The 57127-nt window shown below is 70.1% G+C and carries 43 protein-coding genes and 1 tRNA gene (1 of these 44 running past the window's edge); 18 read left to right on the top strand and 26 right to left on the bottom strand.

The window, feature by feature from the left end; all coding sequences use genetic code 11:
• Positions 1 to 33: 33 nt before the first annotated feature.
• The 5 genes from ACJ8AN_RS18365 to ACJ8AN_RS18345 form a co-directional block, all read right to left on the bottom strand.
• Positions 34 to 876, bottom strand: coding sequence for a carboxypeptidase regulatory-like domain-containing protein (locus ACJ8AN_RS18365; protein WP_407756676.1), 843 nt, complete (start codon positions 874 to 876; stop codon positions 34 to 36).
• Positions 877 to 997: 121 nt separating this feature from the next.
• Positions 998 to 1885 carry an ABC transporter permease gene (locus ACJ8AN_RS18360; RefSeq protein WP_407756675.1) on the bottom strand — a complete coding sequence of 296 codons (888 nt, stop codon included), beginning with the start codon at positions 1883 to 1885 and terminating at the stop codon, positions 998 to 1000.
• A complete protein-coding gene (locus tag ACJ8AN_RS18355) occupies positions 1882 to 2895 on the bottom strand; it encodes an ABC transporter ATP-binding protein (RefSeq protein ID WP_407756674.1) in 1014 nt (337 codons plus the stop codon). The genes ACJ8AN_RS18360 and ACJ8AN_RS18355 overlap by 4 nt, the downstream gene beginning before the upstream one ends.
• A 7-nt stretch (positions 2896 to 2902) precedes the next feature.
• The gene (gene cyoE / locus ACJ8AN_RS18350; RefSeq protein WP_407756673.1) at positions 2903 to 3790 is read right to left on the bottom strand and encodes a heme o synthase; all 888 of its coding nucleotides are present in this window, start codon (positions 3788 to 3790) and stop codon (positions 2903 to 2905) included.
• A gap of 111 nt (positions 3791 to 3901) precedes the next feature.
• Positions 3902 to 6259, bottom strand: coding sequence for a tetratricopeptide repeat protein (locus tag ACJ8AN_RS18345; RefSeq protein ID WP_407756672.1), 2358 nt, complete (start codon positions 6257 to 6259; stop codon positions 3902 to 3904).
• A gap of 180 nt (positions 6260 to 6439) precedes the next feature.
• Here ACJ8AN_RS18345 and ACJ8AN_RS18340 point away from each other — a divergent pair.
• From ACJ8AN_RS18340 to ACJ8AN_RS18325, 4 genes are all read left to right on the top strand, one after another.
• Positions 6440 to 6515: transfer RNA gene (locus ACJ8AN_RS18340), tRNA-Ala, on the top strand.
• A 95-nt stretch (positions 6516 to 6610) separates the two neighbouring features.
• Entirely contained in the window at positions 6611 to 7213 is a 603-nt protein-coding gene (locus tag ACJ8AN_RS18335; protein WP_407756671.1) for a DUF2760 domain-containing protein, read from the top strand.
• Positions 7214 to 7231: 18 nt separating this feature from the next.
• The gene (locus tag ACJ8AN_RS18330) at positions 7232 to 9082 is read left to right on the top strand and encodes an Hsp70 family protein (protein ID WP_407756670.1); all 1851 of its coding nucleotides are present in this window, start codon (positions 7232 to 7234) and stop codon (positions 9080 to 9082) included.
• A 36-nt stretch (positions 9083 to 9118) separates the two neighbouring features.
• Positions 9119 to 11893: an Hsp70 family protein gene (locus tag ACJ8AN_RS18325; protein ID WP_407756669.1), complete on the top strand. Its 2775-nt coding sequence runs from the start codon at positions 9119 to 9121 to the stop codon at positions 11891 to 11893.
• A gap of 43 nt (positions 11894 to 11936) precedes the next feature.
• Here the strand turns inward: ACJ8AN_RS18325 and ACJ8AN_RS18320 are convergent, their stop codons facing one another.
• The 5 genes from ACJ8AN_RS18320 to ACJ8AN_RS18300 all read right to left on the bottom strand — a co-directional run bounded on the left by ACJ8AN_RS18320 (position 11937) and on the right by ACJ8AN_RS18300 (position 19151).
• Positions 11937 to 13523: a PQQ-binding-like beta-propeller repeat protein gene (locus ACJ8AN_RS18320; protein ID WP_407756668.1), complete on the bottom strand. Its 1587-nt coding sequence runs from the start codon at positions 13521 to 13523 to the stop codon at positions 11937 to 11939.
• A 150-nt stretch (positions 13524 to 13673) separates the two neighbouring features.
• On the bottom strand, positions 13674 to 15230 hold the full coding sequence (locus ACJ8AN_RS18315; protein ID WP_407756667.1) for a PQQ-binding-like beta-propeller repeat protein: 1557 nt from the start codon (positions 15228 to 15230) through the stop codon (positions 13674 to 13676).
• Positions 15231 to 15367: 137 nt separating this feature from the next.
• Positions 15368 to 15766, bottom strand: a complete 399-nt coding sequence (locus ACJ8AN_RS18310; protein ID WP_407756666.1) for a hypothetical protein — start codon at positions 15764 to 15766, stop codon at positions 15368 to 15370.
• A gap of 232 nt (positions 15767 to 15998) precedes the next feature.
• On the bottom strand, positions 15999 to 17831 hold the full coding sequence (locus tag ACJ8AN_RS18305; RefSeq protein ID WP_407756665.1) for a bifunctional metallophosphatase/5'-nucleotidase: 1833 nt from the start codon (positions 17829 to 17831) through the stop codon (positions 15999 to 16001).
• Positions 17832 to 17876: 45 nt separating this feature from the next.
• Entirely contained in the window at positions 17877 to 19151 is a 1275-nt protein-coding gene (locus ACJ8AN_RS18300) for a myxosortase-dependent phytase-like phosphatase (RefSeq protein WP_407756664.1), read from the bottom strand.
• Positions 19152 to 19331: 180 nt separating this feature from the next.
• Between ACJ8AN_RS18300 and ACJ8AN_RS18295 the strand changes: the two genes are divergently transcribed.
• On the top strand, positions 19332 to 20630 hold the full coding sequence (locus ACJ8AN_RS18295) for an MFS transporter (protein WP_407756663.1): 1299 nt from the start codon (positions 19332 to 19334) through the stop codon (positions 20628 to 20630).
• Between the two features lie 129 nt (positions 20631 to 20759).
• Positions 20760 to 21815 (top strand): patatin-like phospholipase family protein, encoded by a 1056-nt coding sequence (locus ACJ8AN_RS18290; protein WP_407756662.1) that lies wholly within the window; start codon positions 20760 to 20762, stop codon positions 21813 to 21815.
• A 19-nt stretch (positions 21816 to 21834) separates the two neighbouring features.
• On the opposite strand, the gene ACJ8AN_RS18285 is transcribed toward ACJ8AN_RS18290, so the two are convergent.
• Positions 21835 to 22554: an immunity 52 family protein gene (locus ACJ8AN_RS18285; RefSeq protein ID WP_407756661.1), complete on the bottom strand. Its 720-nt coding sequence runs from the start codon at positions 22552 to 22554 to the stop codon at positions 21835 to 21837.
• Between the two features lie 12 nt (positions 22555 to 22566).
• The gene (locus ACJ8AN_RS18280) at positions 22567 to 23853 is read right to left on the bottom strand and encodes a Tox-REase-5 domain-containing protein (protein WP_407756660.1); all 1287 of its coding nucleotides are present in this window, start codon (positions 23851 to 23853) and stop codon (positions 22567 to 22569) included.
• Positions 23854 to 24271: 418 nt separating this feature from the next.
• Between ACJ8AN_RS18280 and ACJ8AN_RS18275 the strand changes: the two genes are divergently transcribed.
• Positions 24272 to 24790, top strand: coding sequence for a GNAT family N-acetyltransferase (locus tag ACJ8AN_RS18275; RefSeq protein ID WP_407756659.1), 519 nt, complete (start codon positions 24272 to 24274; stop codon positions 24788 to 24790).
• Here ACJ8AN_RS18275 and ACJ8AN_RS18270 read toward each other — a convergent pair.
• The gene (locus ACJ8AN_RS18270) at positions 24787 to 25884 is read right to left on the bottom strand and encodes a glycosyltransferase family 4 protein (protein ID WP_407756658.1); all 1098 of its coding nucleotides are present in this window, start codon (positions 25882 to 25884) and stop codon (positions 24787 to 24789) included. The two genes, ACJ8AN_RS18275 and ACJ8AN_RS18270, sit on opposite strands and share 4 nt — an antisense overlap.
• A 44-nt stretch (positions 25885 to 25928) precedes the next feature.
• Here ACJ8AN_RS18270 and ACJ8AN_RS18265 point away from each other — a divergent pair, with 44 nt between their 5' ends.
• Both ACJ8AN_RS18265 and ACJ8AN_RS18260 read left to right on the top strand, forming a co-directional pair.
• The gene (locus ACJ8AN_RS18265; protein WP_407756657.1) at positions 25929 to 28175 is read left to right on the top strand and encodes a glycosyltransferase family 4 protein; all 2247 of its coding nucleotides are present in this window, start codon (positions 25929 to 25931) and stop codon (positions 28173 to 28175) included.
• Positions 28172 to 28645: a hypothetical protein gene (locus ACJ8AN_RS18260; protein ID WP_407756656.1), complete on the top strand. Its 474-nt coding sequence runs from the start codon at positions 28172 to 28174 to the stop codon at positions 28643 to 28645. Before ACJ8AN_RS18265 ends, ACJ8AN_RS18260 begins: the two co-directional genes overlap by 4 nt.
• 6 nt (positions 28646 to 28651) lie before the next feature.
• Here the strand turns inward: ACJ8AN_RS18260 and ACJ8AN_RS18255 are convergent, their stop codons facing one another.
• Positions 28652 to 29407, bottom strand: a complete 756-nt coding sequence (locus ACJ8AN_RS18255) for a class I SAM-dependent methyltransferase (RefSeq protein WP_407756655.1) — start codon at positions 29405 to 29407, stop codon at positions 28652 to 28654.
• A 95-nt stretch (positions 29408 to 29502) separates the two neighbouring features.
• Here ACJ8AN_RS18255 and ACJ8AN_RS18250 point away from each other — a divergent pair, with 95 nt between their 5' ends.
• The 3 genes from ACJ8AN_RS18250 (at position 29503) to ACJ8AN_RS18240 (ending at position 36509) form a co-directional block, all read left to right on the top strand.
• Entirely contained in the window at positions 29503 to 31821 is a 2319-nt protein-coding gene (locus ACJ8AN_RS18250; protein WP_407756654.1) for a YfhO family protein, read from the top strand.
• Positions 31822 to 31855: 34 nt separating this feature from the next.
• Positions 31856 to 32620 (top strand): glycosyltransferase, encoded by a 765-nt coding sequence (locus ACJ8AN_RS18245; protein WP_407756653.1) that lies wholly within the window; start codon positions 31856 to 31858, stop codon positions 32618 to 32620.
• A 100-nt stretch (positions 32621 to 32720) separates the two neighbouring features.
• On the top strand, positions 32721 to 36509 hold the full coding sequence (locus ACJ8AN_RS18240; RefSeq protein ID WP_407756652.1) for an FAD-dependent oxidoreductase: 3789 nt from the start codon (positions 32721 to 32723) through the stop codon (positions 36507 to 36509).
• 84 nt (positions 36510 to 36593) lie between these two features.
• Here the strand turns inward: ACJ8AN_RS18240 and ACJ8AN_RS18235 are convergent, their stop codons facing one another.
• The gene (locus ACJ8AN_RS18235) at positions 36594 to 37286 is read right to left on the bottom strand and encodes a hypothetical protein (protein ID WP_407756651.1); all 693 of its coding nucleotides are present in this window, start codon (positions 37284 to 37286) and stop codon (positions 36594 to 36596) included.
• 222 nt (positions 37287 to 37508) lie between these two features.
• On the opposite strand from ACJ8AN_RS18235, the gene ACJ8AN_RS18230 reads away from it, so the two are divergent.
• Both ACJ8AN_RS18230 and cyaY read left to right on the top strand, forming a co-directional pair.
• Positions 37509 to 38024, top strand: coding sequence for a SixA phosphatase family protein (locus ACJ8AN_RS18230; RefSeq protein ID WP_407756650.1), 516 nt, complete (start codon positions 37509 to 37511; stop codon positions 38022 to 38024).
• The gene (cyaY, locus tag ACJ8AN_RS18225; RefSeq protein ID WP_407756695.1) at positions 38024 to 38356 is read left to right on the top strand and encodes an iron donor protein CyaY; all 333 of its coding nucleotides are present in this window, start codon (positions 38024 to 38026) and stop codon (positions 38354 to 38356) included. The genes ACJ8AN_RS18230 and cyaY overlap by 1 nt, the downstream gene beginning before the upstream one ends.
• A 49-nt stretch (positions 38357 to 38405) precedes the next feature.
• On the opposite strand, the gene ACJ8AN_RS18220 is transcribed toward cyaY, so the two are convergent.
• From ACJ8AN_RS18220 to secA, 6 genes are all read right to left on the bottom strand, one after another.
• A complete protein-coding gene (locus ACJ8AN_RS18220; RefSeq protein ID WP_407756649.1) occupies positions 38406 to 39365 on the bottom strand; it encodes a diguanylate cyclase domain-containing protein in 960 nt (319 codons plus the stop codon).
• A 1-nt stretch (position 39366) separates the two neighbouring features.
• On the bottom strand, positions 39367 to 39921 hold the full coding sequence (frr, locus tag ACJ8AN_RS18215; RefSeq protein WP_407756648.1) for a ribosome recycling factor: 555 nt from the start codon (positions 39919 to 39921) through the stop codon (positions 39367 to 39369).
• A 39-nt stretch (positions 39922 to 39960) separates the two neighbouring features.
• Entirely contained in the window at positions 39961 to 40713 is a 753-nt protein-coding gene (pyrH, locus tag ACJ8AN_RS18210; RefSeq protein ID WP_407756647.1) for a UMP kinase, read from the bottom strand.
• 172 nt (positions 40714 to 40885) lie between these two features.
• The gene (gene tsf / locus ACJ8AN_RS18205; RefSeq protein WP_407756646.1) at positions 40886 to 41539 is read right to left on the bottom strand and encodes a translation elongation factor Ts; all 654 of its coding nucleotides are present in this window, start codon (positions 41537 to 41539) and stop codon (positions 40886 to 40888) included.
• A gap of 153 nt (positions 41540 to 41692) precedes the next feature.
• Positions 41693 to 42670: a 30S ribosomal protein S2 gene (gene rpsB / locus ACJ8AN_RS18200; RefSeq protein WP_407756645.1), complete on the bottom strand. Its 978-nt coding sequence runs from the start codon at positions 42668 to 42670 to the stop codon at positions 41693 to 41695.
• A gap of 249 nt (positions 42671 to 42919) precedes the next feature.
• A complete protein-coding gene (gene secA / locus ACJ8AN_RS18195) occupies positions 42920 to 45763 on the bottom strand; it encodes a preprotein translocase subunit SecA (protein WP_407756644.1) in 2844 nt (947 codons plus the stop codon).
• A 434-nt stretch (positions 45764 to 46197) separates the two neighbouring features.
• Between secA and rlmM the strand changes: the two genes are divergently transcribed.
• Positions 46198 to 47115: a 23S rRNA (cytidine(2498)-2'-O)-methyltransferase RlmM gene (gene rlmM / locus ACJ8AN_RS18190; RefSeq protein ID WP_407756643.1), complete on the top strand. Its 918-nt coding sequence runs from the start codon at positions 46198 to 46200 to the stop codon at positions 47113 to 47115.
• Between the two features lie 37 nt (positions 47116 to 47152).
• Positions 47153 to 47842 (top strand): diguanylate cyclase domain-containing protein, encoded by a 690-nt coding sequence (locus ACJ8AN_RS18185; protein WP_407756642.1) that lies wholly within the window; start codon positions 47153 to 47155, stop codon positions 47840 to 47842.
• Positions 47843 to 47916: 74 nt separating this feature from the next.
• Here the strand turns inward: ACJ8AN_RS18185 and ACJ8AN_RS18180 are convergent, their stop codons facing one another.
• The 4 genes from ACJ8AN_RS18180 to ACJ8AN_RS18165 form a co-directional block, all read right to left on the bottom strand.
• Positions 47917 to 48810 (bottom strand): M23 family metallopeptidase, encoded by an 894-nt coding sequence (locus ACJ8AN_RS18180; protein ID WP_407756694.1) that lies wholly within the window; start codon positions 48808 to 48810, stop codon positions 47917 to 47919.
• A gap of 288 nt (positions 48811 to 49098) precedes the next feature.
• The gene (locus ACJ8AN_RS18175) at positions 49099 to 49860 is read right to left on the bottom strand and encodes a Stp1/IreP family PP2C-type Ser/Thr phosphatase (RefSeq protein WP_407756641.1); all 762 of its coding nucleotides are present in this window, start codon (positions 49858 to 49860) and stop codon (positions 49099 to 49101) included.
• Positions 49861 to 49953: 93 nt separating this feature from the next.
• Positions 49954 to 51693 (bottom strand): DNA repair protein RecN, encoded by a 1740-nt coding sequence (gene recN / locus ACJ8AN_RS18170; protein WP_407756640.1) that lies wholly within the window; start codon positions 51691 to 51693, stop codon positions 49954 to 49956.
• A gap of 149 nt (positions 51694 to 51842) precedes the next feature.
• The gene (locus ACJ8AN_RS18165; RefSeq protein ID WP_407756639.1) at positions 51843 to 55124 is read right to left on the bottom strand and encodes an SNF2-related protein; all 3282 of its coding nucleotides are present in this window, start codon (positions 55122 to 55124) and stop codon (positions 51843 to 51845) included.
• Positions 55125 to 55232: 108 nt separating this feature from the next.
• Here ACJ8AN_RS18165 and ACJ8AN_RS18160 point away from each other — a divergent pair, with 108 nt between their 5' ends.
• Both ACJ8AN_RS18160 and ACJ8AN_RS18155 read left to right on the top strand, forming a co-directional pair.
• Positions 55233 to 56276, top strand: a complete 1044-nt coding sequence (locus tag ACJ8AN_RS18160) for a 2-hydroxyacid dehydrogenase (RefSeq protein ID WP_407756638.1) — start codon at positions 55233 to 55235, stop codon at positions 56274 to 56276.
• Complete coding sequence (locus ACJ8AN_RS18155) at positions 56273 to 56836, top strand: adenine phosphoribosyltransferase (RefSeq protein WP_407756637.1); 564 nt, start codon at positions 56273 to 56275, stop codon at positions 56834 to 56836. The genes ACJ8AN_RS18160 and ACJ8AN_RS18155 overlap by 4 nt, the downstream gene beginning before the upstream one ends.
• Here ACJ8AN_RS18155 and ACJ8AN_RS18150 read toward each other — a convergent pair.
• Positions 56830 to 57127: the final stretch of an ATP-binding protein gene (locus tag ACJ8AN_RS18150; RefSeq protein WP_407756636.1), read on the bottom strand. The gene runs 2348 nt beyond the window's last position; the window shows 298 of its 2646 coding nt (coding positions 2349-2646); its start codon lies off the right edge, out of view — the gene reads right to left on this strand; the stop codon is at positions 56830 to 56832. The two genes, ACJ8AN_RS18155 and ACJ8AN_RS18150, sit on opposite strands and share 7 nt — an antisense overlap.

Below are 57127 nucleotides of genomic sequence, written 5' to 3'. Positions count from 1 at the left end.
CCGGATTCCCACCGGAGCCCCGCTCGCGCCGAGCTACTTCACGCCACCCGAGGCGGTGCCCTTGGCACCCGCGGCGGAGAACTCGAAGGAGGCGGAAGCGGTCTCCCCCTCCTTGACGGTCACCTCGGCGGTGCGAGACCCCAGCGTCTCGTGCCAGGCCTCGAGCGTGTACGTGCCGGCGGGCAGGTGCTCGATGGAGAAGGAGCCATCCGCGGCGGAGGTGGCGAAGTAGGGATTGGGATTCACCACCACCCAGGCGGCCATCCACGGGTGGATGTCGCACTTGAGGCGGACCACCTCGGCGTCTGCGGGCAGGGGGCGCTGCACGGGTTTGACGGCATTGGGGGGCTGGGCCACGTTGAAGATGGACTTCGTGCCGGTGAGCCCGCGCGCGTTGTGCAGCGTGCCGTCGCTGTTCTTGATGAGGATGGGCTGGCCGGCGGCGACACCCTGCACGCGCGGGACGTAGTTGCACCCCTGCTGGTCGATGACGGCGGGCTGGGCCGGACGCGAGCGGGGCACCAGGCCGCGCACGCGCACGAGCACGTTCTCCAGCTTGCCGTCCTTTACCCGGATGGACTGCTCGGTGAGGGGCATGCTCTGGCAGGCGGGATCCTCACTCGGCGCGATGGCGACCGGGGTGGGCGCCACGCCCTTGAAGGAGACGACACCGCGGACGGTGCCTCCGCCGGTGACGGGCTCGGGGGCGGGCGCCGCCGGGGCGGCTTCGGGCTTCGCCTCGGGCCTGGCCCCGGGCTTGACGTAGTCGGGAGACCGGGACACGGCGGGGGCCGGTGCCTCGTCCTTCTTGCAGGCCGGCAGGGCGGCGAGCCCCACCGTGCCGAGCACCGCGACGCTCAGCGTACGCAGCTTCATGTGAACACTCCCTCGTGCCACCCGCGTGTACCAGGCTGGGAGCGGGTGGCCGGATGAAACAGGTCCTCCCCTCGTACCAGAGGAGAGGACCCGGAAGTCAATGTAAGAACTGTCTTTCGGGTTATTCCCGGCGGCTGACGCTGATGGCGGCGAGCCCCAGGAAGACGGTGGCGAAGGCGAGCAGCACGGGCACTTCCAGGCCGGCGGCCGAGGAGGTGGTGCCCACGGCGAGCGAGGCCTCGGCGCCATAGAGGGCGCGGCGGAGGCCCTCGACGGAGAAGCGCATGGGGTTGAGGCGCATCACCCACGCCAGCAGGGGCCCGGCGCCCTTGAGGGGGAACATCGCACCGGAGAGCACCCACATGGGCAGCAGGACGATGCTCATCACCGCGTGGTAGCCGGCGGTGGAGCGCACCCACCACGCGAGCGCTATCCCCATGCCGGTGAGGCCGAGGGCGGAGAGCACCATGACGGTGAGCAGCAGGGGCACGTCGAGGGTGGCGGCCCGCACGCCGGCGAGCGGGGCGAAGAGCAGGAAGAGCGAGGCCTGCAGCAGGGCAATCGCCGAGGAGCCCAGCGCCTTGCCCAGCACCACCGAGAGGCGCGAGCCCGGCCCGGCGAGCACCGACTGGAGGAAGCCCTCGCGCCGATCCTCGATGACGGAGATGGTGGCGAAGATGGCGCTGAAGAGCACCACCATGGTGACGACGCCGGGGAAGGAGAAGCGCTGGTAGTCCATGCCCTGCGCGCCCTCGACGCGGAAGGAGCCGGAGAAGCCCGCGCCGATGACGAACCAGAAGAGGATGGGCTGGGCGAGCGCCCCGACAATCCGGCTGGGCTGGCGGAAGAAGCGCACCACGTCGCGCGCGAGCAGCACGCGCACGGTGGCCCACTGCAGCGCGAGCGAGCCGGGGATCTGCTCCTCCTCGCGCGCGTCCCCCGGAGCCAGGGGGCTGGGGCTCTCGGGCTCGCCGGAGGTCTCGGGGACGGCGGTGGCGTGGGCATTCATCGACGGCGACTCCTGGAGGCGGCGGGGTCGGCGGCGGGCTGGTCCGCGCCCAGCACCCGGCCGGTGAGTTGAAGGAACACGTCCGCGAGCGTGGGACGGCGCACGGACACCGAGGCGAGGCGGCCGGCCGGGAAGGCCTCCACCACCCGGGGCACCAGCGCGTGCCCCTGCTCCACCTCCACCTGCACCCGGCCCTCCACCACCCGAGCCTCCAGGCCCAGGCGCGCGCGCAGCTCGGCCACGAGGGACTCGGGCTCGCGGGCCTCGAGCGTGAGGATGTCCCCACCCACCCGGGAAGCCAGCGCCGCGGGCGTGTCGGTGGCCACCAGCCGGCCCGAGTCCAACACCGCGAGCCGGTCGCACATCTCCGCCTCGTCGGCGCGGTGGGTGGTGAGCAGCACGGTGAGGCCCTCGGTGTCGCGCAGGGCCTTGAGGTGCGCCCAGAAGGAGCGGAAGGAGGCCTCGTCGAGCCCCTGGGTGGGCTCGTCCATCAGGACGATGCGCGGCTGGTGCACCAGGGCGCGCGCCAGCTCCAGCCGACGGCGCATGCCGCCGGACCAGGTGGAGACGCGCTCGTCACCGCGCTCGTGCAGGCCGATGAGCCGGAGCATCTGCTCCACGCGCTCGTGGGCCCGCGCGCCCGTCAGCCCGTACAGCCGGGCCCCGAGCCGCAGGTTCTCCCGTGCGCTCATCAGGTCATCCAGGCTGCTGCGCTGGAAGATGATGCCCAGGCGCCGGCGCAGCGCGGGGTCGTGGAGCGACAGGGGCCGGCCCTCGAAGAGGACGCGCCCGGAGTCCGGGGCGAGCAGGCCGGCGAGCAACTGGAAGGTGGTGGACTTGCCCGCCCCGTTGGGGCCGAGCAGACCGACGATTTCACCACTGCCCACCGCGAGGCTCAGGCCGTCGAGTGCCACCCGCTCCTTGAAGCGGCGGGTGAGACCCTCGAGCTGGAGCAGCGGCGCCGGAGAGCGGCGGGCCGCGGTGGGGAGGGCCGTCAGGGCCGTGGGCATCCTCGAATCAACCGTGTCCCCCGCTGTCGAGCATCAGCGCGGCGAAGAGGCCGGCCAGGTACAGCAGGCTGAACAGGAACGTCTGCCGCGCCCAGGTCCTTCCCAGCTGCCGGAAGAGCCCCAAGGCCCCCAGGCCGAGGAACGAGAGGCCCAGCACCACCGCCACCGCCAGGTACCAGCCCCCGGCGATGCGCAGCTGGAAGGGCAGCAGCGTCATGGGCACCAGCGCCACGAGGTACAGGACGAGCTGGAGCCGGCTGGAGTCATCCCCGCGCTCGAGCGGCACGGACTTGAGGCCGGCCGCCGCGTACTCGTCCTTGCGGAACAGGGCGATGGCGATGAAGTGCGGAATCTGCCAGAGGAAGAGGATGGCGAAGAGGACGTAGCCGCCCGCGTCGATCTGCCCGGTGACGGCCGTCCAGCCCATGAGCGGGGGCAGCGCGCCGGGCACCGCACCCACCAGCATGGCGGTGGAGGTACGGGCCTTGAGCGGGGTGTACGCGAGCACGTAGCTGAGCAGCGCCATCAGGCCCAGCCCCGCGGTGAGCAGGTTGGCGCCCAGGGCGAGCGCCGGCAGCGCCACGGCGGCCAGGCCCAGCCCGAAGACGAGCGCCACCACCGGCTCCATGCGCCCGGAGGGCAGCGGGCGGTTGCGGGTGCGCGCCATGAAACGGTCGCTGTGGCGCTCCCAGTAGCAGTTGAGCGCGTTGGCGGCGCCCACCGTGGCCGAGGTGGCCAGCAACGTCACCAGGATGCGGGCCACGGTCAGCTCGCCCGGAGCCAACCACATGCCGCCCGCGGTGGTGGCGATCACCAGGCCGGACAGCCTCGGCTTGGTGAGGGACAGGAGATCCGAAGCGAAGCTCGACTGATGACTCACGGCACGCGCGCTCACGGGCCTCCCCTTACACAGGGGGCGGGAACACTTCAAGCAAACGGGCGCGGGATTCGTGTCATCCCCGCGCCCGTCGACATCAGCACCGCTTGTTGGAAGCGGCAGCCCGGCTCACATCCCCTGGGCCTGGGTGGCGAACTCGCCCTTGGGCTCCAGCTTGAGGTACTCCTGCGCCAGCGCCTTGACCTTGGGGGCGTTCTTCTTGTCCTTATTGAGGAACGCCGCGTAGTGGTAGTAGGCCGGCCCGAAGCCCTCATCGGCGTTGAGCGCCTTCTGGTACGTCTCGTCGGCCTTGGCGGTGTCGCCCTTGCCCTCGTAGACGCGCGCCAGCTCCAGCAGCGCGAGGGCGGCCCGGTCCGGCTGACCGATGAACTCGGTGGCGGCCTTCTCCAGGGACTCCTGCGCCTTCGCCCAGTCCGAGCGCTCGCGGTAGAGGGTGCCCATGGCCAGACGGGCCTCGGGGTTCTTCGCGTTGGGGTCCTTCACCGATTGCGCGTAGGCCTTGATGGCGTCGTCCGGCTTGTTCTGCTTGCGGTAGGCGTTGCCCAGCATGGTGAGCAGCTTGGGGCTGTCGCCCATGGTCTTCAGCGCGGTGACGAGCGCCTCGGAGGCCTCCTTCTCGCCGCCCGTCTTGTTCATGAGGGCCTTGGCCAGCTCCACGTAGAACTGGGCGCGCGTGCCGTCGATCTTGATGGCCTTGCGGATCTCCTCGGCGGCCTGGTCATACGCACCCTCCGCGAGCAGCCGGCGGCCCTTGATGAGCGACAGCTCGGGGCTCAGCTTGTCCAGCGTGAAGCCCGTCTCCTCGGCCTTGACCAGCTCCTGGCGCGCCTTCTCCTTGTCGGCGGGCACGCCGGTGGCGGCGACGTACTTCTCCTGCTCCTCGGGCTTGAGCTTCTCCATCGCCGCGGACACGCGGGAGATGAGCAGCGAGCGCGCGAGGTACGCCGCCGCGAGCTGGCGGGGCGACGGAGGCGGCTGAGCCTCCAGCAGCTTCTTGATCATCGTCGAGGCCAGCTCGTAGTTGGGCGTGTCCTGCTCAAGCATCAGCAGGGACTTGCCGAGCAGGGACTCGGGGTGGTCCTTCTCGTAGCGCAGCGCGAAGTCGTAGTTCTTCCAGGCGATGGAGTCCTGGCCGAGCCGGCGGTACACGGCGCCGAGCGCGGCGTAGATGCGCGGGTCATCCGGAGACAGGCCCTGGGCCTTCTCCAGGTTGTCCTTGGCGCGATCCATGTCCCCCGCGTTCTGCTGGATGAGGCCGAGCGTCAGGTAGAGCAGCGAGCTGCGCTTGTTCTGCTCGTCGAAGCGCTTCACGGTCTGCTCGAGCGAGGTGAGCGCCTCCTTGCCCTTGCCGCCGTACGTCTTGATGAGGGCCTCGGCGGCGAAGACGTGGGAGATCTCCTCCTTGTTCTTCGCGGCGCTCTTCTGGGCGGCGGCCAGGTGCTCCTCGGCCTTGCGGCGCGCGTCGTCGCCACCGCCGTGCTCACCCCAGCGGATGGCGTAGGCGTACGCCAGGTAGCCGTGGGCGGGGGTGGAGTCGGGGTCGACCTCGAGCGCCTTGTCGGCGGCCTCGCACGCCTTCTTGTAGGAGTCGAAGGAGTCGTGCTTGAGCTGGTCGGTCGCGGCGTCGAGCTGCTTCTTCACCTCGCGGGTGCGCGTGGCGGCCATGCGGCCCTGGACGAAGAAGCCGACCAGGATGAGGGGGACGAGGACCACCAGACCCAGCGTGATGAACTTGCTGTTGTCGGAGCCGCCCTTCTTGCGCGACTTGCGAGGCGCGTCGTCGTCGTCGACGTCGTCGTCCTCGACCACCACCGGGGCGCGGCGGGGCGCGGGACGAGCGGTCTGCTCGGCGCGGGCCTTGGGACGCGGCGACTCGTCGTCCGCGGCCACCTGGGGCTTGCGGGCGGCAGGAGCGGGCGCGGGGGCCGAGAGGTCGGACGGAGCGGAGACCTGGACGGCGGGCGCGGCGGCCACGGGGGCCGGAGCGGCCACGGGCGCCGGGGCGGGCGCGGCCACCGGAGCGGGCGCGGCGGCCACGGGGGCCTGCACCTTGTACTGCTGCATCGCCGCGAGCGTCTCGGCGTCGGCGGGGTCCGCCTCGTAGGCCTTGAGGAGGTTGGCCTTGCCGGTCTCGGTCTCACCGGTCTTCAGCTGCAGCGCACCGGCCATCCGCAGGGAGGCCTTGTCGTTGGGCTGAGCCTGGAGGGCACCGAGCACCTCTTCCAGGGCCTTCTTGTCCTTGCCCTGCTCCGAATAAACACGGGCAAGCAGGAGGCGAGGCTCCGCGCGATCAGGGTGGGCCTTCACCCCTTTCTTGCAGACAACCATCGCTTCCATGAAGCGGCTCGCGGCCAGATAGGCCTCGGCCAGGGGCTTGTAAGCGTCCGAGGAAGGGTCGGAAGCGAACGCGTGCTCCAGCTTCGCAAGCTCGGCCGGGCTCAACGTCTTCGATGAGGGATTAGACATTCCGAATGGAGGCGCCTGATGGGAGGGGGTTCTTATGACACCCCGAGTTGCCGCCCGTCAATCGCGCAAGCGGTACGGAAGATTCCCGGCTTGACACGTGGAATAGGGTCTTGTATCTGCCCGTTCGTCTTTCGGCGGCGGGAAAAAAGCCCCGCCGGTCGTCAGGCAGATAGTGGTTGCGGGGGTGTAGCTCAGTTGGGAGAGCGTCGCGTTCGCAATGCGAAGGTCGTCGGTTCGATCCCGTCCACCTCCACCATGCAACAGGGAAGGGCCTCACTGGAAACAGTGAGGCCCTTTTCATTTGGCCTACGAGTGAATTGAAAAGCGCTCCGGGTCTGTTATCCGGGGCCGATGACCGACCAGCCCTCGCTCTCGTTCTTCGCTCGTTTCTGGCTCGCGTTCGTGTGCTTCTGGCGAATCTGGTTCGACCAGGCGTTCGCCCAGGCCGTCTTCCCCCTCCGTGAGGCCGACAAGGCCGGCAAGCTCCCGGCTGGCACCTCGCCCTCCGAGCTGACGTCGGGGAAGCCCGAGCCCGTGGCCCCACCGGAGCCCGTCGCCCTGCCCCCCGAGCGGGAGCACGCCCCGGCCCTCCAACTGCTCTCCATGCTGCAGCGCGAGGGGCGCCTCATCGATTTCCTCCAGGAGGACGTGGCCGCCTTCCCGGACGCGGACGTGGGCGCCGCCGCCCGCATCGTCCACGAGGGGTGCCGCAAGGTGGTGCGCCAGTACCTCGCCCTGGAGCCGGTGCTGCCCCAGACCGAGGGCGAGCCGGTGAACGTACCCCCCGGCTTCGACGCCCAGCGCATCCGCCTCACCGGCAACGTGGCCGGCCAGCCTCCCTATGACGGGGCGCTCAAGCACCACGGGTGGGTGACCACGGCCGTGAAATTCCCGTCCACCAGCGCGGCGCTGGATCCACGCGTGCTGGCGCCCGCTGAAGTCGAACTGCCCTGACCCCAGATTGGAGCGCATATGGCCCGATACGCGATTGGAATCGACCTCGGCACCACGCACTCCGCCGTCTCCTATTTCAACCTGGAGGAGGCGAAGCCCCGTGGCGCCGCGCAGTCCATGCTGCCCGTCCCGCAGCTGACGGCGCCGGGGACGGTGGAGGCCCGCACGCTCCTGCCCTCGTTCCTCTACCTGCCGAGCGCCCAGGAGTTCCCCCAGGGCAGCCTCGCGCTGCCGTGGAACCCGGGGGCCAGCAGCATCGCCGGTGAGTTCGCCCGCTCGCACGGCGCCAAGGTGCCCACGCGCCTGGTGTCCTCGGCGAAGAGCTGGCTGAGCCACCCCGGCGTGGACCGGCGCTCCGCCCTGCTCCCCTGGCAGGCCCCCGAGGAGGTGCAGCGCGTCTCCCCGGTGGAGGCCTCCACGCGCTACCTGCGCCACCTGCGCGAGGCGTGGGACCACACCTTCGCCCGCACGAAGGAGGACGCCGGCAACGCCATGGCCGCCCAGGACGTCATCATCACCGTCCCGGCCTCCTTCGACGCCGCCGCGAGGGACTTGACGCTCGAGGCCGCCCGGGCCGCGGGCCTGGAGAACATCATCCTCCTGGAGGAGCCGCAGGCGGCGCTCTACGCCTGGCTGGAGGCGCAGGGAGAGGCCTTCCGCAAGAGGATGAAGGTGGGCGAGGTCATCCTCGTGGTGGACGTGGGCGGCGGCACCGCGGACTTCTCGCTCATCACCGTGCGAGACCGCGCGGGCGAAGTGGAGCTCACCCGCGTGGCCGTGGGTGACCACATCCTCCTGGGCGGCGACAACATGGACCTCGCCCTGGCGCACACGCTCAACCAGCGCCTCACCGCCGAGGGCAAGAAGCTGGACGCCTGGCAGTTCAACGCCCTCACCTACGGCTGCCGCATGGCCAAGGAGACCCTGTACGGCGACCCGGCCATGGCCAAGGCGCCCATCTCCATTCCCGGCCGCGGCTCGTCGCTCATCGGCGGCACGCTGCGCACGGAGCTGGCCCGCGAGGAGCTCGACCGCGTCCTCACCGATGGCTTCTTCCCGCCCTCCCCCGTCGCCGAGCTGCCCCGCGTGGGCCGCCGCACCGGCCTCGCGCAGATGGCCCTGCCCTACGCGCAGGACCCGGCCGTGACGAAGCACCTCGCCGCCTTCCTCACCCGGCAGGCGCAGGCGCTCGCCAACTCGCCGGACTCGCCGGTGAACGTGGGCGGCAAGTCCTTCATCCACCCCACCGCCGTGCTCTTCAACGGCGGCGTCTTCAAGGCCGGCCCCCTCAAGGCCCGGGTGATGGAGGTGCTCAACTCGTGGCTCACCGCGGACGGTGGCCAGCCGGCCCAGGAGCTCGCGGGCGCGGACCTGGATTTGTCCGTGGCGCGCGGCGCGGCCTACTACGGCTGGGTGCGCGAGGGCCACGGCCTGCGCATCCGCGGCGGCACCGCTCGCGCCTACTACGTGGGCGTGGAGACGGCGATGCCCGCCGTGCCCGGCATGGAGCCCCCCGTGAAGGCCCTGTGCGTGGCCCCCTTCGGCATGGAGGAGGGCACCCAGGCGGACGTGCCTCCCCAGGAGTTCGGCCTCGTCACCGGAGAGCCCACCAGCTTCCGCTTCTTCGCCTCGTCCGTGCGGCGCGACGACAAGGTCGGCACCATGGTGGACGACGTGGACAGCGAGCAGTTCGAGGAGCTCGCCCCCCTCGAGACGACGCTCCCCGGCACGCCCACGCCCTTCGGGGATTTGACGCCCGTCAACCTCCAGGCCGCCGTCACCGAGGTGGGCACGCTGGAGCTGCGCTGCCTGCAGAAGGACGGCCCCGGGAAGTGGAAGCTGGAGCTCAACGTCCGCATGAGGGAGTAGAAGGAGCCCCCGCGGCCAGGGGCCGCACCCACGCCTATGCACATCGTCGGCATCGACCTCGGAACCACCCACTGCGCCGTCGCCTCGGTGGACCCCTCGAAGGGTCCCACCGCTCCCGTGGAGGACTTCCCCGTCCCCCAACTGGTGCGCCAGGGCGAGGTGAGCCCGAGGCCTCTGCTGCCCTCGTGCGTCTACGTGCCCGCCGGCCATGAGCTCGCCGCCGAGTCGCTCCGCCTCCCGTGGGGCGAGGGTGGCCAGCACGTGGTGGGCGAGCTCGCCCGCTGGCAGGGGGCCCGGGTGCCGGGCCGGGTGGTGACCTCCGCCAAGAGCTGGCTGTGCCACCCGGGCGTGGACCGCTCGGCGCCCATCCTCCCGTGGGGCGCTCCGGCCGACGTGGCCAAGCTGTCCCCCGTCGAGGCGAGCGCCCTGCTCCTCTCGCACATGGCCCGCGCGTGGAACCACGCCCACCCGGAGGCGCCGCTCGGCCAGCAGGAGGTCGTCATCACCGTGCCCGCCTCCTTCGACGAGGCGGCCCGCGCCCTCACGGTGAGCGCCGCGCGCAAGGCGGGCCTGGAGAAGTTCACCCTCCTCGAGGAGCCCCAGGCGGCCTTCTACGACTACACCGCGCGCCACCGGAAGGACCTGGCCAGGTCGCTCGAGGGCGTGCGCCTGGTGCTGGTGGTGGACGTGGGCGGCGGCACCACCGACTTCACCCTCGTGCACGCGGGCGTGTCCCCCGAGGGCCCCATGCTGCGGCGGCTCGCGGTGGGCGAGCACCTCATGCTCGGCGGCGACAACATGGACGCCGCGCTCGCCAAACGCGTGGAGGAGAAGCTCTTCCCGGACGGCAACCGGCGCCTGTCCGCCACTCAGTGGACCCAGGCCATCCAGGCGGCCCGCACCGCCAAGGAGGCCCTGCTGGGCGCGAATCCGCCCGAGCGCTACGGCGTGTCGCTCGTCTCCGAGGGCAGCCGGCTGCTGGGCGGCTCGCTGTCCACGGACCTGACGCGTGAGGAGGCGGAAGCGCTCGTCATGGATGGGTTCTTCCCCCGCGCGGGCGCGCAGGAGCGGCCGCGGCGCGTGTCGCGCATGGCGCTCCAGGAGCTGGGCCTGCCGTACGCGCAAGACGCGGCCATCACCCGGCACCTGGCGGCCTTCCTCGCGCAGCACGCGGCGGCGGGCTTCGCGGCCCTCGGGGAGACGGCGTCCTCGGAAGGCGCCCTGCCCCGCCCGGACGCCATCCTGCTCAACGGTGGCGTCTTCAACTCGCCGCAACTCGCCGAGCGGCTGGTGGAGGCGGTGAGCGCGTGGTGGCCGGGCGCCCCGCGCATCCGGCTGCTGAAGCACGAGTCGCTGGAGCTGGCGGTGGCTCGCGGCGCGGCCTATTACGGGCTGGTGCGGCGCGGGCACGGCCTGAAGATTGGCGGCGGCGCGGCGCGTGCGTATTACGTGGCCCTGCAGCGCCCGGCGGACAGCACGGAGCAGCCGGTGCTGTGCCTCGTCCCCCGAGGCTTCGAGGAGGGCAACCAGGTCGACATCGGCGAGCGCTCCTTCACGCTCACCCTGGGGCGGCCGGTGCAGTTCACCCTGTACTCCACGACGAGCGACCGCATCGACAAGCCGGGCGACGTGGTGGCGCTGTCGGAGGAGCTCAAGCCGCTGCCGCCCATCCACACGGTGCTCAAGGGCGCCGAGGGGAAGACGGCCGAGGTGCCGGTGCACCTGCAGGCGGGGCTCACGGAGATTGGCACGCTGGAGCTCTTCGCCGTGTCGAACGTGGCGGACGAGCGCTGGCGCCTGGAGTTCGAGCTGCGGGGCACGGGCGGCGAGCGCGAGCTGACCGTCACCGAGTCCATGCCCGCGCGCTTCGCCGAGGCGAAGGACAACATCGAGCGGGTGTACGGCAACAAGCCGCTGCCGGTTGGCCCCAAGGACGTGAAGCAACTCTCTCGCACGCTGGAGAAGGTGCTGGGCCCGCGCGACACGTGGCGGGTGCCGGTGCTGCGGGAGCTGTGGAGCTCGCTCTTCGCGGGGGCGTCCAAGCGGCGCCGCACGGCGGACCACGAGCGCGTCTTCTACAACCTCGCGGGCTACACGCTGCGGCCGGGCTTCGGCTACCCGCTGGACCACTGGCGGGCGGAGCAGACGTTCTCCCTCTTCGAGCCGCTGGTGCAGCACCACATCGAGAAGTCGGTGTGGATCGAATTCTGGGTGATGTGGCGGCGCATCGCGGGCGGATTGAGCGAGGCACAGCAGCGCAAGCTCTACGACTACCTGAAGCCGCACCTGGCGAGGAAGGTGCCGCTGGAGGCGCAGGCGCAGACGAAGCTCAAGGGGATTCAGCCCGAGGGCCTGGACGAGATGGTGCGCACGGCGGCCTCGCTGGAGCACCTCGAGCCGGGCGACAAGGCGGAGCTCGGAGGCTGGGTGGCGGGGCGGCTGAAGGCGGAGAACAAGAGCGGCGGCCCATGGGCGTGGGCGCTGGGACGGCTGGGCGCCCGGGTGCCGCTGTACGGCAGCGGCCACAAGGTGGTGGACGTGGAGGTGGCGGAGGCCTGGCTGTCACTGCTGCTGGAGCTGGGCCTCCAGCGCATCGACGGAGCGCAGTTCGCGGCGGCGCAGCTCGCGCGGCTCACGGGAGACCGCATGCGGGACCTCGGCCCCGAGCTGCGAGCGAAAACGGCGCAGGCGCTCCAAGCGTCGAAGGCGCCCGACACCTGGGTGCGGATGGTGACGGAAGTGGTGGCGCTGGAGGCCGCGGATGAAGCACGGGCCCTCGGAGATACGCTCCCCGCGGGCCTGCGCCTGTAATCACCCCTCGCCCTCGACGGCATGGGGGCTCACGCCCCCTGCCCTACAACCCCCACGGTGAGAAGGCGTAGAGCTTGTTGTTCGGGGTCCCCACTCCGAAGTTGGAGTAGCCCGAGCCCCAGTACACCGTGCCGTTGGCAATCGCCGCGCCCGAGTTGCACGAGCCGCCGCTGACGAACGTCCACAGCACGGCGCCCGTGCGCGCATCCATCGCGTACATGTGGCCCAGCGACTCGATGGAGCAGCCGAACACCACGCCGTTCGCGGTCGACACCGGCGCCACGTCCTGCGCGCCCGGGACCGGATCCGGCGTCTGCCAGAGGATCTGCCCGGTCGCCGCGTTCATCGCCGTGAAGTTGCCCCAGGAGCTCGTCTGTCCGTTGGGCAGCGTGTAGGGGAGGCGGTCATAGTTGACGTTGGCCGCGAAGATGCGCCCGTCCGCCATCGCCGAACCCCACATCATGCCGCCCCCCACGCCGCCCGGGCCCACCCGCGTGTTCCACACCGTGGCGCCCGTGTCCGGATCCAACGCCCAGTAGATGCCGCTCTTCTGGCCCGCGCCCAACAGCTGGCGCGAGTGACCGTCCGGAGTCGGCACCCTGTAGAGGATGGCGCCCTGGCCGAAGTCATAGTCCGGGCCGCCCGGCGGGGGGCAGTCCTCGGGACGGATGAGGCAGGTGAGGATGAAGACGTCCTGGGGATAGAGCTTGCGGCCCCACTTGATGGCGCCCGTGCTCGCATCCAGCGAGAGCATGGCGTCGAAGTAGTCGTCCGGCGCGATGCACGCCGCCGCGGTCTCGTCATCCGGGGCATTCACCAGGCACTCGCGCACCGCCGGTGGCACGTAGGAGTTGTTGCCCGTGGTCACGTAGAGGGAGTTGCGCGCCTTGTCGAAGGTGAGCGTGCTCCCCCACACGCCGCCACCCGCGTAGCCCTCGGGCATCACGAAGGTGCGCCACACCACCGCGCCCGTCGCCCTGTCCAGTGCCACCACGTTGCCGCGGAACGTGCAGCACGGGTACGACGGGTCCGCCGCGAAGCTCTCCTCGTACGAGGCGATCCCCACGTACACCCGGTCGCCTTGGACGATGGGCGACTGCGTGATGACGGCCGCGGGGTGCGAGTCCGGATGCACCTTCCACAGCAGGTTGCCCGTCTGCGCATCCACGGCCAGGAAGTCGCCGTTGAGCGTGCCGAGGTACAGCTTCCCGTCCACCAGCGCCGGGGTGTTGCGCGAGCGGCTGCCGGGGATGCCCGTGTACTCGGAGATCCGCCGCGACCAGATGCGCTGGCCCGTGAGGGCGTTCACCTTGTGCAGCCAGCCGCCCCAATCCGGGAAGTACAGCGCGAGCGGCGTCACGGCCGGCGTCGCGGAGACGTCCCCCTCGGCCGTGAACACCCACTTCGGGCGCAGATGCGGCGCCGTCAGCGGGCTGATGAACCACTCGCCCGCCGCGTTGCGCGTGTTGTGCAGATCATGGCCCGCGAAGCGCCAGGAGTCCGGGGCCAGGTCGGCCAGGTCCAGGGACGTGCTCGAGAGCTGCTGCGAGAAGGCGAGCACGGGAAGTAACGCCAGCACCAGGCCCACGGCCCGGTGCAGCGCACGCCCATGGGATTGCATGGGGAACATGTCGTTTCCTTGCGAAGAGTGATTCAGCCGAGGGCCCCCCCCCTACCGAAGCGGTGGACACACTCAGCGGTTAGCTCACTCCACCTGGGGGCGAAGAACAATCCCCGCCCCTCGAAAGACACGTTCCCGCGCGGGCGAGCTTCACCGTGCCTACGGCGCCGGCACGGTGAAGGCGTAGAGCTTGTTGTTCGGGGTCCCCACCTGGAAGTTGGAGTAGCCCGAGCCCCAGTACACCGTGCCGTTGGCCACCGCCGCGCCCGAGTTGCACGAGCCACCGCTGACGAACGTCCACAGCACGGCGCCCGTGCTCGCGTCCATCGCGTACATGTGGCCCTGCGCGTCAATCGAGCAGCCGAACACCACGCCATTGGCGGTCGTCACCGGCGCCACGTCCTGCGTGCCCTGGATGGGATCCGGCGTCTGCCAGAGGATCTGCCCGGTCGCCGCGTTCAGCGCCGTGAAGTTGCCCCAGGAGCTCGTCTGGCCGTTGGGCAGCGTGTAGGGCACGTGGTCGTAATTGGCGTTGGCCGCGTAGATGCGCCCGTCCGCCATGGCCGAACCCCACATCATGCCGCCTCCCGTTCCACCCGGACCTACCCGCGCGCTCCACACCGTGGCGCCCGTGTCCGGATCCAGCGCCCAGTAGATGCCGCTCTTCTGGCCCGCGCCCACCAGTTGGCGCATGCGGCCGTCCGGGCCCGGCACCTTGAAGAGGATGGCACCCTGGCCGAAGTCATAGTCCGGACCGCTCGGCGGGGGGCAGTCCTCGGGACGGATGAGGCAGGTGAGGATGAAGATGTCCTGGGGATACATCTTGCGGCCCCACTTGATGGCGCCCGTGTTCACGTCGAGCGAGAGCATGGCGTCGAAGTAGTCGTCCGGCGCGATGCACGCCGCCGCGCTGGCATCGTCCGGGGCATTCAACAGGCACTGGCGCACCGCGGGCGGCACGGTGGAGTTGTTGCCCGTGGTCACGTAGAGGGAGTTGCGGCTGCGGTCGAGCACGAGCGTGCTGCCCCAGACGCCACCGCCGGAGTACCCCTCCGGCATCACGAAGGTGCGCCACACCACCGCGCCGGTGTTCTTGTCCATCGCGACCACGTTCCCGCGGAACGTGCAGCACGGGTACGAGGGGTCCGCCGCCATGCTCTCCTCGTACGAGGCGATCCCCACGTACACCCGGTTGCCGTGGACGATGGGCGACTGCGTGATGACGGCCCCCGGGTGCGAGTCCGGATGGGTCTTCCACAGCAGGTTGCCGGTGTGCGCATCGACGGCCAGGAAGTCACCATTGAGCGTCCCGAGGTACAGCCTCCCCCCCTCGAGCGCCGGGGTGTTGCGCGACTTGCTGCCGGCAATGCCCGTGTACGTGGAGATCTGCCGCGACCAGATGCTCGCCCCCGTGGCGGCGTCCACCTTGTGCAGCCAGCCGCCCCAGTCCGGGAAGTACAGCACGCCGGGCCCGATGGCCGGAGTCGCGGAGACGTCCCCCTGCGCGGTGAAGATCCACTTCACGTACAGGTTGGGCGCCGTCTGCGGGCTGATCAGCTCCTCGCTGCTCGCGTTGCGCGTGTTGTGCAGATCGTGGCCCGCGTAAGGCCAGCGATCCGGGCCAACCGCCTGCGCGAAACCGAGCAGCGGCAGCAGCGCCAGCGCCAGGCCCGTGGCCCGGCGCAGAGAGCGCCCGTGGAATTGCATGGGGAACATGTCGTGTCCTTGAGAAGAGTGATGCGACCCGAGGGTCCACCGCCGAAGTGCAAGCGGTGGATACTTGGTGGGTAGATCACTCCACCTGGGGTCGGAGGACAATGCCCCGCCCCCAGAAGGACATGTTCCCGCGGGGCTCAGCCCTGCGAGGCGACGGCGATCTCCGCTTCTTCCTCGACGGCGGCGGCGGCGGGGGCCGGCACCACCTGGAGGTTGGCGACCGCGGCGGGAATCTCGGCCACGGTGCCGATCGCCTCGGTGGCCTTGTCCTTGGGCTTGCGAGTGCCCGCGCCCGAGCGGCATCCGCGGCACCAGGGCTGATTGCGAATGGCCCCGTCCGCCATCTTGCGCAGGCCGAACTGCGCCAGCGGCTTGAGCGTGCGGCACTTCAGGCACATCAGCGAAATGAGCACCTCGTGCCCGTCGACATCATAGACAGCCGACTTGCGCCGCTTGCGCGGCTGCCCCGGCTCGCGCGACGTCTTGGCCTCCTTCGAGGCCGGCGGCGGCATCATCGGGGTAACCTTGTAAAGCATGTGTGTCCCTCCCTGCCGGCGGGCCGCGATCGGTGCCTCGAAAAGGCTCCTCGGATCACGGCGCGCCTTCCATAGACTAAGGAGGATTCCGGCCGTTGAAAACTGATCCCAGGCCGATTTTTCGGCCCGGGATGCGATCCCTCCGGATCTCGGCCACTTGCGGGTGCTCCCTCCATGGCCGAAACCGCGCCGGAGCCGATTTTCCGGCCCGGGCGCGGTTTTCACTCCATTGTCAAGGCCGCTCGGAGCGGGCGGAGGCGGGGCCCTTCGAGGCGCACGGCGCGCCCTCGTCCACGAAGCTGATGCGGCCTGTAGCGGGCGCCGCGATGGGCGTGCCCCGGGCCTGCCACCAGCTCGCGAGCGCGTCGCGCAGGGTGAGCTCGCGGCCCAGCCCCAGGTCGATGCGCTCGGCGGGCACCTGCGCCAGCACCTTGTCCAGCCCCGCGGCGCCCCGGGCCAGGAAGTCCGGCAGCACCACCCGGTACAGGCGCTTCGCGTCCAGCGGCTTGCCATCCGCCAGGGTGACGTCGCGCAGGCGCTCGGGGCCGGCGCACTTCGCCAGCTTCACCTTCAGGCCCGACTGCTGGAAGACGCCGTTGCCCGTGCCGTAGGCGGCCGCCACCAGACGCCGCAGCTCGTCCCCGGTGAGCGTGACGATGGCCACCGTGTTGTCGAAGGGCAACACCTCGTAGAGGTCGCCATAGGAGAGCGCCCCGGGCTTCAGGTTGGCGCGCAGGCCGCCCGAGTTGAGCAGCGACACGTCCACCTTCTCCATCTCGCGCAGCGCGTCCGTGAGCACGTCGCCGAGCGCGCTCTCGCCCTCGTAGTCACGCCCCAGCATCCCGGTGACGGAGACGCCCAACGAGCGGCGCTGCACCTCCTCCACCCGCGCGAGCGCGGGGGCCACGAGCGCCTCCACCTCCGCGTCCGCCACCACCTCGCCCCCACGGAACGTGGGAGGCACGAGCTGCGCCGAGGCGCCCAGCTCCTTCAGCTTGCGCGCATCACAGCTCCCGCTCTTCGCCTCCACCCGCGCGCACACGGGAATGGCGGCCTGGAGTTGCGTGCGCTCCGGCAGCACCTTGTGGCTCACCGCGTCCACGAAGAGCTCCACCACGCCGAAGGAGCGGCCCTGGCCCGAGGTGGACAGCACCGGCACGTTGCCGAAGAAGTGGCCCATGGGCTGGTGCGTGTGGCCGGCGAAGACGGCGTCCAGCGTGCCCGGCGGCAGCGACTCGACGAGCCCGTAGATTTCCCCGTCCGAGCGATCGCAGCTGGAGGTGTCGCGCGGGTTGGAGAGGTCCGCGCACTTGCCTCCGGCGTGGGCGAGCCCCACCACCACCTCGGCGCCCTGGGCGCGCAGGCGTTGGGCGGCCTCGAGCGTGGTGGGCACCATGTCCTCGAAGCGCAGGCCCGGCACGAGCGCGGGGTTGGCGATGCGCGGCGTGGACGGCGTGGTGAGGCCGATGATGCCCACCTTCACGCCCTGGAGCGTCACCAGCAGCGTGCCGTCATTGCCGAGCCACGCGGGCGCCTTGCCGGTGGCCGCGTCGCGCATGTTCACGGTGAGCAGCGGGAAGCGCGCCTGGTGGATGCGCGCGGTGAGCGCACCGAAGGCGTCCTCGCTCGGCCCGGGGATGGCCTTGGGCCCCACCGGCCCGTAGTCGAACTCGTGGTTGCCGAGCGCCGCGGCGGCATAGCCCAGGCGGTTGTAGACGTCGATGACGGAGGCACCCTCGGTGAGGTTGGAGGCGAGCGTCCCCTGGAAGAGGTCTCCCGCGTCGAGCAGCAACACGCCGCCCGGGTTGTCCGCGCGCAGCCGGGCCACGTAGCCGGCGAAGACGGCCGCTCCCCCCTCCTCCGCCTGGAGGCCGCCGGGCAGCGCGGTGGTGTGGGGCATCAACCAGCCGTGGAAGTCATTGGTGCCCACCAGGGTGAGCCGCACGGGAGCGGCGGGCGCCTGGAGGGACTGGGAGGAGGACGGAGACTCCGCGGGACGCGGAGCGCTGGCGCAACCGGAGACCGCGAGGGCCCCCAGCGCGAGGAGGAGTCGGGAGGAGTGCATGCGGGCGGCGAGTTGAGCCCAGCGGCCCCCCGCAGGCAACCCGCATCAGGCCCCGGGGCGCCGGCGCGAGAGCAGCAGCACGCCCAGCAGGGCGAGCAGCAGCGTGCCCGGCACGGACGCCGAGGCGCAGACGCAATTCTGACCCGTGGTGACGCCCCCCTCCGGCGACTCCGCGGAGGGAGTGGGAGGCGGCACGTTGCCGATGGGCCCGGAGCTCCCCCCATCCGTCGTCCCGCCATCCGCCGTCCCGCCATCCGTGGTGTCCACGGGACCGGTGTCCACGACGAGCGGCGTGGTGAAGCCGGTGGCGATCGCTGGCCACGGGACGAGCTTGAAGTTCTCGTTGGTGCCCGCGTTGGTGCTGTCGTGCACGGCCACCAGCCCCAGCGGGAAGAGCGTGCCGAGGGAACGGTTCGTCGCCACCACCTGGCGAGGGGACTCCACCGCGTCGATGCCTCCGTCCGCACCGACGGTGAAGCTGCCCCGGAAGGTATGGGCGCCGGGCTGGCGCTCGTAGATGCGCACCGCGCTGTCTCCCCCGTTCACCGCCAGCAGGTAGCCGCGGACTCCCGACGCCCTGTAGAGGGCCACGCCGCCCAGCGGCTGGGACAGTCCCCCTCCGGTGACGGTATCCACCGAGACGCGGATGTCCGTGGCCTCCGGCTCCGCGCCGTACTCCCAGATGCCGACGCTCTGCTCGACGACGTAGAGCTTGCCCTGGGCATCGTCCACCGCGAGGCCCACCACCGCGTTGCCCACGTCGAAGGAGCGGACCACGGCGGACGCGGTGCCTCCATCCGTCTGGGCGGTGAGCTCGAACTGCTCGACGAGGCCCGTCGCACTCCCAGCGAAGGCGAAGACACGCCCGGTGGCGGGGCTCACGTACAGGGCCACCGAGCTGGGGGCGAAGCTCGGGGCGGTGACGTTCGCGAAGCCCGCCCGGCGGAACTCGAGCGTCGCGGGATCGATGATGTAGCCGATGAGCGCCTGCGCCGTCGTGTTGGCCACCATCACCAGCGTCTGGGAGATGCCCCCCACCACGACGCCCTCCTGCACGTCCACGCCCTGCACCGCGCCCTCGGCGAGCAGCGGCCGCGCGGTGCCATTGAGGTTGTAGACGAGCAGCCCCGTCTGGTTGTCCGCCACGAGCAACAGGCTGCTGGACGGGTCCGTCGGGTGCATCCAGAGGGCCGCGCCCTGCACCACGGGCCCCGTGCCGACCACCGGCTGCGTCTCCAGCATGGGCGACACCTGGATCGTCTGCTGGGCGAGCACCGGAACACCGGTGAGAAGGACGGCCAGGACAAGCAATGTTCGCAAGCGCACGACAGCCCCCTCGGCGTTATTCGCCGCAACGGGTTGGGCACGAGCGGCCCCCCGCGCAAGGTGCGAGCGCCCGGAGACGTTCACCCGCGAGCCCGAGAGGCGCGCTTGGGCCCCGGCGACCGTCCAGGGGCGTACGTGAGACGGGTACCCGGGGGCTCCGGTATCCTCCCGGCCATGCACACCGGTGAGGGGGAGACCCAGGGACTCGCGGGCCACCGCGGCGAGGCAGTGGCGGCCATGACACAGGCCCAGGCGCAGCCGTGGTGGAGGGAGCCCGGCCGGGGCCAGTGGCTGTCCTTCCTCGCCGCGTGGGTGGGCTGGGTGATGGATGCCTTCGACTTCACCATCTACCTGCTGGTGATGCCGGAGATGGCCAGGGAGTTCGGCGTCGGCGTGACGGCGCTCTCGGGCTCCATCACGCTCACGCTGCTGCTGCGGCTCATCGGAGGCCTGGCCGCCGGCTCGGTGGCGGATCGGTGGGGCCGCAAGCTGCCGCTGATGATCTCCGTGGTGTGGCTCGCGCTGTGCGACGGCGCGGTGGCCATGGCGCCCACCTTCACCTGGGTGCTGGTGCTGCGCACCCTCTTCGGCTTCGGCATGGGCGCCGAGTGGACGAGCGGCGCCACCCTGGCCATGGAGAACTGGCCCGAGCGCAGCCGCGGCATCGCCTCGGGCATCCTCCACGGGGGCTGGGCCGTGGGCTACCTGCTGGCCGCGGTGGTGTCCGGCTTCGTGGTGCCCGTGTGGGGCTGGCGGGCCCTCTTCATCATCGCCGCGGTGCCCGCACTGCTCGCCTTCCCCATCCGCTTCCTCGTGCCGGAGAGCTTCGACCGGGCCAAGGCCCAGGCCGAGCGGCAGGCGAATTCGCTGCGCGGCTTCTCGGGCTCGGGGTTGATGACGCGGCTGGTGTGGGGCTCGCTGGTGATGGCCTTCAACTTCGGCGGCTACTACGGGCTCACCAGCCTGTACCCGGTGCTCCTGAAGACGGAGCTGGGCATGACGACGCAGGGCGTGTCGGTGCTGGTGACGATCGTCAACGTGGGCATGCTGCTGGGCACGGCGATGTGCGGGGCCCTGGCCTCGCGGCTGGGCGTGGCGAAGGCGGTGGCCATCGCCGCGTTCGGCATGCTGCCCTTCCTCCCGCTCTACGTGGGCCTGGCCCCGGGGCTGCTGTGGCTCGGAGCCTTCGCGGGTGGCCTGTTCGGCGCGGCGCCTCCGGGCATCGCCCCGCTGCTGCTCACCTCGCTCTTCCCCGCGAGCATCCGCGGCAAATGCGTGGGACTCGTCTTCCACGTGGGCGCTTTCCTGGCCGCCTTCATCCCCATGGGCATGGCCGCGCTCGTCGAGCATGCCGGCTTCACCCACTCGCAGGTCATCATGCTGGTGGGCGGCCTGTGCCTGGTCGCCATGGCGCTCGCGCTCCTGCTGCGCCCCAGGGCCACGCTGGACGAGGCCCCCGCCCCCACCCACTGAAAGGGCGGTCCTCGCGAAGCAACCGCCTGTCCGCCCGGCTGGCGCTCCAGCACACGGCGCTCCCCGGGGCACGTGTCACGAATCCGTGCCCGGCACTCTGCCTTCCCTGGAAATGGGAGGAGGAAGCGCATGAGGGAGCTGGACAAGGCGGACGCGGTGTTCGAGGGCGGAGGCGTGAAGGGCATCGGGCTGGTGGGCGCGCTCGAGCACATGGAGGAGCGCGGGGTGAAGTTCCAGAACGTCGTGGGAACCTCGGCCGGAGCCATCGCCGCGGCGCTCGTGGCGGCGGGCTATTCGGCCGCCGACCTGGGCTCCATCCTGGAGGAGCTCGACTACCGGCGCTTCACGGACCTGAGCATGCTGGACCGGGTGCCGCTGATCGGCCCCGCCGTGAGCCTGCTGCGCGAGAAGGGGCTCTACCAGGGGGACTACTTCGAGAACTGGCTGCGCGAGCTGCTCGCCAAGGCCCCGCGCAAGGTCCGCACCTTCCGGGATCTGCACATGGACTGCGAGAAGCCCGGCTCGAGGTACTTCTACAAGCTGCAGGTCATCGCCGCGGATCTCTCCCGGCGCAAGCTGCTCGTGCTGCCGTGGGACATCCGGGACTACGGGAGGGATCCCGAGGATCTCGACGTGGCATGGGCGGTGCGCATGAGCATGAGCATCCCCTTCTTCTTCGAGCCCGTGCGCATCCAGGATGGCGGAGGCAGCACCTGCTACATCGTGGATGGCGGAGTGCTCAGCAACTTCCCCGTCGACATCCTCGACGACAAGTCGGTCAATCCGCCCTGGCCCACGTTCGGCCTCAAGCTGGTGGACCGGGTGAATGACCAGGGCCTGGTGGATGAGGAGCCGAGCCGCATCCGAGGTCCCATCACGCTCTTGAAGGCCATGTTCGAGACGATGCTGGAGGCGCACGACGCGCGCTACATCCAGCAGAAGAACTTCGACCGGACCATCGCCATCCCGACGCTGGGCGTGAAGACCACGGACTTCGGCATCCGGCGGGACCGGAGCGAGGCCCTGCGTGCCTCGGGGCGGCGCGCGGCCGAGCAGTTCTTCCAGACGTGGAACTTCGAGGAGTGGATCCAGAAGCACCGCGTCCCCGAGGTCATGGCGCTGAGGGCCATGGCGGCCGCCGACCACGCGAGCGGCGGCCCCGAGCCCGTGCCCGCGATGATGTGACGGGAGCGCGAGGCGGACTTCAGGCCCGGCGAGGAATGACCCGCCGGAGCAGACCGTGCGCCTCGAGCACGCCCTGGACGCGGTGGCCCAGGGCGACGTGCTCGGGGTTGGCGGCGGAGACGCGCTCGGGGGAGAGGATGACGAGCGTGCCCTTGTCCTCCACGGGCTCGACGTGCACGGGCTCAGGCAGGGGCGGTATCTCGCCCCACCGGCGCGAGTAGTACGTCAGCCAGCCCACGAAGGTGCCGGCGGAGCCTTTCTGCGACATGCGGTCACGGAAGCCGCCGGACGCGACGTAGGCCCAGTCCGGTTCCCAGGCCAGCGCCATGGCTCGCAATATCCCGGTGAGCACGGGGAGGGTCACGAGGCGGTCAGAGCCCGGAGGTTCCGAGGGGAAATAGAAAAAGACACCGTTTGGCGATGCCTCGGCGCGTGAGCCACAACTGAGCTGAACCATCCCGCCCTGGTTGTTGAGGTGACCCGTCCAGGCGCCAAAAGAGAAGCCGTCTCTTCCCAGCTGGTGGCTCTTCTTGCCGAAGAAGCGCACGAAGGTGTCAAAAGTGGGCTCGAACTGGAGCTGGAGCGCCTTCCTGGTCGAGTAGGCCTGCTCGTACCAGCGGGCATAGTCGGGGTGACACCCGGACAGGAGACGGAAGAAGGTCTCCGCGCGCCGGGCGCAGTCCTGGGCCGGCTCCGGGCGGCAGCCCCAATAGGCGGCCGCGAAATAGGTCTCGTCCATGCGTGACAAGCCTCAAGCTTGGGGTGATTCGTACACCACTTCTATCCCTTCGATCTCCCAGCTCTGAAACATCTTCTGGAGGATGGCAACCATGCGGGGCTCGGCCACGTACCAGCGGACGCGCAATCCTCCCGCCAATCGGGCCTGCCTCTGAGCTTGATTCCGCAGATCCTCCAAGCCCTTGAAAGTGAACTTGGCATTGAGGTTCCTATCGAACCACTGGTCGTAACCGAGCCCCTTGGCTTCCAGCAGCGTCCCCGCCTTGGGATTGTACCCGTCGTACTCCACGCACTCGCCATTGCGGCAGACCTCGTAGCACCATCCCTTGGGTGCGCCCGTCACCTGGGCCTGATAGTCGCGGGACCGCTCAGACATGCTCGTGGTGTCTTCCACCCACTGGCCGGGTCCACCGATGGGCGGCCAATTGCCACTGCCCGTGACGGCCATGTGGAGGATGGAGACGGCCCCTGCTCCCGCGCCGAGCGTGGTCGTCAGCGTGCCACCCGACACAAGTACCGTGCTCAACACCAGCTCGCCCTCGGCCGTGAGCGACAGCACCGGCAACTCCACCCCCATCGAGCCGACGCGCCCCACCGTACCAGCCGTACCCGCCGCGCCCCCGTACATCATCAGCAGGTGCGTGGACAGCCGTGCCGCCTCGCGTATCTGGTCCTGCGAGGACATGGCGCCAAAGCGCGCGAAGTACTCGGGTGAGGAGGCAATCAGCAGCGCCACCGTGGTGGGCAGTTGCGCGAGGCCCCCGACGCTCTGGATGGGGTGGAGGAGGGTCTGAGCGAGCGCGAGCACCAGTTCCCCCATCGCGTCCTGCGCCCCGTCCAATGCGGAGTTGAGCGGGTCGCGCTGCAGGCCCACTTCGGCCAGGGGAGTGGTGTCGCGACGTTGCAGCGCCTCATCCACCGGATAGAGGACGCCACCGTGCGAGAAGTAGAAGGCCCCCACCACGAGGCGCAGCACCTGGAACACACCGTTCTCGAATCTCACGGTTCCCATGCGCTGGATGGGCTGACCGTGGAGCACCGTCACCAGGTAGCCGTCCGGGCGCACCATGACCAGGAGGCGGAAGCGCTCGGTACGGCGTAACAATTCCGCGTACTCCACGCGCTCGCCTCCCTCGAGCACCTCGCGTAGCAACAGGGAGAGGGCCCGGCGCGGAGCGAAGTTGCGCTGTGTCACGTGCGTCTTCGCCAGCCAGTCCCGGATTCGACGCGCCTGCTCCAGGTAGAGCGCCGCGCCCACCGGGTGCCGCAACTCCTCCAGGCCACACGCCTCCTGTAACACCTGGAATGCATCCGCCTCCTGTTCGAGGACACCTCCCGTGCGGCCCTCCGCTGCGCGAGGAGACGAAACGAGTCCCTCGGTCCTGGAGTCGAAGAGGGCCGAAGGCGCCGATGAACGATGGCCGTAGCCTCGAACGAGGGGCCCTCGTGGATGACCCGTGGCGCACCCACTCAGCATCAGCAGGGCCATCAGCACCAAGAGGCCCGAACCCAAGCACCGCCATGTTTCAGGGGTAGCGCGGAGGGCGGGTCGAGCGGACATGCATGTCTCCTGGGATGCCTGCTCCGCGCAGGGTACGGATCAGCCTGACACCGGGCCGGGACTCGAGCCAGAGGGGGAAGCCCACCCACCGTCGACGCTGGAAGCCGCGTGTGAAAGCGTAGGGCCCGACATGCGCTTCCTCGCAGGAGAAGACGTGATGACCCAGAGTGACGCGAGCCTGGAGCTGCGCACGGCTCGCCCGGAGGAGTACCCGGCGGTGGGCGAGCTGCTGGTGAGCGTCTACGTGGGCGAGGGTTTCTCTCCCGCCGGGCGCGCTCCCGGTCTCCGCGCCGTGGAGCCGCTCGCGGCTGAGGGAGAGCTACTCGTGGCCCGGGATGAACGGGAGGGAGTGGTGGGCACGGTCACGTTCGCGCTCAGTGGCACGCCCCAGGCCGAGATCGCGCGCGAGGGCGAAGCGGAGCTCCGCCTGTTGGCCGTCGCGCCCGTCACCCGGGGCCGGGGCATCGGCGAGGCTCTGGTGACCGAGTGCATCCGCCGCGCACGAGAGCGGGGCTGCCAGCGGCTGGTGCTCTCGACTCGACCCACCATGGCCCCGGCCCAACGCCTCTATGCGCGCATCGGCTTCGTCCGGACACCCGAGCGCGATTGGAGCAAGGCCGGCAGCGCACGGATCGTCTACACGTTGGAACTGGCTCGGGGTGACAGCGCCCCCTAGCCTCGTGGCCACAGGACTTGCTCGTAGGCCGCGAGCGTCTTGTCCGCGCAGCGCGCCCAGGTGAACCGGGCCGCCTGCTGCTTCCCCGCCTCCGACCAGCGTCGCCGCTCCGCGTCCGAGCCCAGCAGCCGGTCCATCGCCTCGGCCAGCCCGTCCGCGTCGTCCGGCCGCACCGCCGGGGCCGCGTCTCCGCATACCTCCGGCGTGGCCCCCGTCGTGGAAACAATCGCCGGAGTCCCCAGCCGCATGGCCTCCAGCGGCGGCAGCCCGAAGCCCTCGTACTTCGAGGGGAAGGCGAACACCGTCGCCCGCCGCATCAGCTCGAAGAAGACGGGCTCGGACTGGTACCCGAGCGCGCGGATGTCATGGCCCTCCGAGGTCATCCGCGCCACCCGCGTCTCCACCTCTCCCGAGCCGAACCAGCTCTGCCCCGCCATCACCAGCGCCGCCGGTTTGCCTCGGGCCTTCAGCCGCTCGAGCGCGTCGAGCACCAGGCTCACGTTCTTCCGCACGTCCAGCGAGCCCGCGTACAGCACGAAGCGCTTCGGCAGCGACAGCGAGCGCAGGAAGTCCTCGGTGGTCGCGTCCGGCACGTGGCGGCCCACGTGGTCCACGCCGTTGTACACCACCGACACCTTGCCCTCGGCCTCGGGGTGGCGCGCGAGCAGGTCATTCCGGGTGCAGGCGCTCACACAGAGGATGTGGTCCGCCACCCGGACGCTCCGCGCGAGCCACAGCCGGAACTGCCAGCGATACGCCCGGGACACCGTCTCCGGCATGAGCAGGGGAATCAGGTCATGCACGGTGACGACGTAGGCCTTGCCCGGAATCCGCACGAGCGGGAGGTTGAAGTTGCCGAGCGCGTGGTACAGCCGCGCCTCCGATTTCCGCAGCGCCTGGGGCAACCGGCCCAGCACGTAGGCGGTGCGGCCCATGCGGCCCCGAGGGTCTTCTCCGGAGACCCGCGCTCCGAGCCGCTGCAGGCGCACGCCCCGGTCCTCGAGCCCCGAGGCCAGACAGCGGGTGTACAAGCCGATGCCCGTGGTGGGCTCGTCCCAGAGACTCGCATCGAAAGCGACAGGACCGATGGACACGGGGGCGCCTCATAGCACGGTGCTGTGATAGGCAGGGTTCCCCTATGGCGGTCCATCAGCTGATTCCGAGCTTCGTCGCGGGCGACGCCACCGGACAGGCGGCGCTGCACCTGCAACTGCTGCTGCGCCGGCTCGGCCACTTCGGCGAGCTGTACGCGGGCGAGGTCGGCGCGGGCCTCGAGTCCCTCGCCCACCCCGTGTCGGCGCTGCGCCCCAGCCCGGACGACCTCGTCCTCTACCACCACGGCATCGCCTCGCCGCTGAGCAGCCGGCTGATGCACCTGCCCTGCCGCCGCGGCGTCGTCTTCCACAACATCAGCCCCGCGCGCTACTACGCGGGCACGCCGCTCGCCGAGGCGCTCCTCACGGGCCGGGCGCAGCTCGCCGCCATGGCGCCCTTCGTGGACGTGGCCCTCGGCGTGTCGGACTACAACGGTGCCGAGCTGCGCGAGGCCGGTTACCGCAACGTCCACACCGTCCCGCTCTTCGTCGAGCCCGAGCGCTTCTCCGTGGCCAACGCGGACAAGGAGCTTCTCAAGCGCCTCGCGGGCCCGGGTCCGGTGGTGCTCTCGGTGAGCCGGGTGGCACCGCACAAGCGCTTCGAGGACCTCCTCTCGCTGCACGCGGAGCTGCTCCGGCTGCGGCCCGACGCCCGCCTGCTGGTGGTGGGCGGCTACGAGCCGGGGAGCCGCTACTTCAAGTCGCTCGAGCGCACGGCGCGGGGGCTGTCCGGGGTGAACTTCCTCGGGCGGCTCAACCACGCGGAGCTGGTGGCGGCGTACCGCTCGGCGAATGTCTTCGTCTCCATGAGCGAGCACGAGGGCTTCGGCGTCCCGCTCATCGAGGCCATGGCCGCGGAGGTACCGGTGCTGGCCTACGCGGCGGCGGCGGTGCCCGAGACGCTCGGGGGCGCGGGCATCGCGTTCGACCAGAAGCGCTACGCCTTCCTCGCCGAGCTGGTGGTGGACATGTGCGAGGACCTGTCCCTGCGCGAGCGCCTGCTCGAGGGTCAGGCCCGGCGGCTGAAGGACTTCTCGGCCGAGGCGGCCCAGGAGGCGCTCGCGAAGGCCCTCGGGGAGGACAAGCGCCCGAAGCGCCGCGCGGTGCCGGCGAAGAAGAAGCCGCGGGTAGGCGTGGTGGTGCAGCGCTACGGCGAGGTGACGGGCGGAGCCGAGCGCCATGCGCAGCAGGTGGTGGAGCAACTGGCGCCGCACTGGGACCTGACGGTGCTGACCACGTGCGCGAAGAACCACCTCACCTGGGAGAACGTCTTCCCGCCGGGCGAGGAGCAGGACGCGAACGTGGAGCGCGTGCGGGTGCTGCGCTTCCCGGTGACGCGGGTGCGGAACATCCGTCCCTTCAACGGGCTGTCCAAGCAGGTGTTCGACAAGCCCAACGAGCGGCTGCGCGAGGAGCACTGGGTGGCCGAGCAGGGCCCGGTGGTGCCCGGCCTCCTGGAGCACCTGGACTCGCACGGGGCGGACTACGACGGCTTCGTCTTCTTCACGTACCTGTACGCGCCCACGGTGTGGGGCGTGCCAATGGTGGCGGAGCGCTCGCTGCTGGTGCCCACGGCGCACGACGAGCCGCCCATCCGCTTCGGCGTGTACGCGGACGTCTTCGAGCGCCCGCGCGCCCTCCTGTGCAACACGCCCGAGGAGGTGGAGCTCATCGGCCGCTACTACCCGGACCACGCTCCGGCGCGGGTGGTGGGCGTGGGCGTGGACGTGCCGGACAAGGTGGACCCCAAGCGCTTCCGCGAGAAGTACGGCGTGCGCAACCCGTACCTGCTCTACGTGGGGCGGCTCGAGGCGGGCAAGGGCATCCCCGAGCTGCTCGCGCACCACCGGGAGCTGCGTGCGCGCTTCCACGACGCGCCGGACCTGGTGCTCGCGGGCGAGGCGCACATGGAGCTGCGCGGCGAAGGCGTGCGCCACGTGGGCCGCATCGGCGAGCAGGACAAGTACGACGCGCTGGCGGGCGCGCTGGCGGTGACGGTGCCCTCGCGCTTCGAGAGCCTCTCGCTGCTCACGCTGGAGGCCTTCGCCTCGGGAACGCCGGTGCTGGTCAACGGGCACTCGGAGGTGCTGGTGGGCCAGGTGGAGCGCAGCCGCGCGGGGCGGACGTATAAAGACATCGAATCGTTCATCACGGGACTGCGCGAGCTGGGCGAGGAGCGCGCCACGCTGAGCCGGCGCGCGAAGACGTACGCGGCGCGCTACACGTGGCCCAAGGTGGTGGACGCGTACCGGGAAGAGCTGGAACGCATCATCAGGGAGAAGAGCCGATGAAGCTGATGGGACGGGACATCCCCGCGCGTGAGTTGCTCGCGCGCATCGAGGAGCGCCTGCGCACGCGGGGCCTGCCCACGTCGGAGCAGGTGGACGTGCCCGAGCAGGGCGTGGAGCCGCGGGTGGATCCGCTCTCCTTCAACCTGCGGGCGCTCGAGGAGAACTCGGACGCCACGCGCGGGCTGCCGCTGCACACGCACCGGGGCGGCACGGGCCAGCTCGTGCTGGTGGCCAAGTGGGCCTTCCGCAAGACGTGCCAGGTGCTCATCAACGAGGCGCTCGGCCGTCAGCGCGTCTTCAACGGGCACGTGCGCGACTCGTACGCACAGCTGTCCGCCGAGGTCATCCGCCTGCGCGCCGAGGTGGAGACCCTGCGCGCCGCCCAGGCCGCGGCCCCGTCCCAGGAGACGCCGCCCGCTCCCTCCCGCGCGCGGAACACGGCGAAGCAGGGCAAGGCCTCGAAGGAGTAGCCGCCCTCAGTTCCCCGCGTTGGGCTCGGCCACGGCGATGAGCGACACGCCGAAGGGCAGCGAGACGCGGGGCACCACGTGGCGCTCGGCGCTGAAGACGGCCTCCAGCACCTGGTTGGCCAGGCCCGAGCCGCCCGTCTCCACGTCGGAGCGCGGCGCGTTGTCGCGCGGCTTCGGCAGCACGCGTTGCAACAGGCGCACTGCGGCGATGGGCGGGAAGAGCAGGCTGTTGAAGTAGGAGGACCAGCGCAGGCGCAGCCCCGCGGCCGAGAGCTGCCCGGTGAGCATGTCCACGGTGTAGCGGCGCTGGTGGTGGTGCACGGTGTCGTGCTCGCTCCAGAGGAAGCCGAAGGCGGGCACGGTGAGCACCAGCACCCCCTGGGGTGCCAGCGCCGCGCGGATGCCCACGAGGGCCCCCACGGCGTCGGGGATGTGCTCGAGCACGTCGAAGGCCGTCACCACGTCGAAGCGGCCCGGGGGGATGTCCTCGGGGATGTGGCCCTGGTTCAGCGGGAAGTCCGGCCCGAGCCGCCGCCGGCACAGCGCCAGCGCGTCCGCGGAGCCCTCGAGTCCCACCACCTGGCCGAAGCGCTGGAGGAGCGGGATGTTGCCGCCCGTGCCGCACCCCACGTCGAGCATGCGCCGCTCGGAGGCCGCGGGCAGGTGCTGGCGCAACACCGCTTCGATGATGTTGCGACGGCCCCGGAACCACCAGTGGTGGTCCTCGGTGCGAGCCATCTCCTCGAACAGGTGGGCTTCCATGGGGGCCCCTCAATAGCCCACCACTCCCACCTTGGACAGAGGCCCCTCGCTGCCTGGCCGGTGACCTTTTCGATGCCGGAAGGTAGACAGGCGCGGTGAACACCCAGCCGCAGCCCCAGCAGCCCCCGGTGCCCGCCGCACAGCCGGAGCAGGACGCCTCGCGCGAGGCCCCTCCTCCTGGCCGCCGTCCCGCCTTGCGGCTGCTCGTGGCCCTGGTCCCCGGGTTGCTCATCGTCGCTGGGGTGCTCGCCTTCCACGCCCGGGCCGCCGCGCCCGGCATGGCCTTCGGCAGCGAGGACCTGCGCGAGTACTTCATCCCCATCCGCTACCTCCTCCAGCACACCGTGCGGGGTGGGGACTGGCCCTTCTGGCAGCGCTCCATCTACGCCGGCTTCCCGCTGTGGAGCTCGGGCGAGGCGGCCCTCTTCCTGCCCACCACGTGGCTCTACTTCGCGGTGGAGGCCGCGCGCGCCCTGACGCTCGGCACGCTCACGCACCTCGTGGTGGCCGCGCTCGGCATGTTCGTCTGGCAGCGCCACCGGGGCCGGAGCGTGGGCGCCGCCATGGCCGCCGCCTTCATCGTGGCGCTCGGCGGCTTCACCACGGTGCACCTGGACCACTGGACGTTCAGCGCGACGCTCGCGCCGCTGCCCTGGACGCTGCTCGCGGTGGACGTGGCGATGCGGCGTGGCCTCTCCCCGGGCCTCTTCCTCGGCGCGGCCCTGGGCCTCGCGGGGCTCTGGTACGGCGGCGCGGCGCAGCTCGCCTACTTCGCCACGCTCCTCGTGGGCGGCTACGTGGGCCTCCAGGTGCTCGGCACGCGGGGGAAGGCCTGGCCGCTGCTGCTCATCCTCCCCGCGGGCCTGCTGCTCGCCGCGCCCCTCATCCTCGCGGGCGCCGAGTTCAGCGCGTACAGCCCTCGCGTGGGAGGCATGACGCTGCGCTGGGCCAGCTTCTACCACTGGCCGAGCCCCCGCGCCCTCGCCCTGCTCCTCTTCCCCGACGCGTGGGGCCGCCCGCCCGCGTACGGCGGCGAGTACAACTACTGGGAGATGACGGGCTACCTCGGCCTGCCCGCGCTGGTGCTCGTGCTCACCACCCGGCCGAGGCGCCTGGGTTGGTACTTCCTGGCGGTGCTCGTCCTCTCGCTGGTGCTCTGCTTGGGCAACGACACGCCGCTGTACGGGCTGCTGTTCCGCTACCTGCCGGGCTTCGACAAGCTGCGCGTGGCCACGCGGGCGCTCTTCCTCGCCAACTTCGCCGCGGCCTTCCTCACGGCCGATGCGTTGGATGTGCTCGCCGAGCGGCGGCGGTGGTGGCAGGGCCTGCCGGTGGTGGCCGGGGCGCTCGGGCTGCTCGGGGTGGCGTGGTGGGTGGCGCAGCGGGCCGACGCCCTGGGCTTCCGCGCCGGGCCCCTGCGCGCCAACCTGCCCTGGACGATGGGCGTGCTGGCCGTGTTCGCCGCGTGGGTGGCCCTGCGAGGCGTGCCGAAGCGGTGGCCCGCGCTCTTCCCCCTGGGCGTGGCGCTGCTCGTCTTCGCGGACCTGCACCACGCCTACAGCGACTACATGCCCGTGACCCCCACGGAGGAACTGGCCCGGCTGTACCCGCCCCTACCTCCCTCGCGCGAGGGCGTGACGGGCCGGGTGCTGCAGCTCGGCTTCAATCCCAACCTCACCGCGGCCTCGGGCGCCGAGGGCGTCACCGGCTACAGCCAGCTCCTCGTGGACCGCGTCTATGACCTGCTCTACGCGACGCGCAGCGGCGGCTTCTCCATCATCTCCGGCGCGCCCGTGGACGACGAATACGGCAAGCTCTGGGCGAACCCGGGCAGTCCCCTCTTCCCGCTGTTCGCCGCGTCGGAGCTCGTCACCCCCGGCCCGGCGAGAGGCCTCTCCGCCCCCGCGCAACGCGACGGACCCTTCTGGCGCTACCCGATGACGGCGTTGCCCCTGGCCTTCTGGACCCAGCGCTACGAGGTGATGGACGGCGCGCGCTTCCGCCAGGAGGTGTACCGCTTCCAGCCCTTCGAGACGGTGACGGTGGAGCCCACGCCGCACGTACTCCCGCCCTCGGGGGCCACGCACGCGCCCCACCCGGCCACCCTCACCGCGCGGGGACCCAACCACACGCAGCTCGAGGTGTCCGCGGAGGCGCCCGGGCTGCTGATGGTGATGGACCCGTGGTTCCCCGGCTGGAGCGCCGAGGTGGACGGAAAGGCCGCCCCGGTGCTGCGCGCCGACTACGCCTTCATGGCCGTGCCCGTGCCCGAGGGAACGCACCGCGTGGTGCTGCGCTACGTGCCGGCCACCCTGTGGACGGGGCTGGCGTGTGTCCTGGCGGTGGTGGCGGGCCTCGGCGTCTGGGCGTGGCGGCGGCGGGGCGCGGGGCCACTGGTGCTTCGCACGCATTGACGCCCTCGGAGGGCCGTGCTTTCAAGCGGCCCCTGTGACTGCTCCGACCATCAGCGTGGTGATTCCCGCGTACAACGAAGGCGTCCGGCTCCCGGACTTCGTGGAGCAGCTCACGCGGGTGTGCCTCGCCACCGCCTCGCCCGTGCTGGAGCTCCTCGTCTCGGACGACGGGAGCGCGCCGGAGCACGTGGAAAAAGAGCGCGCGAGCGTCGAGGCCGCCCAGGCCCGCTTGGCGGCGGAGGGCTCGCCGCACCGCTTCCGCTTCCTCGCGGCCGAGCGCAATGGGGGTAAGGGCTCGGCCATCCGTAGGGGCTGGCGGGAAGCCGATCCCCAGGCTGAGTGGCTGGCCTTCCTGGATGCGGACGGGGCGGTGAGCGCGGAGGAGTTCCTGCGCCTGGCTACCCTGGCGGCCACCACCCGGGAGACCGACGTGGTGGTGGGCTCGCGCGTGGCGATGGCGGGGCGGCACGTGGAGCGCAGCTTCTTCCGGCACCTCCAGGGGCGCGTCTTCGCTACCTTGACGGACCTCCAGTTCCACCTCGGCTACTACGACACCCAATGTGGGGCGAAGCTCTTCCGGGCCTCGCTGCTGCGGCCGCTGCTCGGGCGGCTGCGGGAGGACCGGTGGCTGCTGGACGTGGAGCTGCTGGTGCTCATGCGCGAGCAGGGCGCCCGGCCGCTCGAGGTCCCCATCGACTGGGCGGATGCCGGGGAGTCGAAGGTCCGCTTCGGAGTGGATGCGGTCCGGATGTTCTGGGGGTTGAAGAAGATGCACCAGCGGTTGCACCGCCCCCAGTAGCCAGACTCATCAGCCTGCTTGCTTTCCAACTGGTAAGCCGCGAAATAGGCCCGGTCTGGCAGCCGTTTTTCTCCGGTTGCCCTCTCCTACTCCCAGTGACATGCGTCCCTTGACCGCTCTTCCTTCCAACGACGGCCCTACGCTCACCCTCGGAATCCCCGGCTTCAGCTTCGAGGACCTGTACCGCCCGCGCGGCCTGCGCCGCCTGTCCGAGCGCTTCGACGAGCAGCTCGCCAGCGCCGAGCCCGAGCTCTTCCAGGCCTTCGCGGCCTACCGGAAGTCCGGGGGCAAGAGTGTCAGCGGCCCTGCCGAGTCCGAGCTGCTCATCCGCGTGGCGCGCCACGTGTCCACCTTCGTGACGCGGCTGTTCGGCCTCGAGACGGACGCGGACCGGGTGGCTCGGGCCATCAAGGGCGAGCTGCCGCTCTTCGACTTCAAGCGCGAGTTCATCACCCGGCGCGTCTTCAAGAAGGGCGCGGCCGAGCGCCCCTCGCTCGCCGAGTACCCCTCGCTGGACGCGCGGATGCGGCTGATGCTGTCGCTGGCCTTCCCCGAGGCCATCGCCAGTGACGACGTGGAGCGCGCCCTGGCCGAGTCCATCCTCACGCTGATGGACCTGGAGCGCCTGTTCTCGGGCAACCCGGGCAACCTGCCGCCGCTGACGCCGGAGCAGGGCGAGGCGCTGCGCGCGAAGTGGACGGGCATCCGGGCGGCGCTGCTGTCGGTGCCCGAGGGCAAGGAGGCCTTCGGCTCGAGCCTGGTGACGCAGGGGGACGACGCGGCGGAGTTGCAGTCGGTGCGCAACCTGCTGTCGCTGGCGGACCGCTGGACGTACGCGCGCGCCCTGCACCCGGAGATGAAGGAGCTGTTCCACAAGTGGGCCACGCACCGCGTGCCCAAGCCGCTGGTGTTCGACCAGCTGGTGCAGCTCGAGCGTCCGGACGCGAACCTGCCGGAGATGACCCAGGGCTCGGACCACCACCTGCGCTACCGCGACGGCTTCAAGCTGACGGACCCGCGTGGCACGCAGCGCGAGGTGGTGGGCGAGGTGGACTACTGCGTCATCTGCCACGAGCGCGAGAAGGACTCGTGCTCCACGGGCTTCAAGGCGAAGGACCCGGTCATCGAGGGCCACACCTTCAAGAAGAACCCGCTGGGCATTCCGCTCACCGGCTGCCCGCTGGACGAGCGCATCTCGGAGGCGCACGCGCTCAAGCGCGAGGGCAACCCGCTGGGCGCGCTGGCGGTGGTGATGGTGGACAACCCGATGTGCCCGGGCACCGGCCACCGCATCTGCAACGACTGCATGAAGGCCTGCATCTTCCAGAAGCAGGAGCCGGTCAACATCCCCATGGTGGAGACGGGGACGCTGACGGACGTGCTCAACCTGCCCTGGGGCTTTGAAATCTACGGCCTGTTCACGCGCTGGAATCCGCTCAACGTGCGCCGCCCGTACGCGCTGCCGTACGTGGGCCGCAACGTGCTGGTGGTGGGCCTGGGCCCCGCCGGCTACACGCTCTCGCACTACCTGCTCAACGAGGGCTTCGGCGTCACCGGCATCGACGGCCTGAAGATCGAGCCCTTCGAGGACGACCTGGTCGGCCGCAACGGCAAGGCAATGCGTCCCATCCGTGACTGGAAGGCGCTCACCCGCGAGCTGGACGAGCGCGTGCTCGAGGGCTTCGGCGGCGTGTCCGAGTACGGCATCACCGTGCGCTGGGACAAGAACTTCCTCACGCTGATGCACCTGACGCTGGAGCGGCGGCAGAACCTGCGCATCTACGGCGGCATCCGCTTCGGTGGCACGCTGACCATCGAGGACGCGTGGGCGATGGGCTTCGACCACATCGCCATCGCCGCGGGGGCGGGCAAGCCCACCATCATCGGGATGAAGAACAACCTCATCCGGGGCATCCGCAAGGCGAGCGACTTCCTCATGTCGCTGCAGCTCACGGGCGCCTTCAAGAAGGACTCGCTGGCGAACCTGCAGGTGCAGCTGCCCGCCATCGTCATCGGCGGAGGCCTCACGGGCATCGATACGGCCACGGAGCTGCTGGCCTACTACCCGGTGCAGGTGGAGAAGACGCTCGAGCGCCACGAGAAGCTGGTGGCGGAGCTGGGCGAGGAGGCCGTGCTCGCGCGCATGGACGCGGACGAGAAGGCCCTCTACCTCACCTTCCTGGAGCACGGGCGGGCGGTGCGCGCCGAGCGTCAGGAGGCGCAGGCCGAGGGCCGGGCCCCGGACTTCATCCGGCTGGTGCGCGCCTGGGGCGGGGTGAGCCTCGTGTACCGGCGTGGCCTGACGGAGTCGCCGGCCTACCGCCTCAACCACGAGGAAGTGGCGAAGGCGCTGGAGGAAGGCATCCGCTTCATCGAGCGCATGAGCCCGGTGGAGGCACTGCCGGACGAGAAGGGAGCGGTGAAGGCCATCCGCTTCGAGCGCATGGTGACGAAGGACGGCAAGCTGCGCGGCAGCGGCGAGTTCTTCGAGCTCCCGGCGCGCACGGTGTGCGTGGCGGCGGGCACGGCGCCCAACGTCACGTACGAGAAGGAGTACCCGGGCACGTTCGAGCTGGACGAGAACGCCGAGTACTTCAAGAGCTACGAGCTGGAGGAGCAGCCGGAGGGCTTCGGCCTGGCGCCGGTGCAGCCGGTGGAGGACATCGGGGCGAAGGTGGGCTTCTTCACCTCGTACCGGAAGGACGGGCACTTCATCTCGTACTTTGGCGACAACCACCCCACGTACGCGGGCAACGTGGTGAAGGCCATGGCGAGCGCGAAGGACGGCTACCCCGAGGTGGCGCGTCTGTACGCGAAGGAAGTGGCGGCCATGGACCTCGACGACGAGCTGGCGCAGGCGCGGCGGGACGAGAAGCTCACGGCGCACTTCGGCCAGCTGGACGAGGCGCTGCTGGCACAGGTGGTGACGGTCAACCGGCTCACGCCCACCATCGTCGAGGTGGTGGTGAAGGCCCCGTTCGCGGCGAAGCACTTCGAGCCCGGCCAGTTCTACCGGCTGCAGAACTTCGAGCGCGGCGCGCCGGTGGTGGACGGCGTGCGCCTGACGATGGAGGGCCTGGCCCTCACGGGCGCGTGGGTGGACAAGGAGAAGGGGCTGATGGGCACCATCGTGTTGGAGATGGGCTCGTCGTCGCGGCTGTGCGCGGCCCTCAAGCCGGGCGAGCCGGTGGTGGTGATGGGTCCCACGGGCGCGCCCACGGAGATCGGCCACAACGAGACGGTGCTGTTGGTGGGCGGTGGCCTGGGCAACGCGGTGCTCTTCTCGATTGCCCGCTCGCTCAAGGCGGCCGGGTGCAAGGTGGTGTACTTCGCCGGCTTCCGCCAGCGCTCGGACGTCTTCAAGCGCGAGGAGATTGAAGCGGACACGGACCAGGTGGTGTGGTCGGTGGACGCGGGCGACCTCATCGAGACGCGGCGAGCGCAGGACTCGGCGTTCCGGGGCAACGTGGTGCAGGCGATGCTGGCCTACGCCAAGGGTGAGCTCGGGGTGGCGCCGCTCGCGTCGCTCAAGGACGTGAACCGCATCATCGCCATCGGCTCGGACCGGATGATGAGGGCGGTGCAGGAGGCGCGGCACGGGGTGCTGCAGCCGTACCTGAACCCCGAGCACGAGGCGATCGGCTCCATCAACTCGCCGATGCAGTGCATGATGAAGGAGATCTGCGCGCAGTGCCTCCAGCGGCACGTGGATCCGCGCACGGGCAAGGAGACGTGGGTGTTCTCCTGCTTCAACCAGGACCAGCGGTTGGATCAGGTGGACTTCGTGAACCTGAACCAGCGCCTGCGGGGCAACACGGTGCTGGAGAAGTTGACGGACCTGTACCTGGCACAGCTGCTGAAGAAGGTGCCGGGCCTGCGCCGCGTGTAACCACCCCTCGCCCGCCGGGAGAGGAAGAGGGCTGGGGCGAGGGTCGCGAGAGACCTCCCCCGGCCCTTCGTCTTTTCCGAGGCCCTACTGCGCCTTCGCGCCGAAGGAGCGGAGCATGTCCTGGTAGTTGGCCATGAGCTCCTGCTCGCGGGTGAGGACGAGGTCCACGTTGGCATCACCGTAGACCTTGCGGACGGAGACGAGCTTCTCGGTCTCCTGGACGCGCTTGCGCATGGCTTCGATCTGCGGCGCGAGCTCCTTGGCCTGCTCGGGCTTGAGGCGGGCCTGCATCTCCTCGAGCTTCTTGAGCTCGCCGGAGAGGTCCAGCATGGCGGCCATGTGGCGCTGGGTGATGACGTCCGTCACCAGCGAGCCGATGCGGTTGACGTCCTCCTCGGTGAGGCCGGCCTCCTGGCGCGCCTTGGCCTCGGACTCGGCCTTGCTCTCGATGGCCTTCATGGAGTCGCTGAGGCTCGGCCCCTTGCCTGGCGTCTCCGGGCCGGCGAGCACCCGGGCCCGGGCCGCCTGGAGGTCGCGCGCCATGGCGGCGTAGGAGTCCATCACCTTGCGCTGGTAGCCCACGTAGGCCTCCAGCTTCTGCTGGGTGAGCACGTAGGGCTTGCTGTCGTCGAAGTCCTCGACGGCCTCGGCGGCGCCCTCCTTCGTGCCCTGGGCGGCCGCCGCCCCGGTGTCCTCACGGGCGGGCGAGGGGGCCTCGTCCTTCTTGCAGCCAGCCATCATCCCCGCGGCGAACAGCACCCACAGCAGCTTGCGCATCCACACTCCTCCAGGGGTCCTCCCCGGTGTCAGGGGGGCGGAGTATACGGCCGCACACGGTCCCGCACGGACGGGTTTGCATCCGCCCGGAGCGGAACGGACCCTGGCTGCCTGCCCACCAGAGGGCGAGGCCGTCACCACGTAACAATCGCTGCATTACCTTTGACCAACCCGGTCGCGGTCGTGTACGAACCGCGGTTCGCTCAGAGCAGTGGAGGCACCTTGAGGATCTTCCTGGTAAGGCATGGCGAGGCGGACGCGGAGGCCCCCGAGGGACTCGGTGACGAGGCGCGCGCGCTCACTGCCAAGGCCCGAGCCACCACGGCCGCGCACTTCGCGTCGCTGGCGGAACGCATCGGTTCAGTCTCGCTCGTGCTCGCCAGCCCGCTGGTGCGCACGGTGCAGACGGCGCAGATGCTCTCGACCATTCTCAAGCACGAGGGGACGCTGCGCGCCCACCGTTGCCTGCTGCCGGACATGCCGGTGGGGGCGGTGGCGCCCGTCATCGACGAGCACTCCAACGAGAACATCGTGCTCGTGGGTCACCAGCCGTCCATGGGCGCGCTGGCCGCTCACCTGCTGGGCATGCAGTCCTTCCCTAAGCCGGTGAACCCGGGCACCATCATCGCCCTCGAGCGCGCGACGGAGGCCACCGAGTCCGGGGCCACGCCCGCTCCCGCGAAGCTGCTCTTCTACGCGGCCCCCGGCCAGCAGGTGCTCGACGTCATCCAGCCGTGATGATGGACGAGGCCGCCTACAACCAGCTCGTCGCCGCGGCGTTCAAGCGCATCCTCGCCGCCGCGGATGCGCTCGACCCGGACGTGCTCGAGGCCGAGAGCACCGGGGACATGGTGACGCTCACCACCGCCTCGCGCGAGAAGTGCATCGTGAACACCCAGCGCGCCGTGCGGCAGCTGTGGGTCGCCGGCCGCGGGCAGGGCATCCACTTCTCGTACGACGCCGCCTCTGGCTCCTGGCGCGACGACAAGGGCAAGGGGCTCGAGCTGTTCCGCTTCGTGGCGGACGTGGTGCGCGAGCTCTGCAGCGAGGAGCTCGCCTACCCCGCGTGAGGCCCACGGCCCCACCCTCCCCCCAACGGGAGAGGGCGGGCGCCGGGTGCTACTCCGTGGCGGGAGGCTCCGTGACGGGCGGCTCCGCGGCGGGCGTCTGACGGCCACCCTCGACGCGGTCTCCTCCGGCGGCCTGGGCCCGCCGCAGCGCGTCCCCGGCCTCCTTCATGAGGCTGCCGAAGCTCACCTGCGCCTGGCCCTTGGCGGCCGAGGGCTCGAAGACCGCCAGCCCCATGGACGCCGTCAGCCCGGACACCGACTCCACTTCCTTCACCCGCTGACGCAGCCGCTCGGCCACCACCATGGCGCCCTCGTGGGGCGTGTAGGGCAGGAAGATGATGAAGCGGCCCTCGGCGAAGGGCACCGCCACGTCGATGTCCCGCAGCGCCTCGGTGAGCCGCCGCAGCACCTCGGCGAGAGTGGAGGTGCGCTGGAGGGCCGGCAGCGAGGCAATGCGCTCGGCGTACCTGTCCGGCTCCAGCACCAGATAGGAGATGGGGTAGCGGTAGCGCCGGCTGCGCTTCACCTCCATGAAGAGCAGCCGCTTGAGGAACTCCAGGTCCGCCGCGGAGCTGGTCGGCTCGCGGCGCGGCCCCTGGGCCTGCATCAGCTGCATCTCGGTGCGCGCCACGGCCACCGCCTCGCGGGCCTTGGCGAGCTGGATCAACAGGCTCACGCACGACACCACGGTGGCGCGCTTGAGCGGGCCCACGAGGCACGCCTCGGCGCCCACGGCGGCCGCGCGCGCCTCCGGCTGCTCCTCTTCCGGCAGGTACAGCAGGAGCACCGGGGTGCCCGGGGCCTCCTCCTTCGCCTGCCGGCAGAGTCCCTCGCCGTCGAAGCTCTCCGTGACGGAAGACAGTATCAGCGCGGGCGCGAGCTCGCGCACCCGCTCCAGGGCCTCCCGGACGTCCGTCGCCAGCGTCACCTCGTGACCGGCGCCTTCCAGGAAACGGCGCAGCGCCCCGGCGACCGAGGCGGCTGGCTCCGCGACGAGGATGAAGGCCATCTCAGACCTCCATCACTTCCTTCTCCTTCTTGGAGATGATCTCGTCGACCTTCTTCACGCCGTCGTCCGTCTCCTTCTGCACCTTTTCCGTCAGGCGCTTGGAGTCGTCCTCGGTGATCTTCTTGTCCTTGAGCTGGACCTTGATGGCCTCGTTGGCGTCGCGGCGGATGTTGCGGATGGCGACCTTGTGGTCCTCGCCCTTGGTCTTCACCTGCTTGGCGATCTCCTTGCGCCGCTCCTCGGTGAGGGGCGGGAAGGGCAGGCGGATGACCTCGCCGTCGTTCATCGGGTTGATGCCGAGATTGGCCTCGCGGATGGCCTTTTCAATGTCCTTGAGGACGGTGCGCTCCCACGGCTTGATGACGATGAGCCGGGGCTCGGGCGAGGTGATGTTGGCCACCCCGCTCAGCGGCGTGGGCGTGCCGTAGTAGTCCACCCGGATGCCGTCCAGCAGGTTGGGGCTGGCACGGCCGGTGCGCACCTTGGTGAGCTCCTTGCGGAGATCGTCGAGCGTCTTGTCGATACGGCTCTTCAGTTCGGTCACGGCGTCTGCCATGTCAGGTCTCCTTATGAAGCGTCCGTGCTGCTCTCGGGCTCAGGCCCAGGCCGTCTCGCCGACACCCACCACGGTGCCGATCTCGCCCGCATCCCCGAGGATGGCCTTGCGGATGTTACCGCGCAGCGTGAGGTCGAACACGATGATTGGCAGCTTGTTGTCCATGCAGAGCGAGATGGCCGTGGAGTCCATCACGTTCAGGTTCTGCTTGAGCACGTCCATGTACGTCAGCGTCCGGTAGCGCCGGGCCTGGGGGTCCTTCTTCGGGTCCGCGTTGTAGATACCGTCCACCTTGGTCGCCTTGAGGATGACCTCGGCGTTGATCTCCATGGCGCGCAGGCTGGCGGCGGTGTCCGTGGTGAAGTACGGGTTGCCGGTGCCCGCGGCGAAGATGACGATGCGGTTCTTCTCCAGGTGACGCACCGCGCGCCGGCGGATGTAGGGCTCGGCGATCTGCTCCATCTTGATGGCCGAGAGCACCCGGGTGTGGCAGCCCTGCTTCTCGAGCGCGTCCTGCATGGCCATGGAGTTGATGCAGGTGGCGAGCATGCCCATGTAGTCGGCGCTCGCGCGATCCATGCCCTCGGTGGAGCCGGCCACGCCGCGGAAGATGTTGCCGCCGCCGAGGACCACGGCCATTTCCACGCCCGCCTCCGCCACCTCTTTGATTTCCTCGGCGATGCGCGTGAGCGTGGGCGGGTGGATTCCGTACTTCCCATCTCCCATCAGGGCTTCGCCCGACAGCTTGAGGAGGATGCGCTTGTAACGACGGGGCGTGGCTGGAGCGGACATTGGTTCCGCTTCTATCCCTCGAACCCGGCGGCGATCAACGCCGGAGTGCCCGGGCCGTCCGACAGTGCCCCCTCCCCTGTCACCCGGCCCCCCCCAAACGGCGAAGGCCGCACCGCCCCGGAAATTCTTCCGGGACGCGCGGCCCTCTGGAGCGCGGTGAGGCGCGGGACGGCTAGGCCTGGCCCAGCGTCTTGGCCACCTCGGCGGCCAGGTCGTCCTTCTTCTTCTCGATGCCCTCGCCCACCTCGTAGCGGACGAAGCGGCGCACGGAGACCTTCTCGCCAATCTTGGCCGCGCGCTCGGTGATCATCTCACCGACCTTCTTCTTGTCGTCCTTCACCCAGAGCTGGTCCACGAGGCACACCTGCTCGAAGTACTTCTCCACCTTGCCCACGAGGATCTTGTCCCACATGGCCTCGGGCTTGTTCTGCTGCTTGAGCAGCGCGCGCTGGATGTCCTTCTCCTTCTCCAGCAGCTCGGTGGGCACTTCCTCGCGGCGGACGTACTTGGGGCTGGCCGCGGCGACCTGCATGGCCACGTCCTTCACCAGGTCCTGGAAGTCGGTGTTGCGGGCGACGAAGTCCGTCTCGCAGTTGACCTCCACGATGACGCCGATGCGGCCACCGTGAACGTAGGTGCCGATCACGCCCTCGGCGGCCACGCGGCCTTCCTTGCTGCCGGCCTTGGCGATGCCCTTCTTGCGCAGCCACTCCTCGGCCTTGGCGAAGTCACCCGCGGACTCCGCGAGGGCCTTCTTGCAATCCATCATGCCCGCGCCGGTCTTCTCGCGGAGCTCCTTCACCATCGTGGCGCTGACCTCGGCCATGTTCGTCTCCAGGGGGTGCCTCCCCGGGTGCCAGGCACCGGGAGGGGCGTTCAGGTTGGAAGGTACTGCGGCGAATCAAAAGGAAAAGCCGGGCGGCGAACCGAGCGCCGTCCGGCTGGACTTCTCGCGCCCCGGGGAGGGGGCGCGGCGGCGCTACTCGGCGGCGGGCTCCTCGCCCCCAGCCTCGGCGCCCTCGGTGGCCTCACCCGCGGCAGCGGCGGGAGCAGCGACACTCTTCATCTCCACGAGGGGGCCCCGGCGGTCGCCACCGCGGTCACCGCCACGGCGGTCGCCACCGCGGTCATTGCGGCGCGGCCCGCGGCGGTCGCGGTCGTCGCGGTCACGACGGTCGCCGCGCTCCTCACGGCCCTCTTCCTCGTCACGGTCGGCCGCCCCGCTGGCGCGGTAGCGGGCCCCGCCCTCGATGCAGGACTCGGCGATCTTCGAGGTGAAGAGCTTGATGGAGCGGATGGCGTCGTCGTTGCCCGGGATGACGAAGTCGATGCCGTCCGGGTCGCAGTTGGTGTCCACCACGCCGATGACCGGGATGCCGAGGCGGTTGGCCTCGTGCACGGCGATGTGCTCCTTCTTCGGGTCGACGACGAAGAGGCACTTGGGCAGCTTGGACATCTCCTTCACGCCGCCCAGGTTCTTCTCCAGCTTCTCGCGCTCACGCTCGAGGTTCGCCACTTCCTTCTTGGGCAGGCGCTCGAAGGTGCCGTCCTCGGCCATCTTCTCGAGCGTCTTGAGGCGGTCGATGCCCTGCTTGATCGTCTTGAAGTTGGTCAGCGTGCCACCGAGCCAGCGGCTGGTGACGAAGAACTGGCCGGCGCGGCGCGCCTCCTCCTGGATGACGTCCTGGGCCTGCTTCTTGGTGCCCACGAAGAGCACCGAGCCGCCGCGGCCGGTGATGTCGGCCACGAAGCGGAAGGCCGCGCGGGCCATGTTGACCGTCTTCTGGAGGTCGATGATGTAGATGCCGTTGCGGGCGCCGAAGATGTAGGGCTTCATCTTCGGGTTCCAGCGCTTCGTCTGGTGGCCGAAGTGAACACCGGCCTCCAGGAGCTGCCGCATCGTGATGCCGCTGGCGGCGGCCATGGCCTGCTGCTGAGTCGTGTCTTGCGTTTCCATTTCGGTTCTTCCTCCACGCCCGTGTGGGAATTCCGGCCGTTGGCTCCCGGACAGGAGCACCGAGTTGCCGGCACGTGCGTGTGTGTAGTGGGTTGACTGAGACAACAAACCCGCCAACCGACCAGGGGTCGGCGACGGGCGGGCTTCTCTAACAAAACCCATGCCGACGGCGCAAGCTTCACGACGCCGGATGGGGGGGTGGAAGACGGGAGCCTGGCATCCAGGGAGCCAGGCCCCCGCTCAGGGGCCCTAGACGCTGGCCTCGGCGGCGCCGTGGCACTTCTTGTACTTCTTGCCACTGCCGCAGGGGCACGGGTCGTTGCGGCCCACCTTCGGGCCGGTGTCCGCGGAGGCCGGGCGGGCGGCGGCGGCGGGACGGGGGGCGGCGGTGGGCTCGGCCAGCTTGCCCTCGGCGTCCGCGCGGCCCTCCTGCATCTGCCGCTGGCGCTGGGCCATCTGCCGGGCCAGCCGAGCGGTTTCCTCGGCGGCGGCGGAGGCCGCCTTGGCCTGCACCCGCATCATCTGGCTCACGAACTGCGAGCTGATGGCGCCGAGCATCTGCATGAAGCCGTTGTAGCCCTCCTTCTTGTACTCCTGCTTCGGGTCCTTCTGGCCGTAGCCGCGCAGGCCGATGCCCTGGCGCAGGTGGTCCATCGCCAGCAGGTGGTCCTTCCACAGCGTGTCGATGGTGACCAGGTAGCGCACCTGGAGGAAGCGCAGGAACTCCTCGCCGAACTCCTCCTCGCGCTCCTGGATGACCTTCTCGGCCGCCTTGTAGATGTCCTCCTGCACTTCCTCGCGCGAGCTGGCCTTGAGGAAGGACAGCTCCAGGTTGAGCGTCTCCTTCACGCCGCGGCTGAGCGCCTCCAAATCCCACGAGGCGGGGTTGCGCGAGGGGCAGTAGGTGTCCGTGAGCGAGACGATCACGTCCTCGACGGCGTCGAGGATCATCTCCTTGTAATCGGCCCAGGAGACGGTCTGCTCGGAGCGCGTCTTGACGCGGGTCTTCTTGTCCTCCTCGTACTCGACGAGCGGGATGCCGGCCCCGGCGGCCAGCACCTGACGGCGCAGCTTGTAGATGGTGCGCCGCTGCTGGTTCATCACGTCGTCGTACTCGAGCAGGTTCTTGCGGATGTCGAAGTTGTGGCCCTCGACCCGGCGCTGGGCGCTCTCGATGGCGCGGCTGAGCCACACGTGCTCGATGACCTCGCCCTCCTCCATGCCCAGGCGCTCCATCAGCCCCGAGATGCGCTCGGAGCCGAAGATGCGCATCAGGTCGTCCTCGAGCGACAGGTAGAAGCGGCTGCCACCCGGGTCACCCTGACGGCCGGCGCGGCCGCGCAGCTGGTTGTCGATGCGGCGCGACTCGTGACGCTCGGTGCCGATGATGTAGAGGCCGCCAGCGGCCACCACTTCCTCGCGCTCCTTCTGCGTCTGCTCCTTGTACTTCGCCAGCGCCGCGTCGAAGCGCTGCTTGTGCTCGGCGAGCGCCTGCTGGTAGCCCGTCATGTCCACCGGCTGCCCGTCCGCGGTCGTCGTGGCGGCGGGAGGCTGCGGCTCGGGGCCCACCTCGGCCTTGGCCATCACCTCGGGGTTGCCGCCCAGGAGGATGTCCGTACCGCGGCCGGCCATGTTGGTGGAGATGGTGACGGCGCCCTTGCTGCCCGCCTGCGCGACGATGTCCGCCTCGCGCTCGTGCTGCTTGGCGTTGAGCACGTTGTGCGGAATCCCCTGCTTCTTGAGGAAGTTGGAGACCACCTCGCTCTTGGCGATGGACACCGTGCCCACCAGCACCGGCTGACCCTTCTTGTTCAGCTCGACGATGTCCTTGGCCACCGCCTCGAACTTCTCGCGCTCGGTCTTGTAGACGACGTCGTCCTGATCCTTGCGGACCATGGGCCGGTTGGTGGGCACCACCCGGACCTCGAGGTTGTAGATCTTCGCGAACTCCTCGGCCTCGGTGTCGGCGGTGCCGGTCATGCCCGAGAGCTTGGAGTACATGCGGAAGTAGTTCTGGAACGAGATGGTGGCCAGCGTCTGGTTCTCGTTCTCGATCTTCACGCCCTCCTTGGCCTCGACGGCCTGGTGGAGGCCATCGGACCAGCGGCGGCCGGCCATGAGACGGCCGGTGAACTCGTCGACGATGACGACCTCGCCGTCGCGCACCACGTAGTCGCGGTCACGCTTGTAGAGCGTGTGGGCGCGCAGGGACTGCTCCACGTGGTGGAGCGTCTCGATCTCGCCCGGATCGTAGAGGTTCCCAATCTTCAGGCGCTGCTGGATCTTCTCGATGCCCGCGTCGGTGAGGGACACCGACTTGTGCTTCTCGTCCAGGATGTAGTCCTGGTCCGGCACGAGGCCCGGAATCACCTTGTCGACGTTGTAGTACTTGTCGGTGGTGTCCTCGGTGGGGCCCGAGATGATGAGCGGGGTACGGGCCTCGTCGATGAGGATGGAGTCCACCTCGTCCACCAGGGCGTAGTTCAGCTCGCGCTGGACGTAGTCCTGCAGACGGAACTTCATGTTGTCGCGCAGGTAGTCGAAGCCGAACTCGTTGTTCTGCCCGTAGGTGATGTCCGCCCGGTAGGCCTCCTGGCGCTGGCGGTCGCTCAGCTCATGGAGCACACAGCCCGTCGTCATGCCCAGGAAGCGGTGCACGCGGCCCATCCACTCGGAGTCGCGCCGGGCGAGGTAGTCGTTCACCGTCACCACGTGCACGCCACGGCCGGACAGGGCGTTGAGGTAGGAGGGCAGCGTGGCGGTGAGCGTCTTGCCCTCGCCGGTGCGCATCTCCGCGATGCAGCCCTGGTGCAGGAACATGCCGCCGATCATCTGCACGTCGTAGTGACGCTGGCCAATGACCCGGCGAGCGGCCTCGCGCATGATCGCGAAGGCGTCGAACAGCAGGTCGTCCAGCGGGCGGCCGTTCTGCACCTCCTGCTTCATCCGTGCGGTGGCGGCGGGGAAATCCTCATCCTTGAGCGCCCGCATCTTGCTCTCGAGCTCATTGATGCGGGCTACCTTCGGGAGCGCCTTCTTGAGCTCGCGCTCATTCTTCGTCCCGATGATCTTCTTCAGCGTCCATTCGATCATGCGATTCTGACTCTCTCGCCGGAGAATCCTCGAAGGGACGCGGCGAGTGAAGGGAAATCCCTGGATTGTAGGTGGGATGCAGAAAGGAAACCACGCGTTTCCCACGCGTCATTCCACTTGGTTGGCCGCCGCGCGAGCGGCAGGACAGAGTAAAGCGGAACCGAGGCCACGCAATGCCCTCTCGTCGAAAAGAAGCCCGTCGTCCAGCAGCAAGACGCCCAGCTCCCCGCCCCCAGAAGGGCACTCCGTCCGCCCGAGGGGCCCGTTCATCACCCAACCCGACCCCCCTGCCGCCCATTCCGCCACGGGTGAAACCACCGCCCGTACCGGCAGTCACCCTCCCCGCACAACCCGGCCGGTGGCTGTGGACGTGCCGCGCCGGTTTCGAGCCCCACCTCTTCGAGGAGCTGGCCTGGGCGGGAGCCTCCCCCCGGATGCTCGGAGAGGTGCTCGTGGAGAGCGAGAAGCGCCCGGCGCAGCCACCCGTGTTCGCCCGCACGGGCATCCGCGTGCTGGGCTCGCTCCTCAACGAGCAGACACCCGAGCAGCTGGCCGAGTCCCTGTCCGCCCGCATCGTGGAGACGGTGTCCGCTGGCTCGCTCGTGTTCCAGGCCTTCACCCCGGACAGCCCGGCGGGCAACCGGATGGCGGACGAGGCGGATGCCCTGCTGGAGGCGGTGCGCGCTCGCCTGCCGGCCAGCCGCCTGCTGGAGGAGACGTGGCGCGCCCGCGAGGCCGGGGCGACGCTCGTGGAGCTGTGCGTGGCGCCGGGCGTGGTGATGGTGGGCGCGGTGCCCGCGCGCGAGGCGCTGTCGCTCTCGCCGGGAGGACGCCAGCGGATGCGGCGCTCGGCAGACTCCCCCTCTCGCGCGGCGATGAAGCTGGAGGAGGCGCTCGTCAACCTGCCCTTCGAGCCCGGCCGGGGCGAGGTGTGCGTGGACCTGGGCGCGGCGCCGGGCGGGTGGACGCAGCGGCTGGTGGCGCGCGGGGCGCGGGTGATTGCCGTGGACCCGGCGAAGCTGATGCCGGAGCTGGCCCGGCAGCCGCGCGTGGAGCACGTGCAGGAGAGCGCCTTCGCCTACACGCCCGAGGAGCCGGCCGACTGGCTCTTCTGCGACATGGCCTGGCGGCCGCTCGAGGTGGCACAGCTGCTGGCCAAGTGGGGCCGGCGCGGCTGGGCCACGCACCTGGTGGCCAACATCAAGCTGCCCATGAAGGACAAGAACCCCATCCTCGTGCGGGTGCGGCACATCCTCACGCAGGACGGAGGGTGGCAGGGCCTGACGATGCGCCAGCTCTACCACGACCGGGACGAGGTCACCGTCACCGCGCACCACAAGGGCATCTTCTGACCCTGCGCCGCTCCCGCGCCCGCGCTAAAGAGCGGCCATGCCCTACGCCATCGATGACACCCAGGCCTCCTCCCTGGTGGCCCTCTACGCCCGGCTCGTGCAGCGCTCGCCCGAGCCGGTGAAGGTCGCGCTCCAGCGCCTGCTCGACGAGGAGCACGCGCGCCGGGGCGTGCCGGATGCGACGGGCGCGCTCAATCCGCTCGCCCTCACGCAAGGCACGCTCCTCAAGGAGGAGTTCGACCTCTCCACGCACGCGCACCACGCGGGCTGGACGGTGGGCGCGCTCATCGCGGACGTGAAGGGGATGATTCACGTCAACGCGCGCCACGGCTTCCCCGCGGGCGACGCCCTGCTGCGCGCCGTGGTGGCGTCCCTGCACTCCCAGTTCCCCGGAACGAAGGTGGTGCGGCTGCAGGGCGATTGCTTCGCCGCGCTGCTGGTGCCCACCTCGGGGCTCTCGGTGACGGAGACGCTGCGAGAGAGCGCCCGGCCCCGGCTCGCGGCGGACGCGCGCGCCGCGCTGCCCGAGGGCGCCGGGGCTCCGGACTTCACGCTCGCCCTGCTGGAGCTCACCATCGAGCAGCCCACCCACTGGCAGGTGCTGGGGCCGCTCGTATGGGGCGAGCTCGAGCGCGCCTACACCCTGGAGCACCTGGGCACCGCCGGGGGACTCCAGCGCCGGCGGCTGCGGCTCGGCGGCTTCGTGCCCGGCCGGTCGGAGCCCTGAAAACGCCCTGAAAACGCGAAAGGGGTGAGGGCTGCTGGCCCCCACCCCCGGCTTCTCCCCGCGGGAAAGTGCGGCTACTCCTCGAGGATGAACTTGCGCGGGTTCTGCGGAATGCCGTTCACGCGCACTTCGTAGTGCAGGTGCGGGCCGGTGGAGCGGCCGGTGTTGCCCACGTTGGCGATGGGCGCGCCGCGCTTCACGTGGTCACCCGCCTTCACCAGCACCTTGGACAGGTGGCCGTAGCGCGTCTTGATGCCGTAGCCGTGGTCGATGACGATGACGTTGCCGTAACCGCCCTCCAGGCCCGCGAACACCACCGTGCCGTCCGACGGCGCGCTGACTTCCTTGCCGTGCGGGGCCGCGATGTCCATGCCCGCGTGCATCACCCGGTCCGCCGTGTACGGATCCATGCGCTGGCCGAAGTCACTCGTCACCCAGCCGCGCGTCGGCCAGATGGACGGGGTCGAGGCCAGCATCGACTTCTGGTCCTGGAAGTAGGCCTGAAGCTCCTGGAGGCTCTGCTCCTGGCGGGTGGCCTCGGCGCTCAGCCGATCCAGCTTGCCCACCAGCGCCTTGGGAGACTCCATGGTGGTCAGCTCGGTGAACTGCGTCTCCGCCGCCGGCGCGCCCACTCCGGGCTCCTGCTCCACCGGGCCCATGGCCAGGTTGCGCTGGGGATCCGACAAGAGCGTGATGGAGCGCAGCTTCTGGTCGAACCGCTCCACCCGGTCCAGCGTGGAGCCGATGTGCTCAATCCGCTCGCGCACCGACTTCAGCTGGCCGCGCAGCGTCAGGTTCTCCTCACGGAGGATGCGGTTCTCCGCCGCGTCCCGCGCCACCTGGAAGTAATGAATGGTGGCACCCAGGGCCAGGCCCGCGAGCAACAACACCCCACCGCCCACCTGCAACATGAGCGACTTGGAGACGTTGAAGCGCCGGACCGGAGAATTGTGGTCCGCGATCAACATCAGGGTGTAGGACTTTTTATCCTTCGCCAATGCCAGCTCCCTTAGTGCGCCTCAACACTTCGGCGTGCGAGCTCGGGGCGAAAAGCTAGGTCGTCCCCGAGCGCGTTTCATCTCCCCCACGCCCTGCAGCCCATACCTTCGTCCACCACCGTGCCTCTCAAGCCACGGGAATGGTTTGGGCAGCTACCACCCGACTTCCGAGGGTGTCAAGTAAGGACACACGACACCCGACGTGCCACGTCCAGTTGCGTGGAACAATTCCAGTCGCCCACTCGGAGCGCTCGGATTTCAGACCGACATCTGCACCACGATGACCGTGATGTTGTCGTCGCCGCCACGGTCGTTCGCCAGGTCGATGAGACGCTTGGGAACGTCCGCCAGGTTGGAGCTGGCCTGCACCACTTCGTGCAGCTCCCGGTCCTCCACCATGTTGGCGAGGCCATCCGAGCACAGCAGGAAGACGTCTCCTGGCTCCGCCACGACACCCATCACGTCCACCTGGACTTCCTCTTCGAAGCCCACCGAGCGGGTGATGATGTTCTTGTAGCGGGAGTGCTTGGCCTCCTCGGGGGTGATCATCCCGGCCTTGATCTGCTCGTTGACCAACGAGTGGTCCTCGGAGATCTGCTGGATGAGCGGCCCGCGCACGAGGTAGGCGCGACTGTCGCCCACATGGGCGAAGAACGCGTGGTTGTCGCGCACGACGAGCGAGATGACCGTCGTCCCCATTCCCGACAGGCGCGGGTCCTCCTGCGCGGTGGTGAAGATGGCCAGACAGGCCTTCTCCACCGCCGTGCGTAGCGCCTCCGGCAGGAGCGCGTCCTGCAGGTTGGGACTGGTGACGAACGGGTTGTCCCGGCCGTCGCGGGCCCGTCTGAGCTCCTTGTCGATGGTCTCGACGGCGATGCGGGAGGCGGTACCGCCCCCGGCATGGCCGCCCATACCATCCGCCACGACGTAGAGCTGGAGCTCGTCGTCGATGAGGAAGCTGTCTTCGTTATGGTTGCGCTTACGCCCCACATCCGTGAGGCCGGCCGAGACGACCTTCATGCGGGGAGCCGCGGTCTGCCCTGCGGTTCTGGACACGGCGTGGATGCTATGTGAGGGACCTTACCGGAGCAAGGAGGCGTTGCACGTACTTGCCTACGCGGTGCGGCGCAGCCTGCTCCGCGACCCGCCATCCGGGGTCGGCTCGCGCCGGGACCGGGGGGGTCCGGACGCCCGGTGGGCCGAACGCACCAGGGCCTCGGCCGCCCCCAGCGCCTCGCGCGTCACCTCGACACCGGACATCATCCGCGCCAGCTCCTGCGTCCGCTCGGAGCCGGCCTCCAGGGCCACCACCTCCGAGACGGTGCGCTCCCCCTTGAGTCCCTTGCGGATGAGCAGGTGGGCGTCCGCGTAGGCCGCCACCTGGGGCAGGTGGGTGATGCACAGCACCTGACGGTGCCCGCTGACGTCCTTGATCATCCGACCCACCACGTCGGCAATGGCGCCGCTCACGCCCGAGTCCGCCTCGTCCAGGATGTAGCAGCCGCACCCATCACTGTCCGCCAGCGCACGCTTGAGGGCCAACAGGAGGCGCGAGGCCTCGCCGCCCGACGCCACCTTGGCCAGCTGCCGGGCGGGCTCGCCGGGGTTGGCGCTGAAGAAGAACTCCACGTCGTCCAGGCCCTCGGCCTTGAGCTGGGTGCCGGGGGTGACCCGCACCTCGAAGGCCGCCTTGCCCAGCGCCAGCAGTCCCAGGCCCTCGCGCACCTGCGCTCCGAAGGCGACGGCGCACGCGGCCCGGGCCCGCGACAGGGCCTCGCCACTGCGGCGCGCCCGCTCCTCGGCGGCCTTGCGCTCGCGGGCGAGCTGCTCGAGCACTTCCTGCCGGTTGTCCAGCGTGGACAGCTCCGTCTCCAGCGCGTCGCGCTTCTGCAGCACGCCGTCCAACGTGGTGGCGTGCTTGCGGCACAGCCGCTTGAGCGCATCGAGGCGGTCCTCCACCTCGCCCAGCCGGGCCGGGTCGGACTCCAGGCCCTCCACGTAGCGGTTGAGCCGGCGCTGCGCCTCCTCGAGCTCCGAGAGAGCCGAGCCCAGCGCCTGCGCCACCGGGGCGAGCGTGGCGTCGCACTTCGTCGCCTCGTTCACCAGCCCCAGCGCGCGGCCCACCGTCTCCACCGCGCTCGACTCCTCGCCGGAGAGCAGCAGCTCCGCCTCGGAACCCTGCCGCTTGAGCTTCTCCGAGCCCGCCAGCCGGCGCCGCTCGGCGTCCAGCCGCGCGTCCTCGCCGGGCTCCGGGTCCAGGCGCGTGATTTCATCCAATTGGAAGCGGAGGAACTCGGCGCGCTCGCGCAGCCGGGACTCGTCCCCGCCCAGCGCCTCCATGCGCGTCACTACCTCGGCCACCGCCGCGTAGTCCCGCCCGTAGGCGGCCAGCTGCTCCTCCAGCCGCCCGTAGCGGTCCAGCAGCACCCGGTGCAGCCCGGCGTCGAAGAGGCTCACGTGCTCGTGCTGGCCGGCGATGTCCACCGCGCCCCGCATGAAGCGCGCCAGCACGCCCACCGTCACCATGGAGCCGTTGATATAGGCCTTGGCGCGGCCGTTGCGGCCCACCACCCGGCGCACCAGCACCTCGTCCCCGAGGTCCGGCAGCCCCAGCTCCTCCATGCGCGTGGCCAGTACGGGGGTGCGCTCGAAGACGCCCTCCACCGAGGCCTCGTCGCAGCCCGAACGGATGGCGTCCGCATCCGCCCGCCCGCCCAGCAGCAGCCCGAGCGCGTCCACCAGGATGGACTTACCCGCGCCCGTCTCGCCCGTGAGCACGGTCAGGCCGGCTCCGAACGCCACCTCCACCTCCTCGATCACCGCCACATTCGAAATGCGCAAGCCCAGCAGCACGGTGCTCTCCTTCCACCAAACGGCCCGTACCTGAACAACCTAGCAGTGGCCTCCGACACTGCACAAGCGTTCCGTCCCGTGGCTCGTGCGGCAGCTTGCATGCACGGAGGGTGATGTGAGACGTCGGACGTCCGTGTAGCCCTCCAGGGTCACTCGCCCTGGAAGAGGTCGACGAGATCCTGCTCGGTGAGGAGCTTGCCGAAGTCCGCGTCCGCGCTGAGAACACCGGCGGCCAGGTCCTTCTTGCGCTTCTGGAGGCTGAGAATCTTTTCCTCGACAGTCCCGCGCGTAATCAGCTTGTAGCTGATGACCGCGCGCGTCTGGCCGATGCGGTGGGTACGGTCCGTGGCCTGGTCCTCCACGGCGGGGTTCCACCACGGATCGTAGTGGATGACGTAGTCGGCCGCGGTGAGGTTGAGGCCGGTGCCGCCCGCCTTGAGGCTGATGAAGAAGAGCGGAGGCCCGTCGGGACGGTTGAACTCGTCCACCTTGCCCATGCGGTCCTTCGTCCGGCCGTCCAGGTAGAGGTAGTTCAGTCCCCGCCTGTCCGCCTCGCCCTTGAGCAGCTCGAGCATCTCGGTGAACTGGCTGAAGACGAGCGCGCGGTGGCCCTCGGCGACGAGGTCGTCCACGAGCTGGCCGAAGCGCTCGAGCTTCGCGCTGCTGGGCAGCAGCGTGCCCGGAGGCATCTTGAGCAGGCGCGGATCGCAGCACACCTGGCGCAGGCGCATGAGCGCCGCGAGGATGGAGACGCGGCTGCGCTTGAAGCCCATCTTCTCGATGGACTCGTTCACCTTGCGGCGGCTCTCCTCGAGCACCTCGCGGTAGAGCGCGGCCTGGCCGGGCTCCATCTCGCACCACGCCACGCTCTCCGTCTTGGGCGGCAGGTCCTTGGCCACCTCCGTCTTCAGACGGCGCATGATGAAGGGCTGGATGCGGCGGCGCAGGCGATCCCTCACCCCGATGTCATTGGCCACCTGGATGGGCTGCTCGAAGCGGTCGCTGAAGCCCTCCGCGCTGCCGAGGAAGCCCGGCATGAGGAAGTCGAAGAGGCTCCACAGCTCGCTCAGCCGGTTCTCCAGCGGCGTACCGGTGAGCGCCAACCGCGTGTCGCTCGGCAGCGACTTGCAGGCCTGCGCCGTGGCGCTGTCCGCGTTCTTGATGTTCTGCGCCTCGTCGAGGATGACGTAGCGGAAGCCCACCTCGCTGAGCGCCTCGAGGTCGCGCCGCACCAGCGCGTAGGACGTGAGCACGATGTCCGCGCCCTTGAGGTCCTCCACGCGCTCCTTGCGATCCTGCCCGTGCCAGACCACGGTCTTGAGGCCCGGGGTGAAGCGCTCGGCCTCGCGCTCCCAGTTGGCGAGCACGCTGGTGGGAGCCACCACGAGCGAGGGCTTGCGGCCCTCGTCGTTGGCCACCTTCTGCAGGAGGCTCAAGGACTGGATCGTCTTTCCGAGACCCATGTCGTCCGCGAGGATGCCGGACAGGCCGTGGCGATGGAGGAACCACAGCCAGGACAGGCCCGCCTCCTGGTAGTGGCGCAGCGTGGCCTGGAGGCCCTCGGGCAGCGCCACCTTGGGCACGCCGTTGGTGTCGCGCAGCTCCGTCATGGCCTTGCGCGCCTTGGCCTCCACCTCGGTGAACTCCCCGAGCTCCACGAGCAAGTCGAGCGCGACGGCCTGGTGCAGCGGCAGGCGCGTGCGGGTGCGGCCGGGCAGCGCGCCCGCCTCTTCCAGCAGGTCCGCGGCGCGCTTGATCTCCGCCACGTCCGCCTCGGCGAAGGTGCCGTCCTTCAGGGGCACGAAGCGCCGGCCCGAGTCGAGCCACATGCGCACCGCGCCCAGGTCCACCGCCTGATCATCGGTGATGAACTCGGCGTCGAGATCGAACCAGCTCACCCCGCTCATGCCCACGCGGATGCGCGGGCGCAGCTTGGGCCGCAGGCGCACCTTGGGGGCCTGCACGCCGAAGCGCTCCCAGTCCTCGGGCAGCGACGCGAGACCGCGCGCCCAGAACTCGATGGCCCCATCTCCACTGGCCTCGTAGGCGTGGGCGTGGCCGTCGTAGCGCAGCCCCATCTCCTGCAGACGCTTGCCCGCGGCGCGCTCGAGCTCCTCGCGGCGCCGGTACAGCTTGCGTCCCTCCGAGCCCACGCCGCTGGCGTAGCCCAGATGCGCGGCCGTGGGAGACACGGGCACGGTCGTCTGCCCGTAGCGCGCGGCGAGCTGCACCTTCACGCGCTCGGGCGTGCCCTCGAGCGTGAGGAGGAAGCGCGGCTCCACGGACTCGTCCACGTCGATGTCGTCCGCCTTGAGCGCCATGCGGAAGCGCGGCAGGTGGGCGGCGAAGAACGTGAGCACCCGGTCGAGCTGCCCCACCGGGAAGGCCATGGTGGGCTCCAGCAGCCACTTGCGCACCAGGCGGGGAGGAAGGTCCGGCTCCACCGGGAAGAGCAGCTGTCCGGAGATGATCCACGTGTGCATGCCCGCCAGCAGGATGACGTCCTTGAGCGTCACGCTCGAGTTGTCCGGCATGAGCAGCTCGATGCGCGCCGTGGCGCCGTCCGGACGCGACTCGAGATGGATTTGCGGCCGCACCGGCTGGTCCTGATAGAGCAGCGCGGTGCCGCGGTAGATGACGCGGCGCTGGCGCAGGAACTCGAACAGCTCGCACAGGTCCTCGTCGGACAGCACGATGCGCGAGTCGTACCGGTGCTCGTGCCTGGCGAGCAGGATGAAGACGCGCTCGTCGGCCGGGGAGATGCGGGTGCCGGCCTGGAGCATGCGCTTGACGTGCACGGGCCCCTTCATCTGGGCGTCCTGGCGGCGCACGTCCACCAGCCACTGGCGGCCCCCGGCGTTCGTATTGGAGGGCGTGAGCCGGTAGAGGAACTCGTAGTCCGGCAGGGCGGAGAGGCCCAGCCAGCTCTCCACCTTGGCGAGCGCGGGCAGGCTCACCGCGTCCACCAGGGGCGAGTCCTCCGCCATGGGCACGGGAGCCTCGGAGTCGGCGTCCGCCTCCCCGTCTGGAGAGGACTCGGCGGCGGCGGCCGCGGCGGCCGAGGCAGCGGCGGCCGCGGTGGCGCTCGAGGCAATCATCGAAGCACGCAGGCGGGCGGCGAAGACGAGCGCGGCGGCGACCACGTGCTTGCAGTGCGGCCCGTAGACGTTCCAGGACGCGCAGGTGCACTTGGAGGTGGCCTTGCCATCGCCCACTTCCAGGGCGACGTCATAGCGCGCCTCGGGCGAGGCGGAGCCGGCCACCTGGGCGCGGATGAGGTTGCCCTCGCGTTGGAGTCCGAAGACGCGGCGCGTCTCGGCGACCTCGCGGCCCTTCTTGAAGGTGGTGGGCTGAACCTCCGCCTTGAGGGCGCGCAGCCACTGGCCATCAAGCGCGAAAGAAGCTTCTCGGGTGTCGGCGGTGGAGGGCACGTTCTCTCAAGTCCCTTCCCCCCCGGTACAGGTACGAGGGGAATCCATTCGATTACCACAGACGGGGCAGGCTCCGTCGTGGGAAAAATAAGGTTCGGTGGCCGGGCGATGGCCGCTCGGTCATCCACCACACGGCTCGCGGCGGTGCGAGCATCGGCGGTCGAAATGGAACGCCCCACCCGCCCCCGAGTCTTCGTCACGCGACAGCTCCCCGGCGACGCTCTCGCCCGTCTGGCCGCTCAGGTATCACTCCGGGTGTGGGAAGAACAGCTGCCTCCTCCACGCGAGGTGTTGCTCTCGGAAGCCCGGGAAGTGGACGGGCTCATCACCCTGCTGACCGACCGGATAGACGAGCCCCTGCTCTCCCAGGCGCGGTGCCTGCGGGCCGTCAGCAACGTGGCGGTGGGCTACGACAACATCGACGTGGCGGCGTGCACCGCGCGAGGCATCCCCGTGGGGAACACGCCCGGGGTGCTCACCGAGACGACGGCGGACTTCGCCTTCGCCCTGCTGCTGGGGCTGGCGCGGCGGGTGGCGGAAGCGGACACGTACGTGCGCGCGGGCCGGTGGCGCACGTGGGAGCCGGGACTGCTGCTGGGCTCGGACGTGCACGGGGCAACGCTGGGGCTCGTGGGGCTGGGGGCCATTGGCGCGGCGGTGGCCCGGAGGGCGCGCGGCTTCGGGATGCGGATTCTGTACGTCAGCCGCCGGGCCCGGCCGGAGCTGGAGGCGGAGCTGGGCCTCACCCGCGTGGACAAGGCCGCGCTGCTCGCCGAGTCGGACTTCGTCTCGCTGCACCTGCCGCTCAACGCCGAGACGCGGCACTGGCTCGGGCGGGCGGAGCTCGCGGCGATGAAGCCGGGGGCCCTGCTGGTGAACACGGCCCGGGGAACGGTGGTGGACCAGGCCGCACTGGTGGAGGCGCTGGCGAGCGGGCACCTCGGGGGCGCCGCGCTGGATGTGACGGACCCCGAGCCCCTGCCTTCGGACAGCCCGTTGTTGAATCTGCCCCATGTCCTGCTCGCCCCGCATATCGCGAGCGCGAGCCACGCCACCCGTGGCCGCATGGCGTCCATGGCGGTGGATAATCTCCTCGCCGCGCTGGAAGGGCGGAAGCCCCCCCACTGCGTCAACCCGGAGCTATACCCATGAGTAACAAGTCCCCCCTGTTCGTTGCCGGCCACGATGCCACCCTGCTCGAGGACCTGAAGGCACGCATCCGCGACGTGCCGGACTTCCCCAAGCCGGGCATCCTCTTCAAGGACGTGACGCCGGTGCTCGCGGATCCGCACCTCTTCGGGCGGGTGGTGAACGCCATGGCGGCCCCCTTCCGCGGCCGGAACATCCACCGCGTGGTGGGCGTGGAGGCACGCGGCTTCCTGCTCGGAGCGCCCATGGCCCTCGCGCTGCACGCGGGCTTCGCTCCAGCGCGCAAGCCGGGAAAGCTGCCGTACAAGACGGTGACGGAGCGCTACTCCCTGGAGTACGGCGAGGACGGGCTGCAGCTCCACGAGGACGCGGTGGGCCGCGGGGACCGGGTACTCATCGTGGATGACCTGCTCGCCACGGGCGGCACGGCGGAGGCCACTGAGCGCCTGGTGACGAAGCTTGGCGGTGAGGTTGTGGGCTTCAGCTTCCTCGTCTCGCTGGACGTCCTGCCCGGGCGCGCGCGGCTGGGCCACGAGAAGGTCTGCGCCCTGCTCTCCTACTGAACGCCCACCTGGGGCTGCTCCTCCGCGTGCTCCACCAGCTCGCGGAGGACCCGCAGCAACTGGCTGGGGTCGATGGGCTTGACCATGTGCACGTCGAACCCCGCCGCATGCGCGCGGCGGGCGTCGGAGTCCTGTCCATAGCCGGTGATGGCGACCAGCTTGAGGCCCGGCAGGGACGGGTCCTGACGGAGCCTCGACGCGAGCTCGTAACCGTCCATCACCGGAAGGCCGACATCCAACAGGGCGATGTGCGGCTGGAATGTCCGGGCCGCCTCGAGGCCGGCGAGTCCA

Origin of the sequence: Archangium sp. (assembly GCF_045802675.1) — a bacterium.
Classification (GTDB): domain Bacteria; phylum Myxococcota; class Myxococcia; order Myxococcales; family Myxococcaceae; genus Archangium.
Note: the sequence above shows the minus strand (reverse complement) of the source record. Positions and strands in the feature narration are given on the sequence as shown.

Excerpts from the sequence above, each read along its gene's own strand:
- ACJ8AN_RS18355 (WP_407756674.1), bottom strand. The coding sequence starts at position 2,895 with ATGCCCACGGCCCTGACGGCCCTCCCCACCGCGGCCCGCCGCTCTCCG.
- ACJ8AN_RS18255 (WP_407756655.1), bottom strand. The coding sequence starts at position 29,407 with ATGGAAGCCCACCTGTTCGAGGAGATGGCTCGCACCGAGGACCACCAC.
- tsf (WP_407756646.1), bottom strand. The coding sequence starts at position 41,539 with ATGGCCGAGGTCAGCGCCACGATGGTGAAGGAGCTCCGCGAGAAGACC.
- ACJ8AN_RS18180 (WP_407756694.1), bottom strand. The coding sequence starts at position 48,810 with ATGTTGATCGCGGACCACAATTCTCCGGTCCGGCGCTTCAACGTCTCC.
- ACJ8AN_RS18235 (WP_407756651.1), bottom strand. The coding sequence starts at position 37,286 with ATGCGCAAGCTGCTGTGGGTGCTGTTCGCCGCGGGGATGATGGCTGGC.
- ACJ8AN_RS18220 (WP_407756649.1), bottom strand. The coding sequence starts at position 39,365 with ATGGCCTTCATCCTCGTCGCGGAGCCAGCCGCCTCGGTCGCCGGGGCG.
- ACJ8AN_RS18325 (WP_407756669.1), top strand. The coding sequence starts at position 9,119 with ATGCACATCGTCGGCATCGACCTCGGAACCACCCACTGCGCCGTCGCC.
- ACJ8AN_RS18240 (WP_407756652.1), top strand. The coding sequence starts at position 32,721 with ATGCGTCCCTTGACCGCTCTTCCTTCCAACGACGGCCCTACGCTCACC.
- ACJ8AN_RS18305 (WP_407756665.1), bottom strand. The coding sequence starts at position 17,831 with ATGCACTCCTCCCGACTCCTCCTCGCGCTGGGGGCCCTCGCGGTCTCC.
- ACJ8AN_RS18265 (WP_407756657.1), top strand. The coding sequence starts at position 25,929 with ATGGCGGTCCATCAGCTGATTCCGAGCTTCGTCGCGGGCGACGCCACC.
- cyaY (WP_407756695.1), top strand. The coding sequence starts at position 38,024 with ATGATGGACGAGGCCGCCTACAACCAGCTCGTCGCCGCGGCGTTCAAG.
- ACJ8AN_RS18285 (WP_407756661.1), bottom strand. The coding sequence starts at position 22,554 with ATGGACGAGACCTATTTCGCGGCCGCCTATTGGGGCTGCCGCCCGGAG.
- ACJ8AN_RS18160 (WP_407756638.1), top strand. The coding sequence starts at position 55,233 with ATGGCCGCTCGGTCATCCACCACACGGCTCGCGGCGGTGCGAGCATCG.
- ACJ8AN_RS18295 (WP_407756663.1), top strand. The coding sequence starts at position 19,332 with ATGCACACCGGTGAGGGGGAGACCCAGGGACTCGCGGGCCACCGCGGC.
- ACJ8AN_RS18175 (WP_407756641.1), bottom strand. The coding sequence starts at position 49,860 with ATGAAGGTCGTCTCGGCCGGCCTCACGGATGTGGGGCGTAAGCGCAAC.
- rpsB (WP_407756645.1), bottom strand. The coding sequence starts at position 42,670 with ATGGAAACGCAAGACACGACTCAGCAGCAGGCCATGGCCGCCGCCAGC.
- ACJ8AN_RS18330 (WP_407756670.1), top strand. The coding sequence starts at position 7,232 with ATGGCCCGATACGCGATTGGAATCGACCTCGGCACCACGCACTCCGCC.
- ACJ8AN_RS18335 (WP_407756671.1), top strand. The coding sequence starts at position 6,611 with ATGACCGACCAGCCCTCGCTCTCGTTCTTCGCTCGTTTCTGGCTCGCG.
- ACJ8AN_RS18185 (WP_407756642.1), top strand. The coding sequence starts at position 47,153 with ATGCCCTACGCCATCGATGACACCCAGGCCTCCTCCCTGGTGGCCCTC.
- ACJ8AN_RS18155 (WP_407756637.1), top strand. The coding sequence starts at position 56,273 with ATGAGTAACAAGTCCCCCCTGTTCGTTGCCGGCCACGATGCCACCCTG.
- ACJ8AN_RS18275 (WP_407756659.1), top strand. The coding sequence starts at position 24,272 with ATGACCCAGAGTGACGCGAGCCTGGAGCTGCGCACGGCTCGCCCGGAG.
- ACJ8AN_RS18260 (WP_407756656.1), top strand. The coding sequence starts at position 28,172 with ATGAAGCTGATGGGACGGGACATCCCCGCGCGTGAGTTGCTCGCGCGC.
- ACJ8AN_RS18320 (WP_407756668.1), bottom strand. The coding sequence starts at position 13,523 with ATGTTCCCCATGCAATCCCATGGGCGTGCGCTGCACCGGGCCGTGGGC.
- ACJ8AN_RS18360 (WP_407756675.1), bottom strand. The coding sequence starts at position 1,885 with ATGAATGCCCACGCCACCGCCGTCCCCGAGACCTCCGGCGAGCCCGAG.
- ACJ8AN_RS18365 (WP_407756676.1), bottom strand. The coding sequence starts at position 876 with ATGAAGCTGCGTACGCTGAGCGTCGCGGTGCTCGGCACGGTGGGGCTC.
- ACJ8AN_RS18345 (WP_407756672.1), bottom strand. The coding sequence starts at position 6,259 with ATGTCTAATCCCTCATCGAAGACGTTGAGCCCGGCCGAGCTTGCGAAG.
- rlmM (WP_407756643.1), top strand. The coding sequence starts at position 46,198 with ATGCTCGGAGAGGTGCTCGTGGAGAGCGAGAAGCGCCCGGCGCAGCCA.
- ACJ8AN_RS18315 (WP_407756667.1), bottom strand. The coding sequence starts at position 15,230 with ATGTTCCCCATGCAATTCCACGGGCGCTCTCTGCGCCGGGCCACGGGC.
- ACJ8AN_RS18310 (WP_407756666.1), bottom strand. The coding sequence starts at position 15,766 with ATGCTTTACAAGGTTACCCCGATGATGCCGCCGCCGGCCTCGAAGGAG.
- frr (WP_407756648.1), bottom strand. The coding sequence starts at position 39,921 with ATGGCAGACGCCGTGACCGAACTGAAGAGCCGTATCGACAAGACGCTC.
- secA (WP_407756644.1), bottom strand. The coding sequence starts at position 45,763 with ATGATCGAATGGACGCTGAAGAAGATCATCGGGACGAAGAATGAGCGC.
- pyrH (WP_407756647.1), bottom strand. The coding sequence starts at position 40,713 with ATGTCCGCTCCAGCCACGCCCCGTCGTTACAAGCGCATCCTCCTCAAG.
- ACJ8AN_RS18290 (WP_407756662.1), top strand. The coding sequence starts at position 20,760 with ATGAGGGAGCTGGACAAGGCGGACGCGGTGTTCGAGGGCGGAGGCGTG.